General features: G+C 71.3%; 51 protein-coding genes, 1 tRNA gene and 1 pseudogene (1 of these 53 running past the window's edge). 23 read left to right on the top strand and 30 right to left on the bottom strand.

What is annotated here, in order from left to right:
• From ehuA to ACGGCP_RS19355, 7 genes are all read left to right on the top strand, one after another.
• On the top strand, positions 1-340 hold the 3' portion of the coding sequence (ehuA, locus tag ACGGCP_RS19385; protein ID WP_392967965.1) for an ectoine/hydroxyectoine ABC transporter ATP-binding protein EhuA. 470 nt of this gene lie to the left of the window's left edge; the window shows 340 of its 810 coding nt (coding positions 471-810); its start codon lies off the left edge, out of view; the stop codon is at positions 338-340.
• Positions 341-565: 225 nt separating this feature from the next.
• Entirely contained in the window at positions 566-1,246 is a 681-nt protein-coding gene (locus ACGGCP_RS19380; RefSeq protein ID WP_392967963.1) for a potassium channel family protein, read from the top strand.
• A 1-nt stretch (position 1,247) separates the two neighbouring features.
• On the top strand, positions 1,248-2,594 hold the full coding sequence (locus ACGGCP_RS19375; RefSeq protein WP_392967961.1) for a TrkH family potassium uptake protein: 1,347 nt from the start codon (positions 1,248-1,250) through the stop codon (positions 2,592-2,594).
• Between the two features lie 125 nt (positions 2,595-2,719).
• The gene (locus tag ACGGCP_RS19370) at positions 2,720-5,140 is read left to right on the top strand and encodes an ATP-binding protein (RefSeq protein ID WP_392967959.1); all 2,421 of its coding nucleotides are present in this window, start codon (positions 2,720-2,722) and stop codon (positions 5,138-5,140) included.
• A gap of 11 nt (positions 5,141-5,151) precedes the next feature.
• Positions 5,152-5,556, top strand: a complete 405-nt coding sequence (locus ACGGCP_RS19365) for a roadblock/LC7 domain-containing protein (RefSeq protein ID WP_205324330.1) — start codon at positions 5,152-5,154, stop codon at positions 5,554-5,556.
• A gap of 226 nt (positions 5,557-5,782) precedes the next feature.
• Positions 5,783-7,459: a cytochrome c oxidase subunit I gene (gene ctaD / locus ACGGCP_RS19360; RefSeq protein WP_392967957.1), complete on the top strand. Its 1,677-nt coding sequence runs from the start codon at positions 5,783-5,785 to the stop codon at positions 7,457-7,459.
• Between the two features lie 93 nt (positions 7,460-7,552).
• On the top strand, positions 7,553-8,107 hold the full coding sequence (locus ACGGCP_RS19355) for an isochorismatase family protein (protein ID WP_392967955.1): 555 nt from the start codon (positions 7,553-7,555) through the stop codon (positions 8,105-8,107).
• 53 nt (positions 8,108-8,160) lie between these two features.
• Here the strand turns inward: ACGGCP_RS19355 and ACGGCP_RS19350 are convergent, their stop codons facing one another.
• From ACGGCP_RS19350 to ACGGCP_RS19290, 13 genes are all read right to left on the bottom strand, one after another.
• Positions 8,161-9,399 (bottom strand): hypothetical protein, encoded by a 1,239-nt coding sequence (locus ACGGCP_RS19350; RefSeq protein WP_392967953.1) that lies wholly within the window; start codon positions 9,397-9,399, stop codon positions 8,161-8,163.
• Positions 9,396-9,938 (bottom strand): RNA polymerase sigma factor, encoded by a 543-nt coding sequence (locus ACGGCP_RS19345; RefSeq protein WP_392967951.1) that lies wholly within the window; start codon positions 9,936-9,938, stop codon positions 9,396-9,398. The genes ACGGCP_RS19350 and ACGGCP_RS19345 overlap by 4 nt, the downstream gene beginning before the upstream one ends.
• A gap of 235 nt (positions 9,939-10,173) precedes the next feature.
• Positions 10,174-11,379: a hypothetical protein gene (locus tag ACGGCP_RS19340; RefSeq protein ID WP_392967949.1), complete on the bottom strand. Its 1,206-nt coding sequence runs from the start codon at positions 11,377-11,379 to the stop codon at positions 10,174-10,176.
• On the bottom strand, positions 11,376-11,933 hold the full coding sequence (locus ACGGCP_RS19335) for an RNA polymerase sigma factor (protein ID WP_392967947.1): 558 nt from the start codon (positions 11,931-11,933) through the stop codon (positions 11,376-11,378). The genes ACGGCP_RS19340 and ACGGCP_RS19335 overlap by 4 nt, the downstream gene beginning before the upstream one ends.
• A 172-nt stretch (positions 11,934-12,105) precedes the next feature.
• Positions 12,106-12,777, bottom strand: coding sequence for a hypothetical protein (locus tag ACGGCP_RS19330; protein ID WP_392967946.1), 672 nt, complete (start codon positions 12,775-12,777; stop codon positions 12,106-12,108).
• 20 nt (positions 12,778-12,797) lie between these two features.
• A complete protein-coding gene (locus ACGGCP_RS19325) occupies positions 12,798-13,337 on the bottom strand; it encodes an RNA polymerase sigma factor (RefSeq protein WP_392967944.1) in 540 nt (179 codons plus the stop codon).
• Between the two features lie 102 nt (positions 13,338-13,439).
• On the bottom strand, positions 13,440-14,207 hold the full coding sequence (locus tag ACGGCP_RS19320; RefSeq protein WP_392967942.1) for an isoprenyl transferase: 768 nt from the start codon (positions 14,205-14,207) through the stop codon (positions 13,440-13,442).
• Between the two features lie 116 nt (positions 14,208-14,323).
• Complete coding sequence (locus tag ACGGCP_RS19315) at positions 14,324-16,126, bottom strand: phosphoenolpyruvate carboxykinase (GTP) (protein ID WP_392968054.1); 1,803 nt, start codon at positions 16,124-16,126, stop codon at positions 14,324-14,326.
• Positions 16,127-17,005: 879 nt separating this feature from the next.
• Positions 17,006-17,560: a hypothetical protein gene (locus ACGGCP_RS19310; RefSeq protein WP_270121886.1), complete on the bottom strand. Its 555-nt coding sequence runs from the start codon at positions 17,558-17,560 to the stop codon at positions 17,006-17,008.
• Between the two features lie 62 nt (positions 17,561-17,622).
• Positions 17,623-18,291 (bottom strand): hypothetical protein, encoded by a 669-nt coding sequence (locus ACGGCP_RS19305; protein WP_392967940.1) that lies wholly within the window; start codon positions 18,289-18,291, stop codon positions 17,623-17,625.
• A gap of 8 nt (positions 18,292-18,299) precedes the next feature.
• Entirely contained in the window at positions 18,300-21,137 is a 2,838-nt protein-coding gene (locus ACGGCP_RS19300) for an FtsK/SpoIIIE domain-containing protein (protein ID WP_392967938.1), read from the bottom strand.
• Between the two features lie 2 nt (positions 21,138-21,139).
• The gene (locus ACGGCP_RS19295; protein ID WP_392967936.1) at positions 21,140-21,916 is read right to left on the bottom strand and encodes a hypothetical protein; all 777 of its coding nucleotides are present in this window, start codon (positions 21,914-21,916) and stop codon (positions 21,140-21,142) included.
• Between the two features lie 21 nt (positions 21,917-21,937).
• Entirely contained in the window at positions 21,938-22,204 is a 267-nt protein-coding gene (locus ACGGCP_RS19290) for a hypothetical protein (protein ID WP_208496661.1), read from the bottom strand.
• A 180-nt stretch (positions 22,205-22,384) separates the two neighbouring features.
• Between ACGGCP_RS19290 and ACGGCP_RS19285 the strand changes: the two genes are divergently transcribed.
• The 3 genes from ACGGCP_RS19285 (at position 22,385) to ACGGCP_RS19275 (ending at position 25,169) form a co-directional block, all read left to right on the top strand.
• Entirely contained in the window at positions 22,385-23,689 is a 1,305-nt protein-coding gene (locus ACGGCP_RS19285) for a PhoH family protein (protein WP_392968052.1), read from the top strand.
• 69 nt (positions 23,690-23,758) lie between these two features.
• Complete coding sequence (locus tag ACGGCP_RS19280) at positions 23,759-24,448, top strand: lytic transglycosylase domain-containing protein (RefSeq protein WP_392967934.1); 690 nt, start codon at positions 23,759-23,761, stop codon at positions 24,446-24,448.
• 58 nt (positions 24,449-24,506) lie between these two features.
• On the top strand, positions 24,507-25,169 hold the full coding sequence (locus ACGGCP_RS19275; protein ID WP_392967932.1) for a lytic transglycosylase domain-containing protein: 663 nt from the start codon (positions 24,507-24,509) through the stop codon (positions 25,167-25,169).
• A 27-nt stretch (positions 25,170-25,196) separates the two neighbouring features.
• Here ACGGCP_RS19275 and ACGGCP_RS19270 read toward each other — a convergent pair.
• Positions 25,197-25,823: pseudogene (locus tag ACGGCP_RS19270) on the bottom strand (DUF998 domain-containing protein); the annotation flags it as partial.
• Positions 25,824-26,002: 179 nt separating this feature from the next.
• On the opposite strand from ACGGCP_RS19270, the gene ACGGCP_RS19265 reads away from it, so the two are divergent.
• From ACGGCP_RS19265 to ACGGCP_RS19245, 5 genes are all read left to right on the top strand, one after another.
• Positions 26,003-27,769, top strand: a complete 1,767-nt coding sequence (locus ACGGCP_RS19265; RefSeq protein WP_392967930.1) for a thioredoxin domain-containing protein — start codon at positions 26,003-26,005, stop codon at positions 27,767-27,769.
• Between the two features lie 111 nt (positions 27,770-27,880).
• Positions 27,881-29,566, top strand: coding sequence for an ABC transporter transmembrane domain-containing protein (locus ACGGCP_RS19260; protein WP_392967928.1), 1,686 nt, complete (start codon positions 27,881-27,883; stop codon positions 29,564-29,566).
• On the top strand, positions 29,566-31,317 hold the full coding sequence (locus tag ACGGCP_RS19255; protein WP_392967926.1) for an ABC transporter ATP-binding protein: 1,752 nt from the start codon (positions 29,566-29,568) through the stop codon (positions 31,315-31,317). Before ACGGCP_RS19260 ends, ACGGCP_RS19255 begins: the two co-directional genes overlap by 1 nt.
• 148 nt (positions 31,318-31,465) lie before the next feature.
• On the top strand, positions 31,466-32,365 hold the full coding sequence (locus tag ACGGCP_RS19250) for an alpha/beta fold hydrolase (protein WP_392967924.1): 900 nt from the start codon (positions 31,466-31,468) through the stop codon (positions 32,363-32,365).
• A 75-nt stretch (positions 32,366-32,440) separates the two neighbouring features.
• A complete protein-coding gene (locus tag ACGGCP_RS19245; RefSeq protein WP_392967922.1) occupies positions 32,441-33,187 on the top strand; it encodes a helix-turn-helix domain-containing protein in 747 nt (248 codons plus the stop codon).
• Positions 33,188-33,246: 59 nt separating this feature from the next.
• Here the strand turns inward: ACGGCP_RS19245 and ACGGCP_RS19240 are convergent, their stop codons facing one another.
• Positions 33,247-34,158, bottom strand: a complete 912-nt coding sequence (locus tag ACGGCP_RS19240; protein ID WP_392967920.1) for a hypothetical protein — start codon at positions 34,156-34,158, stop codon at positions 33,247-33,249.
• 169 nt (positions 34,159-34,327) lie between these two features.
• Between ACGGCP_RS19240 and ACGGCP_RS19235 the strand changes: the two genes are divergently transcribed.
• Both ACGGCP_RS19235 and ACGGCP_RS19230 read left to right on the top strand, forming a co-directional pair.
• Positions 34,328-34,705: a DoxX family protein gene (locus ACGGCP_RS19235; RefSeq protein ID WP_392967918.1), complete on the top strand. Its 378-nt coding sequence runs from the start codon at positions 34,328-34,330 to the stop codon at positions 34,703-34,705.
• A gap of 71 nt (positions 34,706-34,776) precedes the next feature.
• Positions 34,777-35,724, top strand: coding sequence for an NmrA/HSCARG family protein (locus tag ACGGCP_RS19230; protein ID WP_392967916.1), 948 nt, complete (start codon positions 34,777-34,779; stop codon positions 35,722-35,724).
• A 47-nt stretch (positions 35,725-35,771) separates the two neighbouring features.
• Here the strand turns inward: ACGGCP_RS19230 and ACGGCP_RS19225 are convergent, their stop codons facing one another.
• Entirely contained in the window at positions 35,772-36,875 is a 1,104-nt protein-coding gene (locus ACGGCP_RS19225; protein ID WP_392967914.1) for an alpha/beta hydrolase, read from the bottom strand.
• Positions 36,872-37,243: a DUF6069 family protein gene (locus ACGGCP_RS19220; RefSeq protein WP_392967912.1), complete on the bottom strand. Its 372-nt coding sequence runs from the start codon at positions 37,241-37,243 to the stop codon at positions 36,872-36,874. The genes ACGGCP_RS19225 and ACGGCP_RS19220 overlap by 4 nt, the downstream gene beginning before the upstream one ends.
• 131 nt (positions 37,244-37,374) lie before the next feature.
• Between ACGGCP_RS19220 and ACGGCP_RS19215 the strand changes: the two genes are divergently transcribed.
• Both ACGGCP_RS19215 and ACGGCP_RS19210 read left to right on the top strand, forming a co-directional pair.
• Positions 37,375-38,490: a sensor histidine kinase gene (locus ACGGCP_RS19215; protein WP_392967910.1), complete on the top strand. Its 1,116-nt coding sequence runs from the start codon at positions 37,375-37,377 to the stop codon at positions 38,488-38,490.
• Entirely contained in the window at positions 38,478-39,131 is a 654-nt protein-coding gene (locus tag ACGGCP_RS19210; protein ID WP_392967908.1) for a response regulator, read from the top strand. Before ACGGCP_RS19215 ends, ACGGCP_RS19210 begins: the two co-directional genes overlap by 13 nt.
• 47 nt (positions 39,132-39,178) lie before the next feature.
• On the opposite strand, the gene ACGGCP_RS19205 is transcribed toward ACGGCP_RS19210, so the two are convergent.
• The 4 genes from ACGGCP_RS19205 to ACGGCP_RS19190 form a co-directional block, all read right to left on the bottom strand.
• A tRNA-Ala gene (locus ACGGCP_RS19205) sits at positions 39,179-39,251 on the bottom strand.
• Between the two features lie 76 nt (positions 39,252-39,327).
• Positions 39,328-40,893 (bottom strand): dolichyl-phosphate-mannose--protein mannosyltransferase, encoded by a 1,566-nt coding sequence (locus ACGGCP_RS19200; RefSeq protein ID WP_392967906.1) that lies wholly within the window; start codon positions 40,891-40,893, stop codon positions 39,328-39,330.
• Between the two features lie 221 nt (positions 40,894-41,114).
• On the bottom strand, positions 41,115-43,256 hold the full coding sequence (locus ACGGCP_RS19195; RefSeq protein ID WP_392967905.1) for a transglycosylase domain-containing protein: 2,142 nt from the start codon (positions 43,254-43,256) through the stop codon (positions 41,115-41,117).
• A gap of 236 nt (positions 43,257-43,492) precedes the next feature.
• Entirely contained in the window at positions 43,493-44,212 is a 720-nt protein-coding gene (locus ACGGCP_RS19190; protein ID WP_392967903.1) for a hypothetical protein, read from the bottom strand.
• 116 nt (positions 44,213-44,328) lie between these two features.
• Here ACGGCP_RS19190 and metG point away from each other — a divergent pair, with 116 nt between their 5' ends.
• Positions 44,329-46,119 (top strand): methionine--tRNA ligase, encoded by a 1,791-nt coding sequence (gene metG / locus ACGGCP_RS19185; protein ID WP_392967901.1) that lies wholly within the window; start codon positions 44,329-44,331, stop codon positions 46,117-46,119.
• A 46-nt stretch (positions 46,120-46,165) separates the two neighbouring features.
• On the opposite strand, the gene ACGGCP_RS19180 is transcribed toward metG, so the two are convergent.
• Positions 46,166-47,287, bottom strand: a complete 1,122-nt coding sequence (locus ACGGCP_RS19180) for a hypothetical protein (protein WP_392967900.1) — start codon at positions 47,285-47,287, stop codon at positions 46,166-46,168.
• A gap of 240 nt (positions 47,288-47,527) precedes the next feature.
• Here ACGGCP_RS19180 and ACGGCP_RS19175 point away from each other — a divergent pair, with 240 nt between their 5' ends.
• Complete coding sequence (locus ACGGCP_RS19175; protein WP_392967898.1) at positions 47,528-48,385, top strand: TatD family hydrolase; 858 nt, start codon at positions 47,528-47,530, stop codon at positions 48,383-48,385.
• Here the strand turns inward: ACGGCP_RS19175 and ACGGCP_RS19170 are convergent, their stop codons facing one another.
• Positions 48,386-50,047 carry a copper resistance CopC/CopD family protein gene (locus ACGGCP_RS19170; RefSeq protein ID WP_392967896.1) on the bottom strand — a complete coding sequence of 554 codons (1,662 nt, stop codon included), beginning with the start codon at positions 50,045-50,047 and terminating at the stop codon, positions 48,386-48,388.
• Positions 50,048-50,116: 69 nt separating this feature from the next.
• On the opposite strand from ACGGCP_RS19170, the gene ACGGCP_RS19165 reads away from it, so the two are divergent.
• On the top strand, positions 50,117-50,851 hold the full coding sequence (locus ACGGCP_RS19165; RefSeq protein WP_392967894.1) for a DsbA family protein: 735 nt from the start codon (positions 50,117-50,119) through the stop codon (positions 50,849-50,851).
• 124 nt (positions 50,852-50,975) lie between these two features.
• Here ACGGCP_RS19165 and ACGGCP_RS19160 read toward each other — a convergent pair whose 3' ends face one another.
• Genes ACGGCP_RS19160 through ACGGCP_RS19145 form a run of 4 tightly spaced genes read right to left on the bottom strand, consistent with a single transcriptional unit; the run spans position 50,976 to position 53,510 of the window.
• A complete protein-coding gene (locus ACGGCP_RS19160) occupies positions 50,976-51,728 on the bottom strand; it encodes an energy-coupling factor ABC transporter ATP-binding protein (protein ID WP_392967892.1) in 753 nt (250 codons plus the stop codon).
• Positions 51,725-52,486, bottom strand: coding sequence for a cobalt ECF transporter T component CbiQ (gene cbiQ, locus ACGGCP_RS19155; protein WP_392967890.1), 762 nt, complete (start codon positions 52,484-52,486; stop codon positions 51,725-51,727). The genes ACGGCP_RS19160 and cbiQ overlap by 4 nt, the downstream gene beginning before the upstream one ends.
• Positions 52,483-52,818, bottom strand: a complete 336-nt coding sequence (locus tag ACGGCP_RS19150) for a PDGLE domain-containing protein (protein WP_392967889.1) — start codon at positions 52,816-52,818, stop codon at positions 52,483-52,485. Before ACGGCP_RS19150 ends, cbiQ begins: the two co-directional genes overlap by 4 nt.
• The gene (locus ACGGCP_RS19145; protein WP_392967887.1) at positions 52,815-53,510 is read right to left on the bottom strand and encodes an energy-coupling factor ABC transporter permease; all 696 of its coding nucleotides are present in this window, start codon (positions 53,508-53,510) and stop codon (positions 52,815-52,817) included. The genes ACGGCP_RS19150 and ACGGCP_RS19145 overlap by 4 nt, the downstream gene beginning before the upstream one ends.
• 256 nt (positions 53,511-53,766) lie before the next feature.
• Here ACGGCP_RS19145 and bcp point away from each other — a divergent pair, with 256 nt between their 5' ends.
• Positions 53,767-54,240: a thioredoxin-dependent thiol peroxidase gene (gene bcp / locus ACGGCP_RS19140; protein WP_392967886.1), complete on the top strand. Its 474-nt coding sequence runs from the start codon at positions 53,767-53,769 to the stop codon at positions 54,238-54,240.
• A gap of 9 nt (positions 54,241-54,249) precedes the next feature.
• Here bcp and ACGGCP_RS19135 read toward each other — a convergent pair whose 3' ends face one another.
• The 3 genes from ACGGCP_RS19135 to ACGGCP_RS19125 all read right to left on the bottom strand — a co-directional run bounded on the left by ACGGCP_RS19135 (position 54,250) and on the right by ACGGCP_RS19125 (position 56,734).
• Positions 54,250-55,722 carry a sensor histidine kinase gene (locus ACGGCP_RS19135; RefSeq protein ID WP_392967884.1) on the bottom strand — a complete coding sequence of 491 codons (1,473 nt, stop codon included), beginning with the start codon at positions 55,720-55,722 and terminating at the stop codon, positions 54,250-54,252.
• A complete protein-coding gene (locus ACGGCP_RS19130; RefSeq protein WP_392967882.1) occupies positions 55,722-56,432 on the bottom strand; it encodes a response regulator transcription factor in 711 nt (236 codons plus the stop codon). The genes ACGGCP_RS19135 and ACGGCP_RS19130 overlap by 1 nt, the downstream gene beginning before the upstream one ends.
• A gap of 71 nt (positions 56,433-56,503) precedes the next feature.
• Complete coding sequence (locus ACGGCP_RS19125; protein WP_392967880.1) at positions 56,504-56,734, bottom strand: hypothetical protein; 231 nt, start codon at positions 56,732-56,734, stop codon at positions 56,504-56,506.
• Between the last annotated feature and the right edge of the window lie 137 nt (positions 56,735-56,871).

Raw genomic sequence — 56,871 nt, 5'->3', positions numbered from 1 at the left:
CAGCTACCCGTCGCAGCTGTCCGGCGGCCAGCAGCAGCGGGTGGCGATCGCCCGGGCGCTGGCGATGGACCCGGACATCCTGCTGCTCGACGAGGTGACCAGCGCGCTCGACCCGGAGCTGGTGGCCGACGTGCTCGGCGTGCTGCGCGACGTCGCGGACACGACCAGCATCACGATGCTCATCGTGACGCACGAGATGGGGTTCGCCAGGGACGTCTCGAACCGCGTGATGATGTTCGACAGGGGCGTCATCGTCGAGGAGGGCGCCCCCGATGAAATCTTCTCCGATCCCAGAGAAGCGCGCACGCAGGACTTCCTCCGGGCCGTGCTCGCGGAGTAGACTTGGGGTCTCCTCCATCCTTGGAGAGTGTTAGGGGTGTTCGAGGGGGGCGGCCATGAGGGGTTATCGGCCGCCCCCCTCTTCTCGTTCTCTTCTGAGCACAGCGCCCTCCGAAGTAGACAGGCGTTCGGCCCGCCGAACGCTCCCGCGCGGGTACGGGCCGCCGCGGCGGCCGGCAGGTGGCAGAATCATGCTTCGTGTCGGCACCTACTGAGGAAGCGATCGATGAACCTGTTCGGTAAAGGCGAAAGCGCCGTCGAGGAGACCGTCGCGGTGATCGGCCTGGGCCGCTTCGGGTCCGCGGTCGCCGAATCGCTCACCCGCCTCGGCCACGAAGTCCTCGCGATCGACGAGCGCCCCGAGATCGTCCAGCGCGCCTCCGAGACGCTCACGCACGTCGTGCAGGCCGACTCGACCGAGTCGACGGTGCTCAACCAGCTCGGCATCGGCGAGTTCGACCACGTCGTCGTCGCGATCGGCACCGACATCGAGGCGAGCGTCCTCACCGTCCTGGCCTGCGAGGAGGTCGGGGTCCGCGAGATCTGGGCGAAGGCCATCAACGCCAAGCACGGCCAGATCCTCCACCGCACCGGCGCCCACCACGTGGTCTACCCCGAGGCCGCGATGGGCGAGCGGGTCGCGCACCTGGTGAGCGGCAAGATGCTCGACTTCATCGAGTTCGACGACGGCTTCGCGATCGTCAAGACCAAGGCCCCCGCCGAAGCGGTCGGCAAGACCCTCGGCGAGTCCCGGCTGCGCAGCAAGTACGGGGTCACGGTGGTCGGCGTCAAGCAGTCCGGAGAGGACTTCACGTACGCCACGCCCGACACGGTGATCGCCGAAGCGGACACCCTCATCGTCTCCGGAGCCACCACCAAGGTCGAGCACTTCGCGTCCACGACCTGACATGAACGCCCGACTCCACGCCTTCTTCCGGCACCCCGCGCGGCTCATCCCGCTGATCTTCCTGGCCGCGATCATGGCCGGGACGCTGCTGCTGATGCTGCCGATCGCCCACCTGGACGGGTACGTCACGCACTTCACCGACGCGTTCTTCACCGCGACGTCGGCGGTGTCGGTGACCGGGCTGGCCGTGGTCGACACGCCGTTCCACTGGAGCTGGTTCGGGCAGTTCGTGATCCTGCTGCTGTTCCAGGTCGGCGGCCTGGGCATCATGACCAGCGCCGTGCTCATCGGCCTGCTCGTCTCCAACAAGCTCGGCCTGCGCACCAAGCTCATGACCCGCACCGAGATCAGCCAGGCGCTGAGCCTCGGGGACGTCAAGGCGGTGCTGCTGCGCACCGTCGCGCTCTCGCTGATCGTGGAGGCCGCGACCGCGCTGGTGCTCGCGATCCGCTTCTCCACGTACGGGTTCGGGCTGGGCGACGCGATCTGGTACGGGATCTTCCACGCCGTCAGCGCGTTCAACTCCGCCGGGTTCGCGCTGTTCTCCGACTCCCTCATGAGCTACGCGACAGACTGGTGGATCTGCCTGCCGCTGTGCCTGAGCACCATCATCGGCGGGCTCGGCATGCCCGTCATCTTCGAGGTGACGCGCCGCCGCTGGGGCCGCAGGCAGTGGTCGGTGCACACCAAGCTCACCCTCGTCGGCTCGGCCGTGCTCCTCGTCGGCGGCTGGGTCGCGTTCCTGGCGTTCGAGTGGTCGAACCCGGCGACGTTCGGGCAGTGGCCCTGGTACGACCGGATCCTGCCCGCGTTCTTCCAGACCTCGATGGTGCGCGCGGCGGGCCTGAACTCGATCGACATCGGCGCGATGAACCAGGACTCGCAGCTCGCGTCGATCATCCTCATGTTCATCGGCGGCGGCTCGGCCTCGACCGCGGGCGGCATCAAGGTCGGCACGTTCTTCGTGCTGCTCCTGGTCATCTGGGCCGAGGTGCGCGGCGAGCCGGACGTGACGGTCTTCCGCCACCGCATCAACCCGTCGGTGATCCGCGAGGCGCTCACCGTCGCGCTGGTGTACGTGGCGTGCAACGCCTTCGGCGTGTTCCTCATGCAGCGGTTCGAACCGAACCTCGACCTGATGTCGATCATGTTCGAGGTGACGAGCGCGCTCGCGACCCTCGGCCAGTCCACGGGGGTCACGTACGACCTGTCCGAGCCCTCCAAGTGGCTCTTGGCGGTCGCGATGTTCACCGGCCGCGTCGGCCCGGTACTGTTCGCCGCATCCCTCGCGCTGCGCTCGCGGCACCGCCTGTACCGCTACCCGGAAGGACGGCCGCTCGTGGGCTGAACGGCAGCCGCGCGGACAGCCCGGCCATGGGGTGAGCCCCGCCTCATGCAGCGCTGAAAGCACAAGCGAAGATGGTCACCAGCAACGTCGCAGCGCTTTCGCCCCCTCAGAAAGGACGCCCCCCGATGGCTCGTAAAAGCCGGCGCACCAGCCGCCTCCCGATTCGGATGCAGTTGATGCTGCCGATCGCGGCGGCGCTCATGGGGATGCTGGTGCTCGGGCTGTTCCAGACGGTCACGGTGTGGGACGAATACCAGAACGCCACCGACGCCGAGGTCCTCGCCGAGCTCTCCGAGAAGCTCAAGTCCGGCCTCGACCAGCACCAGCTGGAGGCCGAGCCGGTCATGATGTCGGTGATCAACAACGGCGGCGGCCAGTTCGACGCCGCGGTGACCCGCCGCAACACCGACGCCGCCTTCGAAGCGCTGCAAGGGACCTCGGACGCCGCGGCCGCCCGGTTCCCCGAGATCGCCGACGACATGGACGCCCTGTTCGAGAAGGTCGGCAAGCTCGCGGAGGCCCGCGCCACCTTCGACGAGGTCGCCCGGGGCGACGCCGAGTACACCGACGACGACGTCGAGGACGCGCTCGTCGTCTACGGCGACGTCGCCGACCAGATCGTGGCCATCGCCGCGATCCTCCCCCGCCTCGTCAACCACTCCGAGGTCTCCGCGCACCTCGACTCCCTCGCCGCGGTCATGCAGGCCGGGCAGATCGCCGCCGAGATCCAGTTCGCCGTCACCGCCGACCTGGCGCGGCTCAAGGAGGTCGGGACCGACCTGGTCGACCGCGACACCCTCGGGGACGTCGCGGTCATGTCGGGCAAGTTCGACCAGCAGATCACCGAGTTCCGGGCGAACGCGTCGAACGAGACCGCCTCGGTCTACCTGGAGGCCATGGAGTCCCAGGACGCCAAGGACGCCCGCACCGCGATCGGCGTGTACCTCAACGGGAACGTCCCGACGCTCACCGCCGCCGAGTTCGCCGTCGCGCAGCGCGCCGTCATCGCCTCCCTCGGCCACACGCAGGTCGCGGTCCTCGGCTCCATGGGCGAGGACGTGAACCTCATGCGCGAGGCCGCCTCCCGCACCCTGCTGACGACGTTCGCGCTCGTCCTCGTGCTGGCGCTGACCTCCATCATCTCCGCGGCGATGCTCGCGCGCCGCATCAGCCTCCGCGTCGACGGCGTCCGCGAGGCGACCCTGACCGCCGCGTACGACACGCTGCCGAAGACCGTCGCGGCGGTCTCCCAGGCCGCCAACGCGAACGAGGTCGACCGGCTCCTGCAGGCCGCGAAGCAGCAGACGGTGCTGCAGACCGACTCGCGGTACGCCGACGAGCTCGACAGCCTCGCCGAGGCGTTCAGCGCCGCGCACCACCAGGCGCTGCGCCAGACCGCGAACCAGGCCCTGCTGCGCATCGACGTCGAGGCGATGATGAAGACCCTCGCCCGCCGCGGCCAGTCCCTCATCCGCCGCCAGCAGCAGACCATGGAGGCCCTCGTCGAGGGCACCCCGGCCGCCGCGATCCCCGACGAGTGGCGCAGCGTCTACCACCTCCTGGCCCGCATGCGCCGCAACGAGGAGAACCTGCTCCTGCTCGCGGGCGGCGACCCGCAGCGCCGGTACAACCACCCGGCCGGGCTCGAGGCGATCATCCGCGACGCCGTGGCCGAGATCGAGGACGCCGGGCGCGTCGTCGTCGAGAACCAGGTCGGGGCGCGGCTCGAGACCAAGCCCGCCGGGGACCTCGTGCGCATCCTCGCCGAACTGCTCGACAACGCCGCGTCCTACTCGCCGCCGACGCAGTCGGTGCGGGTCACCTCGCGCCGTTCGGGTTCGGAGATCGTCATCTCCATCGCCGACGACGGCATCGGCCTCGCCCCCGAGCCGATGGCCGCGATCAACCGCCGCCTCGCCGAGCCGACCCAGCTGAACTCCGAGCTGACCGCGACGATGGGCCTCCTCGTCGTCGGGCGGCTCGCCGCCGAGCACTCCATCAGCGTCCAGCTGCACTCCACGATGGGCAAGGGCACGCTCGCGCTCGTGCGCATCCCCGCGAGCGCGCACGCCGAGGACCCCGTCGGACTCGCGCCCGCCGACCGCTCCGGGACGGCCGCGCAGCTCGCGCTCTCGGCCCGCGCCGCGAACCTGCCGGTGACCGGGACGGGCGCCGAGTCGGGCGCGCCGAGCGCCGTCGAGCCGATCGTGCCGCGTCCGCGCCGTGCCGGCTCCACCCCCGAACCACTGCCTGTAGCAGGCCCGACACTCAACGGCGGGAACGGATCCCACGCCCCCGCCGGGCCCGCGCCCGAGACGCTGGATGTTACCTTCAGGAAGGTGAACCGAGCACTCGAAACCTCCGGCAGGGTCAACGGCGCGGAACTGCCCCGCCGCGCACCCGGTTCCCGGCTGCTCCCCGGCTCCGTTCCCAGCTCGCGTTCGGGCGGCGGCGGAACCGACCTCGACCCTGCCGAGATCAGGGACCGGCTCGCCGGTTTCGCGTCCGGCATCGCGGCGGCCGCCGCGCACGAACAACGCCAATAGAAAGCAGCGAGATGGACAACAAGGACAAGAACGTCGGTGAACTCGACTGGCTCCTGACCTCCTTCGTGGAGAAGGTCCCGGACGTCTCCGAGGCGCTCACGGTCTCCGTCGACGGCCTCGCCATCGCCGCCTCGCGCGGCCTGTCGACCGACCGGGCCGACCAGCTCGCCGCGATCACCTCGGGCCTCGCGAGCCTGACGACGGGGGCCGCGAAGGTCCTCGACGCCGGACGCATCCGCCAGTCCGTCATCGACATGGACGAGGGCGTGCTCCTGCTCATGGCCGTCGGCGACCGCGCCCAGCTCGCCGTCCTCGCCAACGCCGGCTGCGACCTCGGCCAGGTCGGCTACGAGACCGCCCTCCTGGTCAAGCGCGTCTACGCCGCGCTCGAACCCGACGCCCGCGGCAGCCTGTAGAGCGCTGTAGGAGATTGCTCACCCGCGGGCGCCGGCCTGGTCCGGCGGCCCGCGGGCGCCACTCCCCTTCCGTAGCCGGTCGTACACGCGACCTGCGAGAACCACGATGAGCGCAGTACCCGAACACGCTCCGCCACGCCGCTAGTGCGTTCCCCCTCCGCATCGGCGGCCCTTCCCGGGGCTATGCTGCGTTCGCTACCTGGAAATGAATCATGGAGGCCCACAGGTGACCACGGTTGAGCCGAAGCTTGAGCCAACGCCTATCGTCGCGCGCCCCTGGCCGGTACGCCGGGAGCCCAACGGTTCCTGGCTCGCCCGCACGCTCCGCACGACGGACGCGAAGCAGATCGGTCTGCTCTACTTCGTGACGTCCTTCGCGTTCTTCGCGATCGGCGGCATCCTCGCGCTCCTCATCCGGGCGGAGCTGTTCCAGCCGGGCCTCCAGATCGTGTCCTCGGAGCAGTTCAACCAGCTGTTCACGATGCACGGCACGATCATGCTGCTGATGTTCGCGACCCCGATCGTGTTCGCGTTCGGCAACTACCTGGTGCCCCTGCAGATCGGCGCGCCCGACGTGGCGTTCCCCCGCCTGAACGCCTTCGCGTACTGGCTGTACCTGCTCGGATCGATCCTCGCGGTCTCCGGCTTCATTACGCCGGGCGGCGCGGCCTCCTTCGGCTGGTTCGCCTACCAGCCGCTGTCGAACGCGGTCAACTCGCCGGGCATCGGCGCGGACATGTGGTTCGTGGGCCTGTCGATCTCCGGTATCGGCACCATCCTCGGCGCGGTCAACATGATCACCACGATCATCACGATGCGCGCCCCGGGCATGCTCATGTTCCGCATGCCGATCTTCACCTGGAACATCCTCATCACGAGCCTCCTGGTGATCCTGGTCTTCCCGATCCTGTTCGCCGCGCTCCTCGCCGTCATGGCCGACCGCCAGCTCGGCGCGCACGTCTTCGACACCGAGACCGGCGGCGCGATCCTGTGGCAGCACCTGTTCTGGTTCTTCGGCCACCCCGAGGTGTACATCGTGGCGCTGCCGTTCTTCGGCATCGTCTCCGAGATCTTCCCGGTGTTCAGCCGCAAGCCGATCTTCGGCTACAAGACCCTGGTCGCCGCGACCCTCGCGATCGCGGGCCTGTCGATGGCCGTGTGGGCCCACCACATGTACGCCACCGGCGCGGTCATGCTGCCGTTCTTCTCGCTCATGACCTTCCTCATCGCGGTCCCGACCGGTGTGAAGTTCTTCAACTGGATCGGCACCATGTGGAAGGGCCAGCTGACCTTCGAGACCCCGATGCTGTTCAGCATCGGCTTCCTGGTGACGTTCCTCCTCGGCGGTCTCTCGGGCGTCCTGCTCGCCAGCCCGCCGGTCGACTTCCACGTCTCGGACTCGTACTTCGTGGTGGCGCACTTCCACTACGTGCTGTTCGGCACCATCGTGTTCGCCGTCTACGCCGGCGTCTACTTCTGGTTCCCGAAGGTCTCGGGCCGCATGTACGACGAGCGGCTCGGCAAGGTCCACTTCTGGCTGACCTTCATCGGCTTCCACACCACGTTCCTGGTGCAGCACTGGCTCGGCGCCGAGGGCATGCCCCGCCGGTACGCCGACTACCTGGAGACCGACGGGTTCACGACCCTGAACATGATCTCGACGATCGGCGCGTTCATCCTGGGCCTGTCGACCCTGCCGTTCATCTGGAACCTGTTCAAGTCCTGGAAGGCCGGGCGCGTGGTCGAGACCAACGACCCGTGGGGCTACGGCGGCTCGCTCGAGTGGGCGACCAGCTGCCCGCCGCCGCTGCGCAACTTCGACCGCCTCCCGCGCATCCGCTCCGAGCGCCCCGTCTTCGACGAGAAGTGGGGCCACCTGGTGAAGGAAGTCAAGGGGCACTAAAGCACGCATGAGGAAACCCGGAGCCGCGCGGCTCCGGGTTTTTTCGTGCACCGGCCCTTTCCATGCTCGGGCCGCCTCACTAGGATCAGGGGTATGAGCCGGGCATTGATCGTGGTGGACGTCCAGAACGACTTCTGTGAGGGCGGGTCCCTCGCCGTCGCGGGCGGCGCCGCCGTCGCGTCGGCGGTCACCGGCCTCATCGGCTCCGCGCCGGGCCGGTGGGAGCACGTCGTCGCGACCCGCGACTGGCACATCGACCCCGGCCTGCACTTCTCGGCCGAACCCGACTTCCGCGACTCGTGGCCCCCGCACTGCGTGGTCGGCACCGCGGGCGCGGGCTTCCACCCCGACTTCGACCACACGCTCGCCGAGGCCGTGTTCGACAAGGGCGCGTACGAGGCCGCGTACTCGGGCTTCGAGGGCTCCGCCGGGGAGACCGGACTCGCCGAGTGGCTGCGCGAACGCGGCGTCGACGCGGTCGACGTCGTCGGCATCGCCACCGACCACTGCGTGCGAGCCACGGCACTGGACGCGGCCGCCGAGGGCTTCGAGACCACCGTGCTCCTGGAGTACACGGCCGCCGTCGCCGAGGAGACGAAGGCCAAGGCCCTCAAAGAACTCGAATCGGCGGGCGTGACCCTCGCCTAGGACGTGACGAGGCCCCCGCGAGCGATGCTCGCGGGGGCCTCGTCGTGTGCGGCCTACTCGGGGAACGCGACGTTGCCGCCGCCGTTCCACCAGACGAGTTCGTCCATCACCGGCGGCAGCTCCTCGATCGGCGTGTCCGACTCGAAGTTGACGATGAACTGCGGCAGGAATTCGATGTTGGCGTCCGCGTCCTCCTCGTACGGTCCCATTTCCAAGGCCCACGCGCGCTGGGCCGCACGGTCGACGGCCACCGTCCACTCCAGCGTGTAGGAGTCCCCGACTCCGAGCCCGTCGATCACGCCGACCTCGGACCAGAGCGGGTCCTCCGTCTCGCTCTCGGCCGGGCCGTCGAGCACTTCGACGAACTCCTCGTGATGCGCCGTCAACGTGTACCCGGACGCGACCCTGGGGCCGTGGTTGTACACGGTGGCCGTGATGGTCCAGACGTCCTCGGTCGCCGTCTCGGTCGCCTCCACGTCGATCGTCAAGGGCGCGAAGCCCTCCGCCGTCACATCGCCGATCGGCTCGCGCACCAGCTCGCCCTCGGCGTCCAGGCCGACGCGCTCGGCCCAGTACCGGAGGTCGTCCGCCTCCGGGTCGTACCGCTCGGAGAAGCCGACCAGCAGCCCTTCGTCGTCGAGGCCTTCCTCGATGAGGCCGAAGCTCTCCCCGATGTACTGCGGGGACTCGCCGCCGGGCTCGGAGTGGACGAGCTGCTCGGCAGCGACCCAGGTCTCGTCACCCGCTTCTTCGATGATCACGACCTGGTACAGCGCCTCCTCGCCGAACCGGCACCCGAGGATCGCGACATCGCTCCCGTCCGCATCGGCCTTCACGTGCGAGTAGGTGACTTGTTTCACGAACACCGCGCCGCTCTCGGTCGGCTCCACGTGTTCGCCGTTGGTGAGCAGGACGTCCTCGACCTGGCAGACCTCGTCTACGTCGGCGTTGCCGGGTACGAATGCGGGGAGGTCCATCGGCGTCTCCGTCAGGTCCTCGGCCTCGAAGAACAGCTCATCGTGCCGCTTCGCCTCCTCGGACTGCGTGGGCGTCTCGTCCGCGGCGGTCTGCTGCTGCCGGTCCTGCTCGTCGGCACCCGCGGCGTACTGGAACGCCCAGGTCGCCGAGCCGGTCAGCGCCACAGCGGTGAGTCCGGCGACGGCCGCGACACGGCCCGTGCGGCGGCGCTTCGCTTTGCGCCACAGCCGGTCGGCGCCGCCGGTGTCGGTGGCGGCCGTGATATCGCCGGTGTACTCGGCGAAGATGTCCTTCATCGGGTCGGGGGTGTTCATCGTTGCTCCTTGCCGTCGTCGGTGCGCAGTCGTTCGGCGAGGGCCGCGCGCCCTCGGGCCAGCCAGGTGCGGACGGTGGATTCGGCGACCCGCTCCTGGTCGGCGATCTCGGCGCCAGACAGCCCGGCGATGTAGTGGAGGATGATCGCTTTGCGGTGGCGCTCGTTGAGCCCGGCGAGGGCCCGTTCGAGGTCGACGCGTTCGGGGCCGGGCCCTTCGACGTCCGCGATGCGCTGGCGGCGCATGAATGTGCGGATGAAGGCGCCGCGACGCAGCCGGGACGTGGCGAGGTTCCACGCGACGCGACGCACCCAGATCGCCGGGTTCTCATAGGTGCCGACGGTCTTCCAGCGGGTCAGCGCCCGGATGAAGGCCTCGGCCACGATGTCTTCAGCCTCTGCGGGGTCGCCTGTGTAGGCGCGGATCTGCGCGGTGATAGGGCCGATGTTGCTGGCGTAGAAGGCGTTGAACTCGGCGCGGTGATCGGTCGGGCTCGCTCGGTCCAACGCGGCGGTGTTCGCGGCGACGCTGGCGGCCATGGGGCTCCTCTGCGGGTCGGCTGAGCGATCGGTCGATCGCCTCCTCCACACGAACGAGCGCCCGGCAAAGTCCCACCCCGGAACCGGGTTTTTCAGGTCGTCCGTTGATGGCGGGCTGGACCAGGTCTTCCGCTTCGGCATTGCACGAAGGAGCAGTCCCCTCACGATAAGACGGCGGCCGCGGACGCGGCGAGGCCCCCGCGGGCATCGCTCGCGGGGGCCTCGTCGTGTGCGGCTAGTCCATCTCGTCGTAGGCGAACGTGTGGGCCTGCGAGTTGTTGCCGGTGGCGGTCTCGAAGACGAGTGCTTCCGTGCCGTAGCGGGGCATCTTCACTTCGACCTGGAAGGACTGCCCGTACTGGACCTCTTCGTCGCTCCACTCCGCCTTCGGGTCCGTCGTCACGGTCCAGACCGTTTCATAGACGTCGCCGGCGGCGAGCCCTTCGGCGCTCTCGACGGCGATGCCGTCAGGGCAGGCTCCGGTCGTGCCGTCCTCGAGCCTCATGGCTTCGTTCGAGCAGAACCACAGCTCGAACGGGGCGGACTCGCCGTTGCCGGCGTTCTCGACAGTCACCCTGACCTCCCAGGTGCCCGTCCCGGTGTCGGTGACCTCGATCGAAGGCCGCAGGTCCGTCACATACGTGCCCGGCACCGCGCCGCTCAGCTTCTCGAACCCGCCGTCGCGGTACCGCTCGATCCACTGGTCGAAGTGCTCGGGGAGGTTCGAGCAGCAGGGTTCCTGCTCGATGACGCCGAGGAAAAGCCCGTAGTCGGCGGCGGGCGCGATGTCGTACACCGAGCCGTTGACGCCGTAGTCGTAGCGGTAGAGCTGCTCGGCGACCTTGTAGCCGTCGCCGTCCGCCTCGATGACGAGGACCTGGCGGATCATGGCCTCGCCGGGGCTGCAGCCGACGAGGGCGACCGCCTGCTCCGGTCCGTCGGCGGTGAGGCTGGCGTGGACGACCTTGAGCAGGTAGACCGGGCCGTCTCCTCCTGCCGCAGTGAGCGTCGCGGGCGCGGCCGGGCAGATCTCCTCCGTGCTGTCGCCGAACGAGGGCAGTTCGAGCGTGGTGCCGACCAGGTCGTCGAACGTCGGCAGGACCGGGGGCGCGGCCGACTCGGTGTCGGTCTCGGTCGTCGCCGCTTCCGCGGGCGTCGTCGGGGCCTCGGTGGGCGTGGCCTCGACGACGGTCTCGGTGGTCCGGTCGTCGGCGGGCGGCGCTTCCTGCTCTTCGGCGGTCGCGACCTGCTGCAGCATCCAGGAGGTCGGGGCGGCCAGCGCGATCGCGGCGAAGCCCGCGACGGCGACGCGGGTGACGCGGCGGCGGCGGACCCGCTGCCGGATCACGCCGGTGGAGGGGGGTTCGACCATGAGCTCGGCGGCCTCGCCGAACTCGTCGAAGGCCTGCGCGAAACGGGTCTCTTCTTCGGGGGTGTTCATCGCTGCTCCTTCTCGTCCTGCACGCTGAGTCGTTGTGCCAGTGCGGCCTTGCCTCGGAAGAGCCAGGACCTGACGGTGGCTTCGGGGACGCCTTCCTGTTCGGCGATCTCGGTGACGCTGAGGCCGGCCATGTACCGGAGGATGACGGCCTTGCGGTGGTTGGGGGTGATCCCGGCGAGCGCCCGCATGAGGTCGACGCGGTCGCCGTCGGGCGCGGTCTCGTGGGTCTCCCGCTGACGGTTGAGGAAGCGCTGGACGACGGTGCGGCGGCGCAGCTGGCTCGTGGCGAGGTTCCAGGCGACGCGGCGGACCCAGGCGGTGGGGTTCTGGTACTCGCGCACCTTCTTCCAGCGGTCGAGCGCGCGGCAGAAGGCTTCGGCGACGAGGTCCTCGGCTTCGGCCTTGTTGCCGGTGTAGGCGAGCAGCTGGCTGGTGAGGGCGCGGACGTTGGCGGCGTAGAAGTCGTCGAACTCCTGGTTCGCGCGCAGGGCGGGGCTCTGGTCCGCCGGTCCTCCGTCCAATGTGGGTGAAGGGCGGTCTCGGGTGGGCATCATCGGGGCTCCTCAACTCGGGTGTGCGGGGGTCCGCATTAGATACACGAGCGGTGGGCGCGAAGTTATGCAGACGATTTCACGCAGAGCCCGAGTGGTCTCGCTCACGGTAGTCGCTGGGGGCGCGACGAGGCCCCCGCGAGCGGTGCTCGCGGGGGCCTCGGTGCGGCTGCGATCAGGGAGTGGACTCCTCGGAGGGGTCGTCCTCGGTGGGCTCTTCGCCTGCGTCCGTGGGCTCTTCGCTCTGGTCGGTCGGTTCCTCGCCCGCGTCCGTGGGCTCCTCGCTCTGGTCGGTCGGTTCCTCCCCCGCGTCCGTGGGCTCCTCGCCGGGCTCGGACGCCTCGCTGTCGGTGGGCTCCTCTTCGATTTCGGACTCGTGGACGTCGGTGGGCTCCTCGGAGGGGTCCTCCGCGCAGTCGCCGGTGCCGTCGGTCGGGTCCTCGGGCTTGACGGTCTCGTCGCCGGTGGGCTCGAAGTCGTCTTCGTGGACGTCTTGGACCTCCCCGCTGACGCCTTCGGTGGGCCAGCCCCCGGGGGGCTCCTCCTCGACGGACCAGCTTTCGGACTGCTCCTCGGCGGGGCTGTCGGTAGGCTCCCCGGTGGGCTCCTCGACGGCACAGCTGACCTCGGTGTCGGGGCCGCCGTCGGCCGGACCGGGGCCCTGGTCGGTCGCTCCGGCCTGCTGAAGGGCCCAGCCGCCGGGGACGACGAGGACGGCGGCGGCGACTCCGGCGGCGGCGACGCGGACCGTGCGGTGGCGGCGCATGCGGCTGCGCAGCTGCCCGGTGGTGGGCGGGGTGGTCTCGGCGGCGGTCGCGGCGGCGTACTGGTCGAACATTGCGCTCAATGGGTCTCGTTGAGGGGTGTTCATCGGGGCTCCTCGAAGGTGTCGATGCGCAGGCGCTCGGCGAGCGCCGCTTTTCCACGGGTCAGCCAGGACCGGACGGTCGTCTCGGCGACGCCCTCCTGCTCGGCGATCTCGGCGGTGGTCATGCCCGCCATGTAGCGGAGGATGACCGCCTTGCGGTGGCGCTCGTTCAGTTGCGACAGCGCCCGCTCCAGGTCGAGCCGCTCGGGCCCGGGGCCCTCGAACGCGGCGGGGCGCTGGCGGCGCAGGAACCGGCGCAGGACGGCGGCGCGGCGCAGCCGCGAGGTCGCCAGGTTCCACGCGACCCGGCGCACCCACGTGGCGGGGTTGTCGTACGCGCTGATCGAGCCCCAGCGGGCGAGCGCCCGGCAGAACGCCTCCGCGACCAGGTCCTCGGCCTCGCTGAGGTCGCCGACGTAGGCGCGGATCTGCGCGGTGATCTGGGCGACGTTGGCGGCGTAGAAGCCGTTGAAGTCCGCGTGCGCCGCGGTGGTTACATGGGACACAGTGGACTGTTGCGCCATGGGGCTCGCAGTCATCCGGTTCCTCGATTCCAGGGATTGGCGTGCAGTCGGTTTGATCGCACTCTCCACACGAAGGTCCCGGCCGGAATGACGCAGCGGACTGTGAACTTTTTTGGGCTACTTGCCGTAGCGGCGGTCGCGGATGGCGAAGGACCGCACCGCGCGCAGGAAGTCGACCCGGCGGAAGTCGGGCCAGTTCGAGTCGCAGAAGTAGAACTCGGAGTAGGCCGACTGCCACAAGAGGAACCCTGAGATCCGCTGCTCGCCGCTCGTGCGGATGACCAGGTCCGGGTCGGGCTGGCCGGTCATGTACAGGTGGCGGGCGATCGAGTCGGCGTCGATGGACTCGGCGACCTGCTCCAGGCTCGCGCCGTGGGCGGCCTGCTCGAGGATGAAGGAGCGCACGGCGTCGGCGATCTCGCGCTGGCCGCCGTAGCAGACGGCGAGATTGACCTGCATGCCGCGCTTCTCGGCGGTGCGCTGCTGGGCGTCCTTCAGGGCGGCCTGGTGCTCCTCGGGGAGGAGGTCGAGGGCGCCGACCATGCGCAGCTGCCAGGGCTGGTCGTCTTCGGCGAGCTCCCCGGCGAGCTCGTCGATGATGTCCAGGAGCGGGTCGAGCTGCTCCTTGGGGCGCGAGAGGTTCTCGGTGGAGAGGAGCCAGATCGTCACGTGCTCGACGCCGAGCTCGTCGCACCAGCCGAGGAACCGCTCGATGTGCTTGGCGCCGGCGCGGTGGCCGTCGTTTGGGTCGGTCAGGCCCATGTCGCGGGCCCAGCGACGGTTGCCGTCGACCATGACGCCGATGTGCCGGGGCAGCGGCTGGCCGGTCAGCTCGCGCGAGAGCCGACGCTCGTAGATCCGGTAGAGCAGGTTCGAGATCGCCACAACCGGCAATTGTAGGCTCCTCGAAATTACGGCTCGCACGCTTCGCCGCCGTCACGTCACGGCATGCACGGCGAAGCCCGCGCACCGGTGCCGGGTGCGCGGGCGGTCCGTAGCGGCTACTGCAGGTCGAGGCGGCTCTTCAGGGCGTCGAGCTCGCTCCACAGCACGGTGGGGAGCCGGTCGCCGAAGCGCGCGAACCAGCTTTCGACCAGCGGGATCTCGGCGGTCCACTCGTCGCGGTCGACCTCGAGGGCGGCCCTGAGGTCGGCCTCGGAGAGGTCGAGCCCGTCGATGTCGATCGCCTCCGGGGTCGGGCAGTACCCGATCGGGGTCTCGACGGCCTCGCCGCGGCCTTCGAGGCGTTCGACGACCCACTTGAGGACGCGGGCGTTCTCCCCGAACCCGGGCCACAGGAAACGGCCGTCCTCGGAGCGGCGGAACCAGTTCACGTAGAACACGGCGGGCATGAGGTCCTCGCTGGCGGCGGACTTGCCCATCTCGATCCAGTGCCCGAAGTAGTCGGCGGCGTTGTAGCCGATGAACGGCAGCATCGCCATCGGGTCGCGCCGCACGACCCCGACCTGGCCGACGGCCGCGGCCGTGGTCTCCGAGGAGAGGGTCGCGCCCATGTACACGCCGTGGACCCAGTCGCGGGCCTGCGTGACGAGCGGGATCGTGGTGGCGCGGCGGCCGCCGAAGAGGATCGCGTCGATCGGGACGCCGCGCGGGTCGTCGTACTGCTCGGCGAGGACGGGGCACTGCTTGATCGGCGTGCAGAAGCGGCTGTTGGGGTGGCTGGACGGCTCCTCGGAGTTCGGGGTCCAGTCGCGGCCCTTCCAGTCGATCGCGTGCTCGGGCGCCTCGCCCATGCCCTCCCACCACACGTCGCCGTCGTCGGTGAGCGCGACGTTCGTGAAGAGCGTGTGGCCCTTCTCGATGGTGCGCATGGCGTTCGGGTTGGTCTTGTAGTCGGTGCCGGGCGCGACGCCGAAGAAGCCGTATTCGGGGTTGGAGGCCCACAGGCGGCCGTCCTCGCCGAAGCGGAGCCAGGCGATGTCGTCGCCGAGGGTCTCGACCTTCCAGCCCGGGATGGTCGGCTCGAGCATCGCGAGGTTGGTCTTGCCGCACGCGGAGGGGAACGCGCCGGTCACGTGGTAGACCTTCCCTTCCGGGGAGGTCAGGCGCAGGATGAGCATGTGCTCGGCGAGCCAGCCGTCGTCGCGGCCCATCGCGGAGCCGATGCGCAGGGCGTAGCACTTCTTGCCGAGCAGGGAGTTGCCGCCGTAGCCCGAGCCGTACGACCAGATCTCGCGGTCCTCGGGGAAGTGCGAGATGTACTTGGTCTGGTTGCAGGGCCACGGCACGTCGGCCTGGCCCGGCGCGAGCGGCGCGCCGACGGAGTGGAGGCACTTGACGAAGTCGCCGTCGCGGCCCATCGCCTCGAGCACCTGGGTGCCCATGCGCGTCATGATGTGCATCGAGACGGCGACGTAGGCGGAGTCGGTGATCTCGACGCCGAACATCGGCTTCTCGGCGTCCAGCGAGCCCATGCAGAACGGGACGACGTACATGGTGCGCCCGCGCATGGAGCCGCGGTAGAGGCCGGTCATGGTCTCGCGCATGTAGTCGGGCGCGGTCCAGTTGTTGGTGGGCCCGGCGTCCTCGGGGTCCTGGGAGCAGATGAAGGTGCGCTCCTCGACGCGCGCGACGTCGCTCGGGTCGGTGCGGGCGAGGAACGAGTCGGGCTTGGCGGGGACCGGCTCGAGGGTCCCGAACGCGACGAGCTCGGCGGTCAGGCGCTCCCATTCGGCGGGGCTGCCGTCGCACCACACGATCTGGTCGGGGTCGGTCAGCTCGGCCACTTCGCCGACCCAGGCGAGCAGCCGGTGGTGGCGGGTGGGCGGATCGGTGAGGCCGATCGAGGCGGTGCCCGTCTCGACGAGACTGGCGGTGGAGGCTTCGGTGCTCACGGTGGCTCCTTCGGTGCTGTTCTCATGCGCGGCGCGCGCGGCCTGCTTGTGGCGGCCTGCGACAGGCCGTGCCGCTGGGCCGGAGCTCGGCGCTCCGGCCGGGACCGGTCATTCGGACGCTACGGGAATACCGGTGCACGCGCAGGCACTCGTGCGCGTTCGGTCGGAGCCTGAACAGGGGCTCCATTCATGAAACTTGATCTTGTGCGCGTTCGAGCTCGGAACGAGCACAACTACCCGCACTTTCTGCTCGGCCGCGCAGTATCGATCATCCGGGACTGAATTTGACCGATGCTCGCAACTAATGCGATCGATTTCGATCATGGAACGAGCGCGTTAGATCGCCGTCGCGATCGCGTTTCGCGCATGAGTCCGCGCGTTTTGGCCCGAATCGCCGCATGCTGCGCCGTCCTGGGCGAAGATGCAGGTCTGCACGCCCGCATCCGAGTGTCGAAGCGTTGGAGAGGTCCATGGCGCACCGGGAACCGGAACCGCAGTCGAGCCGCGCCAGGGGCGCGACGATCGGCTTCGTGATCGCGATCGTCCTCGTCCTGGCGGTCGTCCTCGCCTTCTTCCTCCTATGAGCACGGCCGCTGCGCGCACCGCGCACGGCGAAAGGGCGGGGACGCGTGCGCGTCCCCGCCCTTGAACAACCCTGCGGCCGCTAGGGGGTGTTGACGAATCCGTGGCGAGTCGGTATCCGAGTCCGTTCGTTCGCTCGCAAGGCGGAGGGGCCTTTGCATACCGGTGTTGTATGCGAAGGCCCCGACAACGCAGCGAGCGGGCGAACGGGCCGGATAGCGGCCGCCAGGGGTTCGTCAACACCCCCTAGACCGACGGCCCCCGGCGGCGCAGCTCGTCGACGCTCACCATCGCCTCGCGCAGCTCCTTGAGCCAGTCCTCGGCGTGCTGCTCGACCAGGCGCACGCACCACGCGAGCGCGTCCGAGCGCGAAGCGGCCACGCCCGAGCCCACGAGGGTGTCGAGCACCAGCCGCTCGGGCTGGCGCAGACGCGTCGTCACCGGCAGCGACTGGTGCGTGAACACCATCGTCGTCGAACCGCAGCGCGCGCCCCACGACGCCTGCCGGTGGTACCGGTACTGCAGCTGCTGCGCGATCTGCACGCGCATGTCCCGCGTCGCCTCCCGGAAGCGCGAGATCCGGCCCTCCTCGGTCGCGGCCCGGTCGGACTCGGTCGCGTCGGCCGGGTGGTCCGGGGTCGGCAGCGGGCAGATGATGATCATCTCGTCGCGGTCCACGGTCACGTCGGGCATGCCGGCGATCCAGCCGTCCGGGACGATCCCGTAGATCCAGGCGGGGGCGTCGTCAGTGGACGGCAAGGGGCCGTAATGCCACGAGCCGGTGTCGTCGATGGCGGCCATTGACGGGACTCCTCACGTTTCTGTTGACGCATCAGGTGTACCCCATGGCGTCAACCACCCCGCTAAAGCCCCCGCATGAACAGCCCGGCCAGCGCGCACACCGCCACGATCGCGGCCCCCACGCACACGAGCGTCTGGCCCGGGCGCGGGCGCACCCGGTACTGCCAGGACAGCCACGCGCCCAACACGATCGGGCCTGTCCCTATCCCCGCGAACAGGGTCAGCGCGGCCAGGGCCTCGGCGAACTGGAGGCCCTCGGACTTGAGCATCCCCAGGGCCGCCCAGACCGCGAGCGCGCCGAGCGCGAGGCCGATCGCGGCCGCCGTGACCTCGGTGTGCCGGGGCGCCTCGATCGGGAGTTCACCCTGCCGGGCGAGCGAGAGCAGCCGCTCGGAGCGCTCCAGGCGCTCCCGGACGCGCTCGGGGCCGGGGTCCGGGTCGGGGTCGCCCGCCGACGGCGTGGGGCCGGTGCGGCGGTGGCCCACGAAGTCGCCGAGGGACCGCCACAGGACCGCGACGGTCTTGTCGGTCTCAGCCACGAGCGTCGCGGCGTTCACCGAGTCGCTGTTGGCCTGCTCGCGCGCGGCCCGCGCGGCCTCGACGGCGGCGGCGAGCCGGTCGGCCTCGGCGCGGTAGGCGGCGACGGCGGCGCCGATCTCGGCGTCGGCGTCGGCGCGTTCCTTCAGGTAGGCGGCGACGGCGCTGGTGTAGTCGGTGTCGACGGTCGGCATGGCGCTCCTTACGGCAGGTCGAGGACGGCCTCGGGCCGCGGGAGCCGGGCGGTCGTCATATAGGGGATGACGACCTGCGGGGCCCGGTGCCTCGCGCGGTCGAAGTAGAGGCCGCGCCGCTCGCGCGGGTACCAGGCCGGGCCGCCGCTGGCGGGCGAGAGCGGGGCGAGCTCGGGGCCCTGCACGTCGAGGGCGAGCCAGGCGTCGACGGCGTCGAAGCGGGCCGAGAAGCCGCCGAGGTCCTCGCGCAGGCGCGGCACGGACCGCCACCAGCCGAGGGTGTGGAGGTGGCGTTCGGGGCCGTCGATGAGCATGGCGCGCAGGGCGGCCGTCCCGGCGGCGTCGAGGCGCGCGGACCCGGCGTCGACGGCGTAGACCAGGTTGAGGCGCAGGGTGCCGTCGCAGCGGCGGTCCCAGTCCTTGCAGACTTCGTCGAGGCCGTCGTGCCAGTCGACTTCGGCGCCTTCGGTCTCGAGCGCGGAGGCGAGGGCCAGCGCGGAGGAGGCGGCGTCGGGTTCGAGGCAGCAGATGTCGACGCCGATGCGCTGGCCGCGGGCGGCGGTGAGGGCGGCGGCGGCGAGGATGTCGGCGGCTTCGGTCCCTCTGGTGCCGAGGACGGCGAGGTTGCGGCCGGGCGCGCGGTGGAGGGCGAGTTCGGCGCCGCGGGAGGCGACGTCGATGGTCTGGCCGAGGAGCGCGGTCTCGGGTGGCGGTGCGGCGGCGGTGAGTTCGGGGACGTGGTCGCCGTCGAAGAGCGCCGGCGGCTCGTTGCCTGTGGGGCGGGCTTCCCAGAGGCGTTTCTGGAGCGGTTCCCAGGCGTCGGCGTGCCCGGCGTTGGGGACGGCGACGATCTTGTTGGCGTTGGAGTGGCCGGACTCGTCGTTGACGACGGCGTGGAAGCGGGCGACGGTGTCGGCGGCGTGGTTGTTCTCGGCGAGGACCCTGCGGGCCTTGGGGAGCGCGACGCGCAGCGTGAACTGGGCGACGAGGCTGGGGCGGCCCCAGAGGGCCTCGATCCCGGCGATGTCCTGGGAGGCGAGCACGAGGTGGATGCCTTGGCTGCGGCCGCGGCGGGCGAGGTCTTCGAGGAGCTGGACGGCTTCGTCGGTGACGGCGTCGCGGGCTTCGAGGAGGACCTGGAACTCGTCCACGACGGCGACGATGCGGGGCCAGTGGCCTTCGGGGTCGGCGGCGCGGAGCTCTTCGAGTTTGGTGGCCTCGTGGGCTTTGGCGGCTTCGGCGCGGCGGCGGAGCTCCTCTTTGAGGTGGCGCAGGAGGGCGAGGCCGAATTCGCGGTCGTCGTTGATGTTGACGCCGACGAGGCGGACGTGCGGGAGCCAGGTGGGGTCGCGGCGGCCGGAGGCGAAGCGCGCGAAGGAGACGCCTTCTTTGAAGTCGAGGAGGTACAGCTCGAGTTCGCCGGGGCTGTAGTTGGAGGCGAGCCCGGCGATCCAGGCGTAGAGCAGGTTGGTCTTGCCGGAGCCGGAGGGGCCGCCGACGAGGGCGTGGGGCGGGTTGTCGCCGAGGGCGAGCCGGGCGACGTCGCCTGCGGCGGTCTCGCCGATGGCGGCGTAGAGGCCGGTGGCGGAGGAGGCGGCCCAGAGGCGCTGCGGGAGGAGGTCGACGAGGCGGGCGGGTTCCCTTCCGGCGCTGTGCTTCTCGGCGATGGCTTTGGCGGCGGCGGTGATGGTGCTCAGGGGCGGGGGGCCGTCGAGTCGGAGGCGGGCGCCGGGCAGTCCGGTGTAGCTGGTCGCGGTGAGGCGGGGCAGGTCGGCGGGGCCTGCGGTGTCGTCGCCGACGACGACGAGGTGGACCCCGGCGGCGACGCCGGTGCGGCGCAGCCGCGCGAGCTGGGCCTGGTCGTGGGCGGGCCAGGCGGCGAGGTCGGCGTTGAGCAGGACGAGGACCCGCCAGGGCTCGGGGCGGCGGCCGGTGGCGGCGGCGAGTTCGGCGAGCGAGGCGTGTTCGCCCGCAAGCACTTCGGCGTTGACGCGGCGGACGGTCTCGACGAGCGAGTCGAGGGTTTCGCGCAGGCCGGAGGGCCCGACGAACGAGAGCAGCCCGGCCTTGCCGAGGGCCGCGAACGCCGAGAGCGACCCGCCGAGGTGCTCGGGGTCGTACACGTGGAGGCGGACGAGTCCGGCGGGCACGGCCCCGACGGACCGCAGCAGGAGTCCTGGAAGTGCTTGGGCCGCATCGGAGTCGATGCGCAGATGCGACCGGTCGAGCAGCGGCACGAGCGCAGGGAGTGAGATTGTCGTCACTGAGGGTGCTGAATTGTCGTACCCCCCTGCCACACTGGACACGTCGGCGGATGCAACCGCTGCACCGGAACGAATCCGGAATTTTCCGGAGGCACCGGGGTCATCACCACTCTCGACCGGAGCGCGCCCGGTCGAGGCGGCAGCCGACATCACGGCGGTGGCGGTGGTGGGTGGGTGGGGAGGGAGGGAGGGCCCCAGAGGAAGCGACATCGACTCGCTCCCGACGAGGTCGCCGACACGAAGCATCGGGGCAGCGCCCCGGTCGAGGCCCGATTCGACCTGCCATTCGCTCCACTTCGCCCCGGCGGCCGCCGGGGCTGCCCGGCGGGCCGCCGCCATCGCGGCTTCGTGGCCGTCTTGCACCGCGGCGGCTTTGCGGGCCTCCAAGGTCGCGAGCATCTTCTCGTGGATGCCCTTGAGCTGGGCCTGCTTGCGGCTCGCGTCGGTGATCGCCCGCTCGGACCGATCGCGTTCGGCCTCGGCCTCGGTCGCGGTGCGCTCGGCGAGGAACCGGGCCTCGCCGCGGGCGCGTCCGAGTTCGTCGCCCATGGCCGTCACCAGTCGTCGCCGCCAGCTGCTCATGGTCAGGCCTTCCGCTCGCTTTTGCTCAACCGGTGCAGGGCCGCGACCAGCGCCGGACCCATCGCCGCGGTCCGCGCCGCGTCGCCGTCTTCGTCGGCGCCCTTGCGCCCCAGGGTGCAGGCGGAGGCGAGCGCCGCTCCGATGTGGTCGGGCTCGGCGTTGGGGACGAGCGACCGGATCTTGTCGGCGCACTTGTCGCGCAGCCCCGCGACGTCGCGCGCGGTCGGCGTGCGCCCCAGGTGCTCGGCGGCGAGGGTGCGCACGAGCGGCCAGGCGAGGCCGGGGAGTTTCACGCCGGTCTGGGGTCCGGCGTCGCGCAGGCGCTTGCAGTAGGCCTCGGCGTTGCCGTCCCCGGCGGCTTTGAGCAGGTCGTTGAACAGGCGCGTGGGCGGGACCTGCTGCGGGTCGGCGGCGCCGGTGCGGCCGCACAGCTCGTTGACGCGGTCGGTCCACCACCGGCGCGGGTCGACGGGCGGCGGCGCGGCGGCTTTGCCCTTGGGGGCCAAGGCGGCCGGGGTGGCGGCGCCGGCTCCGGCGCCGATACATGCGAGGTAGTCGTCGATCGCGGTGGCGGCCTCAGTGATGCGCAGGCGCGCCGCGTCGAGGCGTTCGCGGGCGGCGCCGAGCTTGTGGAGCCCGATCTCGCCGGTCGACTCGCGCGAGGCCTCCTTGAGTTCCGCCTGGGCGGCTTCGAGGCACTGGTCGGCGGTGTCGAGGGCGGGCAGCGGGAGGTCGGCGGCCAGGGCCTTGAGGCGCCCGGCGAGGGCGGCGACGTCCACAGGGGCTCCGTTCTACAAGGGCTAGAGGGTCGCGGCGTACGCCTCCGCCTGCTCGGCGGCGGCGAACGTGGCGGCGAGGGACTGTTCGAGTTCGGCGGCCGCCTGGGCGAGCGCGGCCTGGGCGGTGGCGACCGAGTCGTGGCCCGACCCGGCGGTGACGGCGGTGAGGCTGCCTTGGGCGGCCTCGATGTTCTGGCTGGCGGAGGCGATGGCGGCCTGGCCGTCGCGCACCTGCTGGAGCGCGGCGGCGATGGCGGACTTGAGTTCGGCGACGCTCACGGTGGACACAGGCTCATTCTCACCGAGAAAACGTCCACATTCAGTGATCGGCGGATAACGCGGCGTGTCTGCTTTGTCGGATTTCCGACGCTCCGGTGACTACGAGTGTTGCTTTCGATGCATTTAACGGTGGCGGAGTGACGTACCTCCCAACTACAGTGTGAGTACCAACGGGGCCCGCCCCTACACATCGACACCCGGGAGGCGACCGTGCCAGTGCAACGCACTTACGTCCTCGACACCTCGGTTCTGCTATCAGACCCAGGTGCGTTCTCACGGTTCGACGAACACCACGTGGTCATTCCGCTCGTCGTAGTAAGCGAACTGGAGGCCAAACGCCACCACCCCGAACTGGGCTGGTTCGCCCGGGAGTGCCTCAGGCGCCTCGACGAACTCCGCATCAGGCACGGGCGCCTCGACCAGCCGATCCCCGTCGGGGACCACGGCGGTTCCATCCGGGTCGAGCTCAACCACGTCGACACCTCCGGCCTGCCGGCCGGGTTCGCCGTGGACACCAACGACTCGCGCATCATCGCCGTCACCCGGGCACTGGGGCTCGAAGGCGCCGACGCCGTGCTGGTCACCAAGGACATGCCGCTGCGGGTCAAGGCCTCCGCGGTCGGCATCCCCACCGAGGAGTACCGCCACGGCCAGGCCGTGGACCCCACGTGGTCGGGCATGGCCGAGCTGGCCGTCCCCGACGACGTGATCGACCGGCTCTTCGACGGCGGCGACGTGGACCTGCCGCACGACGTGGAGCTGCCGTGCCACACGGGCCTCGTCCTCAACGGCAACAGCTCGAAGGCGCTGGGCCGGGTCACTGTGGACAAGAAGATCCGCCTCGTCAGGGGCCGCGACGCCTTCGGCGTCCACGGCCGCTCCGCTGAGCAGCGGGTCGCGCTCGACCTGCTGCTGGACCCGGACATCGGGATCGTCTCGCTCGGCGGCAAGGCCGGCACCGGCAAATCCGCGATGGCGCTGTGCGCCGGGCTGGAGCAGGTGCTCGAACGCGAGCTGTTCAAGAAGGTCATCGTGTTCCGGCCGCTCTACGCGGTCGGCGGCCAGCAGCTCGGCTACCTGCCGGGCTCCGAGGGCGAGAAGATGAGCCCGTGGGGCCAGGCCGTGTTCGACACGCTCGGGGCCGTCACCAACGACGTGGTGATCTCGGAGGTGCTCGAGCGCGGCATGCTCGAGGTCCTGCCGCTCACGCACATCCGCGGCCGGTCCCTGCACGACGCGTTCGTCATCGTCGACGAGGCGCAGTCGCTTGAACGCGGCGTGCTCCTGACGGTGCTCTCGCGCATCGGCCAGGGCTCCAAAGTGGTGCTCACCCACGACGTCGCGCAGCGCGACAACCTGCGGGTGGGCCGCCACGACGGGGTCGCCTCGGTGATCGACGTGCTCAAGGGCCACCCACTCTTCGCTCACGTCACGCTTACGCGCAGTGAGCGTTCGGAGATCGCGGAGATGGTCACCAACCTGCTCGAAGGCTAGGAATACAGCTCTGGCATGCTGTGTCCCGGGCGTCTGTGGACAGTCGCCCGGGACACAGGAGTAGAGCGAATGATCCCACTGCTGACCCGCTACGGCGCGAAACTCGCCGCCGTGCTCGTCCTCGCACTCGGGGCAGTCATTGGCGTGAACGCCTTGACCGACGATCCGGCCGAGACCGACGCGAACCATCCCAGCCAGGCCGCCGCCGAGCAGCAGGCCGAGGCTGAGGACGCGTACGAAGAGGTCCGCTACCAGCACGTCAACTACATCGCCGAGACCGCCGGGGCCGACGTCAACGTCAAGGCCGAGGCGGTCTTCCAGTACGCCGCGGACAAGGCCAACGGCCTCAACGAGGCCCAGAAGGACGCCGACGAGGCCGAGCAGGCGGCCGAAGAGGCCGCCGAGGAGGCCGCGAACGCGGGCCGCACGAATGTGGACATCCCCGGCAGCTGCAGCGACTACTCGGGAAACAAGGCCACCGGCTGCGCGCTCGCGCAGGAGCACGGCTTCGGGCTCGACGAGATCGGCTGCCTCGTGGCCCTGTGGGACCGCGAGTCGGGCTGGAACGAACTGGCCGCCAACGGCATCGGCGCCTACGGCATCCCGCAGGCCCTGCCCGGCGACAAGATGGCCAGCGAGGGCTCCGACTGGGAGACCAACCCCGTCACCCAGATCGAGTGGGGCCTGGGCTACATCGAGGGCCGCTACGGCACGCCCTGCGAGGCCTGGAACCACTCCGAAGAAGTCGGCTGGTACTAGCAACCACGGCCGCCGCCCGGTCCCCGGGCGGCGGTCTTTTTCTCTCTGGAGCCACCCCATGATCCCGAAGCTGACCCGCTACGGGGCCCGCATCGCCGCCCTCGTGGTGCTCGCGATCGGCGCCGTCGTCGCCGTCTCCGCCATCACCGACGACCCCGCCCGGATCGACGCCGAGCACCCCGGCCAGGCGGCCGCCGAGCAGCAGGCCGACGCCGAGGCGGCGTACGAGGAGGCGCGCGGGCACCACCGCGACTACATCGCCGCGACCGCCGGGGCCGACGTCACCGTCAAGGCCGCCGCGGTCTACGAGTACGCCGAGGACAAGGCGAACGGCCTCAACGACGCCCAGGAGGACGCCGACGAGGCCGCCGCGATGAACACGAACCCGACGTCAGTCGACATTCCCGCCGACTGCGGCGAGTTCACCGGGAACAAGGCCACGGGCTGCGCGCTCACCCTCGAAGCCGGGTTCGACCTGGAGCAGTTCGCGTGCCTGGAGCTCCTGTGGGACAAGGAGTCCGGCTGGAACGAACTGGCCGCGAACTCGATCGGCGCCTACGGCATCCCGCAGTCCTACCCCGGGAGCAAGATGGCGTCGGTCGGCGACGACTGGCGCACCAACCCCGTCACGCAGATCCTCTGGGGCCTGGGCTACATCGAGAGCCTCTACGGGGACCCCTGCGGCGCCTGGGCCAAATCCGAGGCCGAGGGCTACTACTGAGCCCTTGAGCCAGGCGCCCACGAACGCCAGCGCCACCAGCTCCATGCCGACGGTGGTGCGCTGGAGCAGGCCCGCGCCGAACGCGCCGGGCTCGCGCGGGACGCCGAACCACTCGGCGACGTACGGGGCGGAGCAGGCGACGAGGGCGACCACGGCGATCCAGCTGGCCGCGAGGACGGACTTGCGGGTCTTCGCGGAGCATTCGGGGTGCTGCTTGGCCCAGCGGGCGAAGGCGAGGCCCATGACGGCCATGGTGCTGAACGCGCAGAACGCGGCGTAGCGGTGGATCGCGGAGACCAGTGAGACCTCGGGGAGGCCGGGCGGGTCGGTCGGGAAGATCGCGACGAGCGCGAGGAAACCGGCCCAGACGAGGAGCATCGGGCTGAGCCAGCGGGGGGCCTCGACGCGGCGGGCGACGGCGGCGAACGCGGCCGCGCCGAGCCCGAAGAGCACGAGCGCGACGGGCAGGAGCCAGCCGAGCGGGGTGTAGAGGTGGAGGCTGATGACGACCTCGACGGGGTTGAGGCCGGAGGTCGCGTGGAGGACGACCATCGCGGCGAACCCGGCGCCGAGCGCGGTGAACCCGGCCGTCGTCAGTCCCTTGAGGGTGGTCGCAGTGTTGGCACTGTCGCCAAGGGGCGCATGAATGATCATGTCATCAAGGCTCGTGGAATCGGGCTTCGAAATCAGTGACGAAGGCACCCGAATCCCCACCCCCGCCAGCACCCGGCCGGTGGTACCGCAGGCCCTACCAAGCCCGGTGCGGCGTGCGGGTCGGCGGCCGGCTCGGTCGCTCCCGCTCGCCGCACCGCCGGGTGTGCGAGGCTTGAGGGGTGAACGAGTTGGCGGGAGCCCTGTCCCCGTATCTGCGTCAGCACGCCGCGAACCCGGTGGCGTGGCGCCAGTGGAGCGCGGAGGCGCTCGCGGAGGCCGCCGAGCGCGACGTCCCGGTCCTGATCTCGATCGGGTACTCGACGTGCCACTGGTGCCATGTGATGGCGCACGAGTCGTTCGAGGACAAGACGGTGGCCGACTCGGTCAACTCGCGGTTCGTGGCCGTGAAGGTCGACCGGGAGGAGCGCCCGGACCTCGACGCGGTGTACATGCAGGCCACGATGGCGATCACGGGCCAGGGCGGGTGGCCGATGACGGTGTTCGCGTTCCCGGACGGGACGCCGTTCTTCGCAGGCACGTACTTCCCGAAGTCGCACTTCCTGCGGCTGCTCGACGCGGTGCACACGGCGTGGACGACGCAGCGGGAGGAGCTGACGCACCAGGGCGCGGCGATCGTCGAGGCGAGCGCGCAGAGCGGCCCAGCATTCGCGGACGTGACGGTCGCGTGCCCGCTGGACGGGCCGTGCCCGCCCGCGCCGCCGATCCGCACTGACCTGCTGGACCGTGCGGCGGCGACGACGCTGGCGTCGGCCGACACCGTGAACGGCGGGTTCGGGGCCGCGCCGAAGTTCCCGAGCGTCCCGGCGCTGCGGTTCCTGTGCGACGCTTATGTTCGCACCGGGGACGAAAGCCTGCTGGACCACGTGAAGCGCACTGCCGAGCGGATGGCGCGCGGCGGGATCTACGACCAGCTCGAGGGCGGGTTCGCGCGCTACAGCGTCGACGCGGCGTGGACGGTGCCGCACTTCGAGAAGATGCTGTACGACAACGCCGAGCTCCTGTGGCTGTACGCGCGGCTCTCCGGCGAGGGCGAGCTGTTCGCGCGGGTCGCGGACGAGACGGCGGCGTTCCTGCTGGAGCGGTTCTCGACTGCCGAGGGCGCCTTCGCGGCGGCGTTCGACGCGGACACCGACGGCGTCGAGGGCCTGACGTACGTGTGGACCATGGCGGAGCTGGAGTCGGTGCTCGGCGGGGATGCGGCGTGGGCCGCTGAGGTGTTCGGGATCGATCCGGCGAACCCGAACTTCGAGCACGGTGCGAACGTCCTGGAACTTCCTCACGATCCGCGCGACAGCGCCCGTTTCGAGGCGGTGCGGCACCGGCTGCTCGCGGCCCGGCGGCTGCGTCCGCAGCCGGGCCGGGACGACAAGGTCGTGGCGGCCTGGAACGGCCTGGCGATCGCGGCGCTCGCCGAGTACGCCTCGCGCACCGGGCACCGCGACTCACTCCTGGCGGCCGAGCGCGCCGCCGAGCTGCTGCTGCGCGTGCACATCGGCGACGACGGCCGCCTGGCGCGGGTCTCCCTCGACGGGACGGCGTCGGAGGCGCCGGGGATCCTGGAGGACTACGCGGCGGTCGCGCTCGGGTTCCTGCGGCTCGGCGGGGCGTGGACGGCCCGCGCGCAGGGGCTCATCGAGCAGGTCCGCGAGCACTTCACCGATTTCGAGGGCGGGTTCTACGACACGGCCGCCGACGCTGAGGCCCTGGTGACGCGCCCGGCCGACGTGCACGACGGCCCGACGGCGTCGGGCTGGGCGCTGGCGGCGGCCGCGATGCTGGAGGCGTACCAGGCCACCGGCGACGAGACGTACAAGGACGACGCGTGGCGGGCGGTGGCCCGCGCCGAGCCGGTGATGGCCGCGAACCCGCGGTTCACGGCGGGCCTGCACGCGGCGGCGGAGGCGCTGGTCCGGGCGCAGCGCTGAACGGCTGGGCCGGGTGCAAGAAATTGCAGGCCAAGCGGGTTGTGAATCACACCGCGCTTCGTCGTATATCTGCTTGCCGCCCGGCAAGGGCCGTGCCTACGTTTGTGAGTTGTGAAGCCCAACCCGCTGCGCCCCCCTGCCCTGTCCCCCGGTGACATCCCAGCCGACCCGTGGAAGTACCTCTGGTACGTCGCCCGCGCGCAGACCGGCCTGGTCGCGCTCGGGTTCGTGCTCCTCAGCGTCTCCGGCGCGGCCTGGATCCTGCTGCCGTGGACGATCTCGCGGATCATCGACGAAGTGCTGCTCGCGGGCTCGGCCGAGCCGCTCGCGAAGTGGTCGGCCGTGCTCGTGGTCGTCGCGATCGCGTCGTCGTGGGTGTTCGTGGCCGGGTACCGGTCGCTGTTCATGGCCGAGTCGCACGCGCGCGTGCGCACCGTCCGCAACCTCACCGACCACCTGAACCGGGCCGGGACGGGCGTGCGCGGCGCGATCTCCCCCGGCGAGATGGTGAACCTCTCCACTGAGGACGCCCACAAGACCGGTTCGTTCATCTTCCAGCTCGGCTTCGGCTGGATGGGCCTGGTCATGACCGCGGTGGGCGCGGTCCTGCTGTGGCGGGCCAGCCCGCTGTTGGGGCTGACGACGCTCGTCGGCGTGCTGCTCATCGGGTTCGTCGTCGGGCCGGTCCTCGGCCGCCTCCAGCACCACCAGATCGCGTACCGGTCCTCGGTCGCCACCTTGACGGGCCAGGCCAGCGACGTCGTCGGCGGCCTGCGCGTGCTGCGCGGCGTCGGCGGCGAGGCCCAGTTCTCGCAGCGGTACCGGGCGGCCTCGGCCGAGCTGCGCGAGGCCGGGTACGGCGTAGCGACCGCCGACTCGTGGGTGCAGGGCCTCAAGGCGAGCCTGCCGCTGGCGCTCATCGCGGCCGTCACGTGGGTGGGCGCGCGCCTGGCGCTGAACGGGACGATCAGCATCGGCGAGCTCTCCGCCGCGTTCGGCATGACCGCGCTCGTCGCCCAGCACTCGGGCGCGATGATCGGCATGGCGCAGGCCGTGATCGCCGCGCAGGTCGCCTCCCGCAGGCTCACCGCGTTCTTCAACACGCGGAGCGACATCGCCGACGACGGCACCGCCGCCGGTGCCGCGGGCCCGCTGCGCGACCCCGAATCGGGCCTCGCGATCGAGCCGGGCCGCCTCACCGTCGTCGTCAGCGCCGAGGCGAAGCCCGCCGAGGCCGCGATGGAGCGCCTGGCCCGCTACCGCGAGTCCGGCGCCGAATGGGGCGCGGCGCGTCTGGCCGACCTCGCGCTGGACGAAGTCCGCGAGCGCGTGCTGCTCCTGCGCGACGACTACCTGTTCGCCCAGACCCTCGGCGAGACCCTCCGGGTCCCCGAGGAACGCGCGCTGGCCGCGATCGGCGCGGCGGGCGCGGGCGACGTGTTCTCCAGCCTCGGATCCACCATGGACGGCGAGGTCACGAACGGCGGCCGGAACCTCTCGGGCGGCCAGCGCCAGCGGCTGCGCCTCGCGCGGGCCCTCGCGGCCGACGCGGAGGTCCTGCTCGCGGTCGAGCCGACCTCGGCGGTGGACGCGCACACCGAGTCGCTCATCGCCGAGCGCGTCGCCGCGGCCCGCGCGGGGCGGACGACGGCGGTCGTGACGGCGTCGCCGCTGTGGCTCGCCCGCGCCGACCAGGTCGCGTGGCTCGTGGACGGCAAGGTCCGCGCCACCGGCAGCCACGCCGAGCTGTCGCTGCAAGACGAGTACCGGTCCCTCACCTCTAGGCAGGAGTCTTGATGAGCGCCAAGGAAACCAGCGGCCGCCTGCCGATCGCGGGCCGGGCCGAGATGATCGAGGCGATCAAGCGGCTGATCCTCGAGGACAAGCGCGCGTTCGCGGGTGTCGTCGCGCTGTACGTGCTCGCCGCGGGTGCGAGCGCGGCCCTGCCGGTGATGCTCGGCGCGGTCATCGACGGGATCGGGACGGGCTGGACCGCGTCCCGGGTGGACTTGGTGTGCGGCGTGATCGTCGCGTGCGTGCTCCTGCAGCTGGTGCTCATGCGCACCGGCCGCCGCCTCGGCTACCGGCTCGGCGAGCGCGCGGCCGCGCGCCTGCGCGAGTCGTTCATCGACCGGGTGCTGCGGCTGCCGCTGGGGACGGTGGAGCGCGCCGGGACGGGCGACCTCGCGACCCGCACTTCGGGCGACGTGGGCGCGGTGGCGGAGCTGCTGCGCAAGACCGCGCCGGAGGTGGCGGTCGCGATGATCGAGGGCACGGTGATCATCGTGGCGGCGTTCGTCGTGAACCCGCTGCTGGGCCTCTTGTTCGTGGTGGGCATGCCGATGCTGTTCTTCGCCGGGCGGCGGTACCTGCGCAAGGCGAGCCCGGTGTTCCTCTCCGAGCGCGCGGCGATGAGCGAGATCGCCGAGACCGCGACGGCCTCCGCCGCGGGGTCGCAGACCGTTGCGGCGTACCGGATGCAGGAGGAGCGCGGCGCGGCCGGGTACGCGCGGGCAGGCACGCACATGGAGCGGCTCAAGGGGATCGTGCGGCTGCAGACCTGGTTCTTCCCGGCGACGGACCTGACGTTCCTGACCCCGGCGATCGTGGTGACGATCGTGGGCGCGTTCTGGTACCTCAACGACTGGGTGACGGTGGGCGAGGTGGTGGCGGTGGCGATGCTGACGCTGCGCCTCGACGGGCCGGTGTTCCGGTCGATGATGTCGCTCAGCGAGTTCCAGATGGGCGGGGCCGCGATGGCCCGCGTCGAGGGCGTGCACCTCATGCCCGACGAGGTCCGCGAGGCCGAGCCCGACGGCGCGGAGGTGCGCCTGGACGACGTGACGTTCGGGTACGGCGACGGCCCCGACGTGCTGCACGGGTTGAGCCTGCACCCCAAGCGGGGCGAGCGCCTCGTCGTGGTCGGGCCTTCCGGCGCCGGGAAGTCGACGATCGCGCGGCTCGTGGCCGGGATCGACCGGCCGCGTTCGGGTGCGGTGACGCTCGGCGGCGCGCGCGTGGCCGACGTCCCGCTGGAAGTGCTGCGCCGCAAGGTGATCCTGGTGACCCAGGAGCACTACATCTTCACGGCGACCTTGCGTGAGAACCTGAACCTGGCCGCGCCCGAAGCCGACGACGAGGCGCTGCTGTCCTCGCTGGCCACGGTCGACGCCCGCTGGGTCGCGGACCTCCCGGAGGGCCTGGACACGATGCTCGGGGACGAGCACCACCAGCTGAACCTCGCCGAGGCGCAGCAGCTCGCGCTCGCGCGCGTGATCCTGGCCGACCCCGACGTGGTGATCCTCGACGAGGCGACCGCCGGGATCGACCCGGGCAGCGCCGGGAACGTGGAGGCGTCGCTCGCGGCGGCCCTGGACGGCCGCACGGTGATCGCGATCGCGCACCAGCTGCAGGCGGCCGAATCTGCGGACCGGATCGCCGTGGTGCAGGAGGGCCGCATCGCCGAGGAGGGCAGCCACGCCGAGCTGCTCGAGGCGGGCGGCGCGTACGCGAGCCTGTGGTGGGCGTGGAAGGGCGTGGCGGTCTGAGACCGCGCTGACCGGGTCGCTTCCACGTATGGCGGACATGCGTGGAAGCGACACGCAAAATACCAGAAATTCGCATTTCGGATACTAGGGTGATCTCCCGTACCTGCGGCGGCCTCCGAGCCGCCGCGCATCTCGGACGGGAGCCTCCATGCCGCGCAACGCCGCCACCCCCCAGGAATACAAGCACCGCCTCGCGGGCTACACGTACTGGTCGCGGCGCACGTACTCGGACTCGCCGCGGATGGCGCCGGTCGTGCTCGTCGGCGGTGCGCTGCACCGGAAAGAGGACTGGGGCCGCGTCGAGCAGGGCCTGCTCGACCACGCCGACGTCATCTGCCCGGACCTGCCCGGCTGGGGCCGCGCCGACCTGCTCCCGCCTTACCTCGGGCCGGACATCCCCGCCGAGGCGCTGGTGCGGCTTCTCGACGATCTGCGCATCGAACGGGTGAACCTGTTCGCGGGCTCGTACGGCTCCTCGGTGGGCTACCGGCTCGCGCAGACCCACCCCGAGCGGATCGGCCGCATGGTCCTGGCCGGGACGATGGGCGGCATCCCGTTCGCGTCGCGGCCGATGATGCGCGCCGCCGTGGCCCTCGCGGAACGGGGCCCGCGCGAGCGGTTCGGCCCGGCCGCGGTGGACGCGCTCATGAGCCCGCACCCGGACATCGCGTCGAAAGCGGTGGTGCGCCGCATCCTCGCGATGCGTTTCGGCGCGGCCGACGACGCCGACCTGGCGAAGTTCATCGCCAACACGAACCGGCTGCTCTCGCGCGACCTGATGGACACGTCGGTCCCGCCCGCCGTGCCGACCCTGTTCACGACCGGCGAGCACGACACGCTCACGCCGCCGGAGCTGTGCCGCGAGCTCGCGTTCACGTGCCCGGAGAGCTGGTACGTCGAGCTCGCCCGCGCCGACCACCTCATCCACCTCGAGCGCCCGGCGCAGCTGGTGGACCTGATGACGCGCTTCTTCGCCTGCGAGCCTTTGGAAGACCTGGCTTACGCGACCTGCGTGGAGGACCTGCGCCGGGTGCCCGCCGCCGTCTGATCGGCCGCGGCTCGGGCTCTCGCCTGGCCACGCCGCGCGCTGCCGGGTGTCGGACCCCGGCGCTACCGTGGAACGGTGGCAGCGCAGTACGAGGAGCGCGCAGCGCAGGGGCCGCTGGGGCCGTGGTCGCCTTGCGTGTGGGTGCGCCGCGTATCCGGCGCGGGCGTCGCGCGGATCGTCCCGGACGCATGCACCGATCTCCTCTGGAGGCGCGGCGCGCTCGAAGTCGCCGGGCCGGACACCGCGCACCGCGACGTGCCGGTCGCACCCGGCGAAGTGATCGTCGGCGTCCGTCTGCGGCCCGGCGCGGCCCGCCCGCTGCTCGGCGAGACCCCGGCGACCGATGTGGCCGACGCGCAGCCGGACCTGCGCGAACTGTGGGGCGAAGCGGCCCTTCGTCTCTCGGACTCCCTCCTTGGACGTGAGCCGTGGCAGGTCGCCGGGACGCTCGCCGACGCGCTCGGCAAGCGGTTGGGCGCCTTCGGACCCGACCGGGTCGCGATCAGGGTCGCGGACGCGCTGGACCGTCCAAGGCCTCCGGCGATCAGCAGGCTCGCTTGGGAACTCGGCTACTCCGAACGGCACCTGCGCCGCCGCGTCCAGGCCGCGACCGGGTACGGCCCGAAGACCCTGGAGCAGATCCTGCGCTTCCGCAGGACGCTCGAAGCCGCTGCACCCGTCGCGAACCCGCCTGGATTCCGGCCGCTGCCGGACTGGAGCCGGATCGCGGCCGAGCAGGGCTACGCCGACCAGGCGCACCTGAGCCGCCAGGTGCGGCGCTGGTCGGGCAGGGCCCCGAGCACGCTCGTTCAGGCGGCCTGAGCCCAGGGCACCGGCACGGAAGCCAGCCCAGGCGTGCGACGCCGACCGGGCACGCTCGCTCAGGCGGCCTGGTCCCAGGCCCGGAGGGTCCGCAGCGCCGAGAGCGTGAATCCGGGCCGGGCCTGCTGCTCGATCGCCGGGTTCCAGCGACGGTAGTAGATCGGCCAGCCGCCGTCCTCGCGCTGCTCGCCCGCGAGGCGATCGAGGGAGACGGCCAGCTCCTCCTCCGAGAACCACTGGGCCGCAAGGCTCTCGGGCGAGGACGCGAACTCGCACGGGTGCGTGTACTCCTCCTCGGCGTAGCCGGGCGGCGTCGGGATGCCCTCGGGGTTGGCCGGGTCGAGCAGGACGAGGCCGCCGTCGCGCACGAGCGCGCCGATCCGCTTCGCCTCGGCCTCGGCCCAGGCCCGGTCGGGCGCGTGGTTGAGGAAGCGGACGACGCTGAAGACCTCGTACGGGTGCGTGGCCTCCAGTTCGCCGATCCGGTCGCGGCAGAACGCGGTCGCGCCGGTCACCCACGGATGCTCGATGCCGTGCTTGAGCAGCAGACCGGCACTGCGCGCGGTCGTGAGCAGCCCGCCCCGGTCCTGCGGAGGCGCTTCGACCCACGGCGGGCGCGGGTAGTCGCTGATGCTCGGCAGCAGGTCGGGCACGCCGCCGTCGGGCGCGGTGTGCCGGAGCAGCCAGTCGCAGACCGGCCCGGCGGTGTCCTGGGCGAGCGTGTCGGTCTCGTCGAGCACTTCGAGGGCCGCCATCGCGGCGAGCGGCTGCGGCATCGGTCCCTTCACGTCGGGTTCGAGCGCGTACCCGTACCCGCCGTCGGCCGTGCGGTGCGCGGCGAGCGCGGTGAGGATCGCGACGCGGTCGCCGGCGCCGAGGAGGTGCTCCATTCGGCGCTGGTCGAGTGCGGTCCCGGTCAGCCAGATGAACTCGGCCGCCCGGTCGGTCATGGTCTCGGTGATGCGTCTCATGCCTCCACGCTAGGCCCGGCGGGGCCTCGGGGTCTTGAACAGAACGGACGCGCGCCGCGCCCAAATACTTGACACATCATTTATCTAGCGCTAGTGTAGATGATGCGTCATGAATCTCCGCGTCGAGATAGATGACGGATCAACTAGTCGCTCTCGAAAGTGAAAGACCATGAACCTCGTCCTCTGGGTCCTGGCAGGCCTGCTCGCCGCGTTCTTCCTGTTCGCAGGCTTCACGAAGCTCGCCCAGTCCAAGGAGAAGCTCCTCGGATCGCCGAACATGGCCTGGGCCGCCGACTTCCCGCCCGGCCTCATCAAGCTCATCGGCGCCCTCGAAGTGCTCGCCGCGGTCGGCCTCGTCCTGCCCGCGGTCCTCGGCACGGCAGTGGTCCTCGTGCCGCTCGCCGCGACCGGGCTCGCCCTGCTCATGATCGGCGCCGCCGTCGTGCACGGCCGCCGCAAGGAGGGCCAGGCGGTCCTCACCAACATCGTGCTGCTCGCGTTCGCCGCCGTCGTCGCCTGGGGCCGCTTCGGCCCGCACGCCTTCTAGCCGCGACCGAGGACGAGACCAGCCCAAGACCCGCCGGGCGAGAGCCCGCGGCATCGCAGAAAGGCACCATCATGACCGAGCAGCAGACCATCGCAGTCGTCGGCGCGACCGGGCAGCAGGGCGGCGGGCTCGCCCGCGCGATCCTCGCCGAGCCGGAGTCCGGGTTCACCGTGCGCGCCGTCACCCGCAACGCCGACTCCGAGAAGGCCCGCGAACTCGCGGCCCTCGGCGCCGAAGTCGTGGAGGCCGACCTCGACGACGAAGCGAGCCTCGCCAAGGCCTTCGAGGGCGCGTACGGCGCGTTCCTCGTCACCAACTTCTGGGAGCACCTCTCCCCCGACCGCGAGTACGCCCAGGCGGGCAACCTCGCCCGGGCCGCCGCCTCGGCGGGCGTCGAGCACGCCATCTGGTCCACGCTGGAGGACACGCGCGACGCCGTCCCGCTCGAGGACGACCGCATGCCGACCCTCATGGGCCGCTTCAAGGTCCCGCACTTCGACGTCAAGGCCGAGGCGAACGCGCTGTTCACCGAGGCCGGGGTGCCGACCACGTTCCTGCAGACGACGTTCTACTGGGACGGCCTCGCCCAGGGCTTCGGCCCCAAGCGGCAGGAGGACGGCAGCGTCGTCCTCGCCCTCGCCATGGCCGACGCGAAGCTCGCCGGGATCGCCGCCGAGGACATCGGCCGCACCGCCTTCGGGATCTTCAAGCGCGGCAAGGAACTCGCAGGGCAGACCGTGAGCATCGCGGGCGAACACCTCACCGGGGCCGAGTACGCCGCCGCGTTCACCGAGGTCCTCGGCGAGACCGTGCACTACTACCCGGTCCCGTTCGACGGCCTCCGCGCGGCGGGCTTCCCTGCCGCCGAGGAGGTCGGCAACATGTTCCAGTACTACGCCGAGTTCGACGACGAGTTCACCGGCCGCCGCGACCTCGCCGCCGTCCGCGAGCTCAACCCGGACCTGAAGACCTTCAAGGCCTGGCTGGCCGAGCACAAGGACGCCTTCGCCGGGATCTGACCCGAGCGCGAGAGGGACCGCCCCGCGGGGACGGTCCCTCTGCTCGTTCAGCGCTCGACCGCTGTGGCGACGGCCCTGGTCGCGAACGCCTCGACCGCGTTCACGACGGCTTCGAAGCGGGGCGAGTGGAACAGGTCGAAGCCGTGGTTGCCGCCCGGCAGCTCCGCGTAGACCACGGGCTGGTCCGAGACCGCCCGCAGCCCTGCGGCGAAGCGGCGCGCGCCCTCGGGACGGACGACGGTGTCGTTGCCGCCGTGGACGATCAGGAACGGCGGGGCTCCGGGGTGGGCCTTGGCGAGCGGGTCGCTGTCGGGATCGCCGTCGAAGTAGGGGCCCCAGTAGCCGCCCAGGCCGACCACGCCCGACACCGACGTGTCGACGTCCTCGAACCCCTGCTGGAACCTCGGATTGCCTGGCATGAGCGCCGCCAGCGCCGACATGTTCGCGCCCGCCGAGGAGCCGGAGAGGATGATCCGGTCGGGGTCGGCCCCGAACGCGGCGCCGTGCTCGCGGACCCAGGCGATGACGCGCTTGGCGTCGGTGACGTGGTCCTCGAACCCGGCGGAGGGGCGCAGCCGGTAGTTGGCGCTGATGGTGATCCAGCCCTGCTCGGCGAGGCGGTGGAGGAGCGGGCGGGACTGCGAGCTCTTGTGCCCGGTCGTGTAGTAGCCGCCGTGGAAGTGGATGAGGACGGGCGCGTTCACCGGGGCGGAGCGGTGCCGGTAGAGGTCGAGGCGGTGGCGCTTCCCGGCCGGGCCGTAGGCGATGTTCGCGGTCTTCTCGACCGACCTCGGCCGGAACGCGAAGGGGCGCAGCATGAGCCTCCACAGCGGCGGGCGGGGGCCGATGCGGACCTCGCCCATCGCCTCCTGCATGACCTGCTGCGTCCGCAGGCCGCGCCACAGGGTCAGCGACACGAAGTACGCGCCGAACACGGCCGCGACGACCGCGGCGGGCGAGGCGAGGCTGCCGTCCGCGACGGCGAGGGCGGTGCTGGCGGCGAATCCGGCCGCGGCGAGGAACGGCAGCTCGATGACGGTGATGCTGGCGAAGAAGACGACGTTGCCGAGCGCGAACGGCATGCGCGGCATGGGCAGCGCCGGTATCGCGATGACGAGCGCGCCGACGAGGTAGCCCCAGGGGAGGCTCATCGCCGCACCAGCCCCGCGATGAGGACGGCGCCGGTGACGACGTGCATGCCCATGAGGACGAGCATCGCGGCGGTGGTCTCGGCGGCGAGCGGGCCGGTGAGCGAGAGCGCGAGCACCGCCGACGCGACGACAGTCCAAATAAGACCGGATCGGGCGGTGAACCGCTCGAGGAGCGCCAGGAGCCCCCAGGCGGCGAAGCCCGTGGCGAGACTGGCGAAGGCGATGAGGACCGGTCCTACGGTGAGGGGCGTGCCTCCCTGGTCGACGACGAGGTCGACGTTCCCGATCGGGGAGGCCGCGACCCAGAGGACGAGATCGGCGGCGGCGGCGGTGAGGACGGCGGCCAGGCGCCGGGTTCGCTTGTTCATGCGGCCCAGTCTCGTTGGCGGCGAGGGGCTCCCGCATCGGTCCGGAAGCCCTTCGCTCCCCTGCCGCCGCAGGGGGCGCCTCCTACTTTCGGAGGTGACGGCCCCGGCCCGCTCGCGGCTAGCATGTGCCCGTGACCGTGCGCCGAAAACCCCGTCCCGTCGAAGTGGCCTCGCTCGTCGGCGGCGTCGCCGTGCTGACGGCGCTGTCGATGTGGTCGCGGACCGACCTGGGGCCCTTGGACTTCGCGGTCGCCGCGCTCTGTGTGGCGGCGGCGTTCGTGCAGGTGTGGCGGCCCGTGTCCGGCGCCCTCGCCGCCACGGTGCTGGCCGTCCTCTCGCCGGTCGCGACGCCGGCGGCAACGGTCGGCGCGCTCCAGTCCGCCTGGCGCGGACGCTTCCACACCGCGGTCGCCGTCGCGGTCGCGGGGATCGCGGCGCACCTCCTTCAGTGGGTGCGGCACCCGAACCCGGCGCTCGGTTTCGGCTGGTGGGCGCTGCTGGTCACCGTCGCGTACGGCGCGCTGCTCGGCTGGGGCGCGCTCGCCCGCAGCCACCGCGAACTCGTCTGGTCCCTGCGCGAACGCGCCGACCGGGCCGAGGCCGAGCAGGGCCGCCGGGTGGCCGAGGCCCGCGCGGCCGAGCGCCGCGCGCTGGCCCGGGACATGCACGACGTGCTCGCGAACCGGCTCTCGCTGGTCGCGACTTACGCTGGCGCGCTGGAGTTCCGGCCCGACGCGCCGCCGGAGAAGACCGCTGCCGCCGCCGGGGTGATCCGGGAGGGCGTGCACCAGGCCCTCGAGGAGCTGCGGCAGGTGATCGGCCTCCTCCGCCTGGACGACGAGGCCGCCGCGGGCGGGCCCGTGACCGCCGCCGACTTCGCGAAGCTGATCGAGGAGTCGAGGGCGGCAGGCCAGACCGTCGAGGTCCACGGCGCTTTCGAACTCGAACTCCTCCCTCCGACGATCGGCCGCACCGCGTTCCGGGTCCTCCAAGAAGGTCTGACGAACGCCAGGAAGCACGCGGCGGGCGAAGCCGTCGCGGTGGGCATGAGCGGCGGTCCCGGCACCGACCTGGTCATCGAGACGTCGAACCCCGCTGCGGCCCAGGCGAACACCCCTACCGTTCCGGGCAGCGGCCTGGGCCTGGTCGGACTCACCGAGAGGGTCCGCCTCGCGGGCGGGGTGCTCGACCACGGGAGCCGCGACGGACGCTTCGAGTTGCGGGCCCGGCTACCATGGCCGACGTGATCCGATTGCTCCTGGTCGACGACGACGCGCTGGTGCGGGCCGGGCTGTCGATGATGCTCGACGGGACCGGGGGCATCGCCGTCGTCGGCGAAGCGGGCGACGGCCGCGAGGCGGTCACCGCCGTCGACGCCCACTCGCCCGACGTCGTCCTCATGGACCTCCAGATGCCGCACGTGGACGGCATCACCGCGACCCGGCGGCTCCGCGCCCGCCCCGGCGCGCCCGCCGTCATCGTCCTCACGACCTTCGACACGGACGAGAACATCGTCCACGCCCTCCGCGCGGGCGCCGCGGGCTTCCTCCTCAAGGACACCCCGCCCGCCCTGATCGCCGACGCCGTCACGCGCGTCGCCACGGGCGACCCCGTGCTCTCCCCCGGGGTCATGCGCCGTCTCATGGACCGCACCGTCACCCAGACCGGCGCCTACGACCGCGCCCGCACGGCCCTCGCCGCCCTCACCCCGCGCGAGCACGACGTGGCGCTCGCCGTCGCCGAAGGCCGCTCCAACGCCGAGATCGCCACGGCGCTCCTCATGAGCGTCACCACGGTCAAGTCGCACGTCTCGAGCATCCTCACCAAGCTCGGCCTCGACAACCGCACCCAGATAGCGCTCCTCGCCCACGACGCCGACCTCGTCTGAGGACACGAAAAAAGCCGCAGGTTCGAAACCTGCGGCCTTTCGAGCTGTGGAGCTTAGGGGATTCGAACCCCTGACCTTTTCATTGCGAACGAAACGCGCTACCAACTGCGCCAAAGCCCCTTGCGGCGACAAGATTAGCACAGCGCCGAGCGGGCGCCGCGAGGGTGCCGTGTGGGCCCGGTCTCGTTGGCGGTGATCAGATCCAGGAGTCGAGCCACATGCGGGCATGCCATTCGTCGCGCGGGATGGCCTCGCCGGTGTAGATCGGCCAGAAGTAGGCGAAGCACAGGACGACGACGGCCACGAACGCCCCGGCGATGAGCGCGCCGGTTAGGCGCCGCTCCGGCGAGCCGAGGGACGGCAGCCGCAGTTCGCGGCGCCGCTGCTCGGTGCGGCCGATGATGAGGCCGAGGCACCACGTGACCGCGCCGATGAAGAACGGGACGGCCGGGGCGGCGTAGAAGAAGAACATCGTCCGTTCGGGGTAGAAGAACCACGGGACGATGCCGGTGCCAAGCCCGGCGAGGAGGAACCAGGCGCGCCAGTCGCGCTTGTGCAGGGCCCACACCAGGAGCGCCAGGGTGGCAGGCACGAAGGTCCACCACAGCAGCGGCGTGCCGAGCAGGAGGATCTCGCCCGCGCAGTCGTTGGTGCCGCAGTCGACGTCGGAGCTCCAGTAGAAGACGACGGGCCGCAGGTCGAACAGCCACTGCCACGGCCACGACTGGTAGGCGTGCTCGGAGGACAGGCCTTCGTGGAACTCCAGGACGCTGAAGTGGTACTCCATCCAGTTCCGGAGCGCGCCGAGGACGGGCGGTTCGGACTGGCCCTGGTCGGCGAGCCAGTGGCGGTACGAGCCGGTGTCGTTGAGGAACCAGCCGGTCCACGAGAGGGTGTACACGCCGATCGCGAGGAGCCCGAACCACAGGTTCTGCCCGAACTCGTAGATGAGGGTGTCGCGGAAGGGCTTGCGGGCGCCCACGTCGACGCGCAGCCGCCAGTCCCACACGATGTACAGGAGGATGACGACGACGATGTACCACAGGGCGCTCCACTTGGTGGCCATCGCCAACCCGAGGAGCACCGCGCACGCGATCCGCCACCACGGCACGCCCAGTCGCGGGCGGTGGCGGCGCGCGTCGAGGCCGTCTTCGATGGCGGCGAGCCAGCGGGTGCGGCGCCAGTCGCGGTCGCGCACGAGGCAGTACATCGCGCCGAGCAGGAGCGTCGCGATGAAGATGTCGAGCAGGGACGTGCGGGAGAGCACGAGGTGGCTGCCTTCGACGGCGAGCAGGAGGCCCGCGGTGCCGCCGAGGAGGGTCGAGCCGGTGAGGCGGCGCATGAGCCGGACGAGGATCGCGACGCCGATGATCCCGGCGAACGCGGCGGCGATGCGCCAGCCGACCTCGTCGTAGCCGAACGCCCATTCGCCTGCGCCGATGAGCCACTTGCCGAACGGCGGGTGCGCGACGTACGCGGACCCGTTCGAGCCCGGGTCCCACTCGACGCCGTACGTGAGCATCGAGTGCGCGTCCTGCGCGTAGTAGACCTCGTCGAAGATGAGGCCCTTCGGGTGGTTCAGGCCGATCAGGCGCAGCGCGGCGGCGATCCCGGTGACCACGAGGGTGACCAGGAGGGCGCGGCTGCGGTCGTCCGGGAGGGTGCTCGCGAGGCGGGCCCGGACGGCGGGGAGGGGGCCGGGGAGCGGGGTCGGCCGCCAATCGGCGGGCGGCTGCTCGGGCCGGACTGCGGTGGCGCTCACCGGGGTGAGTCTAGGGCCTGAGCGCCGCTTCAGGGAAGCCGCGGTCAGGCCCTAGGGGGTGTTCGGGAGTTCCCGGCGAGTCGGTATCCGAGTCCGTTTGTTCGCTCGCAAGGCGGAAGGCCCTCCGAATACCGGTGTTGTATTCGGAGGGCCGACAACGCAGCGAGCGGGCAAACGGGCCGGATAGCGGCCGTCGGGAGCTCCCGAACACCCCCTAGTGCTCAGTGCACGAGTTCGGTGGGCGGGGTGAAGTCGCCTTCGCCGTTCATGTCCCACTGGGCGGCGAGGATCTCGGCGACCGCGTTCGCGGGCTTGCCGAGGTTGCCCTTGCCGACGACGTTCTGCGGGCTGTCGGGGTCGGCGATGAACGCCGCCGCGGCCGCGTTCGGGGTGAAGCCCACGAACCAGTTGGTGGAGTTGGAGTCGGTGGTGCCGGTCTTGCCCGCGACCGGGCCGTCCACCGCGTTGCCGACCTGCGGGGCCGTGCCCCACGTGCACTGCCCCGCGGCAGCGCCGTATTCGGTCGGGCAGCGCGCCGCGTCCACGGCGGCTCGGGCGACCTCGACGCTGATGGCCTGGTCGCACGCGGACGTGAACGGGATCGTCTCGCCGGTCAGCGTGGTCGCGCTCGCGGCCGGGATCGGCGGGCAGTACACGCCGTCCGCCGGGAGCGTCGCGTACGCGGCGGCCATGTCGAGCGGGGTGGACTGCGTGACGCCGAGGACGAACGGCCCGAACGTCTCCGGGCTGTTCTGCACGAAGTTCAGGTCCTCCTGGGCGCGGAACTTGATGCCGAGCCGCTCGGCCATCGCGATGGCCTTCTCGACGCCGATCCGCTCGGCCAGCTGCACGAAGTACGTGTTCACCGACTCGCCGAACCCGGTCCACATGTTGTAGTTGCCGACCTCGGAGGCGGAGGCGTTCTTCGGGCACCAGTAGTTCCCGCACGAGGCCGCGCCGTCGCCGACGACGTACTTCGACGTGTACTGGTACGGCGAGTAGATCGTGGTGTCCAGCGGCAGGCCCTCTTCGAGCGCCGCGAGCATCGTGAACATCTTGAACGACGAGCCCGCCTGGTACCCGGCGACCGCCGAGTTGCCGCTCAGCAGCGGGTTCGTGGTGTTCGGGTACGAGCCCTTGTACTCGGAGTTGGAGGTGTTCGGGCCGTTGTCGGAGGTGTCGTTGGAGTAGTTGCGGTTCACGGCCATCACCTGGATGCCGCCGGTCCCCGGCTCGACCACGACCGAGCCGAGCGCGTACTCCGAGCCGGTCTCCTTCTGCTTCTCGACCGCCTCCTGCGCCGCGTCCTGCAGCTCCACGTCGAGGGTCGAGACGATCTCGTAGCCGCCCCGGTAGAGGCGGGCCTTGCGGACCTCCTCGGAGTCGCCGAAGTCCTCCTGCTGGTTCCACCACTGCTCGAAGTAGTCGACGAAGAACCCGTAGTCGGAGTCGATCGCGCCGCCGGAGGTGTTGTTCGCCTCCTGCGGGTTGAGGTTCAGGCCCTCGGCGCGCGCGGTCTCGCCGTCGGCGGCCGCGAGGAACCCGACGTCGACCATCCGGTTGATCACGTGGTCGCGGCGGACCTGCGCGGCCTCGGACGAGCCGTTGATCGGATCGTAGTTCGACGGCGACTGGATGAGCCCGACGAGCATCGCCGACTCGGCGACGGTGAGGTCGGCGGGGACCTTCCCGTAGTAGACCTGCGCGGCCGCGCCGATCCCGTACGCGCCGTTGCCGAAGTACACGGTGTTCAGGTAGTTGGTGAGGATCTCCTGCTTGGTCATCTCCTCTTCGAGCGCCAGCGCGTACCCCATTTCCTGGACCTTGCGGTCGATGGTGATCTCGCTGGCGGCGGCGACCTCGTCGGGCGTGGTCGCGGTGTAGGAGAGGACCTGCCGCACGTACTGCATGGTGATCGTCGAGGCGCCCTCGGAGGTGCCGCCGTCGGCGATGTTGGTGACGAGCGCGCGCATGACGCCTTCGGGGTCGACGCCGTTGTGCTCGAAGAAGTTCGAGTCCTCGGTGGCGACGAGCGCGTTGATGACCGATTCGGGGATCTGGTCGTACTCGAGCTGGACGCGGTACTGGTCGCCGAAGGTGGCGATGACGGTCTTGCCGTCGGAGGCGTACAGGGTCGAGGACTCGGGCGCGGGCGGGAGGACGAGCTCGTCGGGGAGTTCGAGGACGGTCTCCGAGCCGACCTTGGCGAGTCCGCCGAAGGCGCTCGTCAGGGGCAGGAAGGCCAGGCCGACGACGAGACCGAAGGCGATCGCCACCGGCACGAGCGCGAACATGGCGCGTCGCTGCACGGCGGTGATGGGTCCGAACCAGGTCTGCGCCACCGGTTTCGAAGATGCACTCACGCTGTCTCCCGAAGAGCCCCGAAGCCGGGGTAGGTCACGGTCAGTTCAATTGGGCGCGGCGTAGCGCCGAGTCAGGCGGAGTTCCGGGGGCTGCTTCACTCTACGACGCCGCGCCGATCGCGTTGAGGGGCCTTCCGGCCCGGGTGGGCGTCATTACAGCGCCTCCCGGGGTTCGCGCGCCGCCCGCCCACAGGGTGCCCGGGCTGGTATCGGGGGCGACGGACGCGGGGTGCGTCTCACCAGGCGAAGGCGAGGGCGGCGGCGAGGACGGCCCCGGCGAAGGCCCAGCAGAGGCCGATCGCGCCGGAGCGTCCTTCGTAGAGCCTCGTGGCGCCGGAGACGGCGACGAGCGCGAACACGGCGGCCATGAACAGGACGAGCGAGGGGGCCCAGCGGAGCAGGAGTCCGGCGTTGCCGCCGACGTAGGCGCTGTGGGCGTCGGGCCCGGTGGTGCGGGCGGGGAGCTCGGCGCCGACGTCGGCGACGGCGACCTCGCCGGTGAGGTGGAGGTCCTTGGCCCAGTCGTCGCCGTGGAAGCGGCCGGTGCAGGAGGGCGCGAAGCCGTCCTGGCAGGAGGTGACCTGGACGGTGCCGTACTCGTAGTGGCCCACGGAGATCCAGAGGGCGGGGGCGGCGGTCCAGGCGAAGAACATGAGCAGGCACGCGCAGACGAGGATGCCCAGGAGGGCGGGCGCGAAGGCCTTGGGTTCGCGGCGGCGCTGGGGGCGGCCGGGTCTGGCGTACTTCTTCTCGGACTCCCCGGCGCGTTCCCAGACGGCCCGGATGGCGGCCATGCCGTCGGCCTGGGAGCCGAGGGGGCCGCGCTGGGAGACCGGCCGCGGGGCGGGTTCGGCGGACGGGTCCCATGCGTGTTCGACGGTGCCGTAGGCGGCGGGCAGCTCGGGAACGGGCGGGTTCGCTTCCGGGGTCTCGGGGGACGCGGGAGTTCCAGACATAAAGGCTATTGCATCACCGAATCCGCGAACGGGGGCGCAATCGGGCAGGGATCGCCGTGTCGAGCAAGGAGCGGACGGAAGCCGGTCCTGATATCCGGACCGATAACATGGGGCCCATGACTCATGTATTGACCGCGCTGGCCTGGCCTTACGCCAACGGCCCTCGCCACATCGGCCATGTAGCAGGATTCGGGGTCCCCGCCGACGTCTTCGCCCGCTACATGCGCATGCGCGGTCACGACGTGCTCATGGTCTCGGGGACCGACGAGCACGGCACGCCGATCCTGGTGCAGGCCGACTCGGAGGGGCTGAAGGCCGCCGAGGCCGCCGCGAAGTACAACCGGATCATCGTGGAGGACCTGGACGCGCTGGGCCTCTCGTACGACCTGTTCACGCGCACGACGACCGGGAACCACTACAAGACCGTGCAGGAGCTGTTCACCACGCTCCACCGCAACGGGTACATCCTGCAGCAGAAGACGCTCGGGGCGATCAGCCCGTCGACGGGCCGGACGCTGCCGGACCGGTACATCGAGGGCACGTGCCCGCACTGCGGGTTCGACTCGGCGCGCGGCGACCAGTGCGACAACTGCGGCCGACAGCTCGACCCGACCGACCTGATCGACCCGAAGTCGCGGATCAACGGCGAGACGCCGAAGTTCGTGGAGGAGGACCACTTCTTCCTCGACCTGCCCGCGTTCGCCGACGCGCTGCACGCGTGGCTGGACACGCGCACGGGCTGGCGCACGAACGTCCTGCGGTTCACGAAGAACCTGCTCGACGAGATGCACCCGCGCCCGATCTCGCGCGACCTCGACTGGGGCGTGCCGATCCCGCTCGAGGGCTGGATCGAGCGGCCGGACAAGCGCCTGTACGTGTGGTTCGACGCGGTGATCGGCTACCTGAGCGCCACGATCGAGTGGGCGCGCCGCTCGGGCGACCCGGACGCGTGGAAGCAGTGGTGGCAGGACCCGGAGGCGGTGTCCTACTACTTCATGGGCAAGGACAACATCGTCTTCCACTCCGAGATCTGGCCCGCGATGCTGCTGGGCGCCAACGGCGAGGGGTCGAAGGGCGGCGAGCCGGGCGCGCTCGGGAAGCTGAACCTGCCGACCGAGGTCGTCTCCTCGGAGTTCCTGACGATGGAGGGCAAGCAGTTCTCGTCGTCGCGTCGCGTGGTGATCTACGTGCGGGACTTCCTGGAGCGGTACTCCCCCGACGCGCTGCGGTACTACATCTGCGCGGCGGGCCCGGAGAACCAGGACTCGGACTTCACATGGGCGGAGTTCCTGCGCCGCAACAACGACGAGCTGGTGGCGGGCTGGGGCAACCTGGTGAACCGCTCGATCGCGATGGCCGCGAAGAACTTCGGGGCCGTGCCGGAGCCGGGCGAGCTCGAGGAGGTCGACCGGGAGCTGCTGGCGGCGACGAAGGCGGCGTTCGACACCGTCGGGGACCTGATCGGGCAGAACAAGGTCCGGGCCGGGATCGGCGAGGCCATGAAGGCCGTCGCGGCGGCGAACAAGTACCTCGCGGACACTGCGCCGTGGAAGATGAAGGAGGACCCGAAGCGCCAGGGCACAGTCCTCTACACGGTGCTGCAGGCGGTCTCGGACCTGAAGACGGTGATGAGCCCGTTCCTGCCGCACTCGTCGCAGAAGGTGCACGAGCTGCTCGGCGGCGAGGGCGTGTTCTCGCCGATGCCGTACATCGAGGAGGTCGCCGACCTCGACGAGGGCGGCGCGACCGACGGGCCGTACCCGATCCTCACCGGCGACTACTCGAACGTCCCGAAGTGGGAGTCGGTGCCGCTGGTGCCGGGCACGGCGCTGGAGAAGCCGGTGCCGGTGTTCACGAAGCTCGAACCGTCCATCGTGGACGAAGAGATCGAGCGCCTGAACGCTTAGGAGACGAACGGAAGGGCCCGGCGGCTGCCGGGCCCTTTTCCGTGCGTCAGATCGCGGGGGCGACGTCGCCGCGCTCGACCCACTTCTCGTAGACGCCGCGGCGCACGGCCTCGGCCCCGGTGCGCGACAGCACGTCCGGGCTCGGCCGGGAGAGGCGGAAGCGCGCCCAGTCGTCGTCGGCGTCCACGAGGGAGCCGGGGACGCCCTTCCACACCACGTGGTTCGCCTCGCGCAGGACGCGGCGCACCTGGTGGACACGGCCCTGCTCGACGCCCGGGATGTCCACGCGCCGTTCGAGGGTCAGCGGGGACCACTGCTGGCCCGAGTACACGAACAGGTCGAGCTCGGCGCCCTGCTCGGTGTAGGCGAGGATCCGCGAGCCCTCCGGCAGCGGCAGGTCGGTGAGGTCGGCGGTGACGTGCTCGGGCAGGAGGTGCGCGGTCGAGATCGCGAACCCGGTGCCGAGCACCGGCATGCCGCGCCGGTCGGACGACGGCATCGCCGTCAGGCCTTCGTACTCGGGCGCGACGGGCGCCTGGTAGTCCCACTGGTCCGCGGCGGGCCAGCGCAGCGCGAACACCCACGGCTCGCTCGGCTCGGTCTCGCCGCCGAGGACGGAGCGGGCGGAGGGGGTGCGCAGGTGCGCGATGTCCCAGCGGCGGTAGCAGAACCCGCCGGGGACAGCGGCGGTCTCCATGAGGCGCGCGATCTGCGCGGCGGTCACGGGCCGCTCCATGATCTCGCCGGGGGCGACGGCGGCGGAGCGGCGGACGCGGTCGAGGAGGACGCGCGCGGCCGGGTCGAGGTGCGGGGTCTGGGTCAGGCGGCGCACGTACTCCAGGTCGAGGCCGGGCGCGAGCGGCACGGTGAGGGACCGGTCGTCGGCGACGGCGACGGGGACGCCGTCGCGCAGGACCTCGCCGGCGTGGGCGTAGTGGCGGTAGGGGTAGTCGCTGCCGGGGCGGGGGTTGGGGAGGAAGTCCGGGCGCGGGAGGGCGGAGAAGAGCTCCCAGGCGGCGCCGTCGGCGTAGGGGAGGCCCGGGTACTTCTCGCCGCGCCATTCGACGGTGACGAGCGTTTCGGGTTGCGTCGGTTCGGCCGGGACGGCGGGGCGGCGTTGCTGGAGCGCTGCGGCGCGGTTGCGGCGGGACGCGAGGTCGCGGGTCATGTGCGTCTCGATTCGTCTTGCGCGGATGCGACGGCGTGGTGCGACAACAGTGTCGTTGGGAAGTGCTGTCGCCGGACGGTAGTGGGTTGTCCACAGCCGGTTGTTCGACTGCACGCCAACGTAAGCGCGCCGTGTCAGACGCGGATGTCCGGAAAATGAAGAAGATGTTACGGCGACGGCATTTCGTACGGGACGTTTCCGGTAACAAGGTTTGCCGGGGAGTCGTGGCATCGTAGTAGCGTGTACCGATCCGAACCCGCGCCGCTGCCCGAGCCGCTCCCGCATCCCGTCGCCGACAGCCACACCCACCTCGACCTCGTCGACGTCTTCGGCCATGAGGTCGAGCCGCCGACGCCCGAGCCGGGCGACCCGGCCGTGCGGGCCCGCCTCGACGAGGCCGAGGCCGCCGGGGTCGCGCGGGTCGTGCAGGTCGGCACCGACGTCGCGTCGTCCCGCTGGGCCGCGGCACTCGCCGCCGCGGACGCGCGCGTGCTCGCCGCCGCCGCGCTGCACCCGAACGACGCGCCGCGACAGAGCGACCTCGACGCCGCGCTGGCCGAGATCGACGCGGTCGCCGCGATGCCCCGTGTTGCGGCCCTTGGCGAGACGGGCCTGGACTACTTCCGCACCGACGAGACCGGGCGGGCCGCGCAGCAGCGCTCGTTCCGCGCGCACATCGAGATCGCGAAGCAGCGGGACAAGACGCTCGTGATCCACGACCGGGACGCCCACGAGGACGTCCTGTCGATCCTCGACGCCGACGGCGCGCCTGATCGTGTTGTCCTGCACTGCTTCTCGGGCGACTTCGCGTTCGCGAAGGAGTGCGCGCGACGCGGGTTCTTCATGAGCTTCGCGGGGAACACGACGTTCAAGAACGCGCAGAACCTGCGCGACGCCGTCACCGTGGCCCCGCCGGAGCTGGTGCTCGTGGAGACCGACGCGCCGTTCATGGCCCCGATCCCCGTGCGCGGGCACCGGAACCACCCGGCGCTGACGAACTACACGGTCCGCTTCCTCGCCGAGTACCTCGGCCGCGACCTCGAGGCGTGGTGCGAGCGCCTGTGGGCGAACACCGAGGCCGCGTTCGGCTCCTGGTAGCTACGAGACGTCGACGGCCGCTTCGGCGGTCGCCGAGTTCCCTTCGGCGTCGGTCAAAGTGAAGGTGAAGACGTAGCGGCCCTCGTCGGGCAGGCTCACCTCGCCCGCGAGGATGCCGGTGCGCAGCTCGATGAGGCGCATCTCCTCTGCCGCTTCGCCTTCGAGCCCGTATGTCGCGGTCCACTCGGTGACGGGGAACGGCGCGCCCTCGAGGTCGTCGGCGAGGATGCGCACGCTGTTGGGGCCGGGGCGGCCCGGCTCCAGGACGAGCTGCGCGGAGTACACGTCGGTGGTGACGAGCGTGGCCGTCTCGGTCGACTGGGACTCGGCGGTGTCGGTCTCCAGCAGCGCGGTCTTGGCGGGCACGGCCTGCACGAGCACCGCCACGGCCGCCATGACGACGGCGAGGAACAGCGTCTCGACCCCGGCGGCGACCCGCAGCCGCCGTCTGCCTTCGGCGCCGCGCAGCAGCGCGCGACGCGTGAACAGTCCGGCGAGGACGATGACCACGAACAGCCCGGCCTTGAGCATCACGAGGCGGCCGTACTTCGTGTCGGTGAGCGCCTCGACCGAGTCGATGTGGAGCAGGGACGAGGCGAGCCCGGCGACGAGCACGTTCGCGACCAGCCACGGCACCAGGGCGATCCAGGTCTCGGCGGTCTTCTCAGGCAGCTCGGTGTCCTTGCGGAACGCGAGGATGAGGAGCGCGATCACGCCGCCCGCCCACGCCATCGAGGCGGCCAGGTGCACCATGTCGGCGACGAACGCGACGACCACGGGCTCGGTCGCCATCGGGTGGCCCGCGAGCGGCCACGTCGCGGCGAGCGCGAGCCCGACCCCGGCGAGGCCGGTGATCAGCAGCGGCTTCGGTTCCTCCGGGCTCGTCACCACGGTGCGCATGAGCGGCAGCGCGAGCAGCACGAGCAGGAGCCGCAGGAGCCCGGCGAGGCCGATGTTCGACTCCATGACCGACTGGAGCCCGGCCGCGTCGAGGCTGGTGACGTTCGTGCCGGTCTCGTAGGCGGCCTGGAGCGGCAGCCCGAGCACGGCGGTCATGGCGACGACCGCGAGCCCGGTGGCGGTCATCTTCGCGGTGACCTCGCGCGGGCGCGCCCCGAGCGCGAGCAGTGTCCCGGCGCCGAGTGCCAGCGCGAGTCCGGCGTACCCGAACCAGCGGTTGCCGTACAGGAGCGCCTGCACGAACGGGTCGGTCCCGGCGGTGAGCGCCTCGGCGCTGGGCGCTTCGGTCTCGGCGCCGACGGAGTAGGTGAAGGTGCCGGAGACGGGGTGGCCGTCGTGGGAGACGACCCGGTAGCCGACGAGGTAGGTGCCCTCCTGGTCGGCGTCCACCGCGATGTAGAGGACGGTCTCGTCGTCGTTCTGCGTCACGCCGGTGTCGGCTCGGTCACCATCGGGAGCCACCACGCCGGTGGCCGCGTCTACGGGGGTGACTGGTTCGTTGAACTCGACGACGACTTCGCTCGGAGGCGCGTCCAGGAGCGCCCCTGAGGCGGGTTCGGTCTTGGTGGCCGTGGCGTGCGCCCAGGCCCCCGAGGCCCAGAGGGCGCCGAAGAGCACCCCGGCGAAGGCCGCTGCGAGCGACGACCAGGCGAAGCGGGTCGCTGTTGCGGCGGGGCGATAGTCGTTCGATCGGGATCGCATCGCCGCTGAGCGTACTCGAATCCGCTTCGTGAATCGAGTGTTGGACCGGAGAAAGGCTGAGCGAGGCACATGGGGAAGTCGAACCGGAACACCGACCGCCGTCAGGCCGCCGAGGCGCTGCGCAAGCAGCAGGCCGCCGAGGCGCAGCGCCGGAAGATCGTGTTCGGGGTGGCGATCGGCGCCGCCGTACTGCTCATCGGAGGGCTCCTCACGGCGGGCATCTTGATGAACAGCCAGCCCGAGTTCGAGGACAACGAGCCGTCGGCGCGGACCACGGACACCTACGCGGTGCAGGTCGGCGACGGCCCGGTCGAGGTCGACCTGTTCATCGACTACATGTGCCCGGCGTGCAACCAGTTCGAGCAGGCGTACGCGGCGCAGATCCAGGGGTGGATCGACGACGGCTCGGTGACGGTGAACTACCACCCGCTCACGATCCTCGACCGGCTCAGCAACGACACCGAGTACTCCAGCCGCGCGGCGAACGCGGCGGTGTGCGCGGCCGACGTCGGCGAGCAGCAGTTCCTCGACTACACGCTGGCGCTGTTCGAGAACCAGCCCGCCGAGAACACCAGCGGCCTCAATGACGACGAGCTGGTCAAGATCGGCACTGACATGGGCCTCGACTCCGACTGGCAGTCCTGTGTGGAGGACGACACGTACCGAAGCTGGGTCGCCGACGGCAACGCGAACGCGACCTCGGAGCAGGGCATCACCGCGACGCCGACCGCGAAGGTCAACGGCGAGACGGTCGAGAACGCGACGTTCGCCGAGGACGTGCAGGCCGCGATCGACGCGGGCTGAGCCAAGCGAGTGCAAGGGGCGCGGCCACTCGCGTGGCCGCGCCCCTTCGGCGTCGGCGGTGAAGTGTGCCCGGGGAAGGCCGTCCCGCGGTCCCGAACGGGGGCAAGGGACCGCGGGACGGGGTCTATCCCCGCATCGCCGCCAGCGCCGTCTCCAGGGAGAAGCCGAAGGGAAGTTCGAGCCGGTGCCGTTGCAGCAGTTCGGTATCGGCGAGGATCTCGGCGGTAGGGCCGTCGGCGGCGACGCGGCCCGCGTCGAGGATCACGGCCCGCTCGCACAGCTGGAGGGCGTACGGCAGGTCGTGCGTGACCAGGAGCAGGGTCGGCGCGGTCGCGTGCAGGATCTTCGCGAGGTCGCGGCGGGCGGCCGGGTCGAGGTTCGCGCTCGGCTCGTCGCACACCACGATGTCCGGGCGCATCGCGAGCACGCCCGCGAGGGCGGCGCGGCGCTGCTGCCCGACCGAGAGGTGGTGCGGCGGCCGGTCGGCGAGGTCGGCGAGCCCCACGTCCCGCAGGGCGGCTTCGACGCGCGCGGCGAGTTCGGGCCCGCGCAGGCCGAGGTTCGCCGGGCCGAACCCGACGTCGTCGGCGACGGTGGGCATGAACAGCTGGTCGTCGGGACTCTGGAAGACGATACCGACGCGGCGGCGGATCTCGGCGAGGGTCTTCTTCTCCACTCTCGCCTCCCCCACCGTCACTGCCCCGGCGGTGGCGGTGAGGAGCCCGGCGAGGTGGAGCATGAGCGTGGTCTTCCCGGCGCCGTTGGGGCCGAGGATCGCGACGCGTTCCCCTTCGCGCACTTCGAGGTCGACGCCGTCGAGGGCGCGGTGGCCGTCCGGGTAGACGTGTTCGAGGCCTTCGATCTTCAACGCGCTCATGCGAACACCGCCGTCCAGGCTGCGATGCCCGCGGCCAGCGCGGGGGCGGCGAGCGCGGCGGACCACTGGAGGGCGCTGGCGGGCGCGGGGCCGACGTCGAGAGGGAGCCGCCCGGTGTAGCCGCGGGCGGCCATGGCCTGCCAGACGCGTTCGCCGCGTTCGAAGGAGCGGATGAAGACGACGCCGAGGCTGCGGGCGAGCGCGCCGGCCTGCCACAGGAAGCGCGGGTCGTCGCAGCGGGCGAGGCGGGCCAGGCGCATCTGCGTCACTTCGGCGACGGTGAGGTGGGCGTAGCGGATCGCGAACGCGGTGATCTGGAGGAGGATCTCGGGGCAGCGCAGCCGCGAGAGCCCGGCGAGGACCCCGGCGACGGGCGTGGTGGCCGAGAGCAGCAGCGCGGCCCACACGCCGAGGGTCGCCTTCGCGAGGAGGTTCCATCCGGCCCACAGTCCCGTCTCGGAGACGGTGAGGAATCCGAGGTGGACGGCGGGTCCTTCGACCATGAACGGGAACGCGAGCGCCAGCACCAGGAACGGCGACTCGACGAGGCTGCGGGAGAGCACCCACGCGAGCGGGACGCGGGCGAGCGCGAACAGCCCCGCGAGGAGCAGCGCGTAGGTCCCGAAGGCCCACACGGCTTCCCGCGGGGTGGCCGCGACGGCGCAGGTGAAGGCGACGAGCGCGACGATCTTCACCTGGGGCCGCAGCCGGTGGACCGGCGAGTCCCCCGGCCGGTAGAGCCCGTCGACCGGGCTCACGCTTCGCGCTTCCTGCCGCGGGCGAGGAGCCAGAAGAACCCGGTGGCGAGCACCAGGGTGAGGACGACGCCGAGGATCCCGGCGAGCGAGGCGCCGAGGATCTCATTGTCGAGGAACGACATGCCGTAGTCGGCGAAGACGCCGCCGATCTCGTGGTCGCCCGCGGCCTGGAGGACGCAGGCGCCGCCGGTGATCTCGCCGTCGGCGGTCTCGCAGCCGGTGAGGAGCACCGATTCGAGGCCGTCCGGTGAGGCGGAGGCGAACAGGGACACGAACCCGGCGAGGATCAGCGTGACGATGACGCTGGCGATCCAGAAGCGCTTGGTCTTCACACCGACTCCTTCGCGGTCTGGGCGAGGCGGGTGCCGCGCAGGGCGTAGACGAGGTCGGGGCGGGCGACCGCCACCGCGGTGACGGCTCCGGCGGTGATGACGCCTTCGCCGATGCCGATGAGGACGTGGGTGCCGAGGATCGCGGCGGCCATCGCGCCGAAGGACTGGCCGACCTCCTCACCGCCGAGCCAGAACTGGAGGACGAACCCGGCGGAGGCGGCGACGACGCTGACGACGGCGGCCGCGAAGACCGCGACGCCCAGGCCCAGGCGGGTGCGCGGGAGGACCTTGAGCGCCAGGGCGATCACGCCGTAGCCGGTGAACGCGGCGATGACGGCCATGTTGACGACGTTGAGCCCCAGGGCGGTGACGGCGCCGTCGGCGAACAGGAGCGCCTGGATGGTGATGACGACGGTGACGCAGAGCGCGCCGAGCCAGGGGCCGAGGAGCGCGGCGGCGAGGGCGCCGCCGAGGAGGTGCCCCGAGACGCCCGCGGCGACGGGGAAGTTGAGCATCTGCGCGGCGAAGATGAAGGCCGTCGCGAGCCCGGCGAGCGGCACGAGCCGTTCGTCGAGGTGCCTGCGGGCCATGAGGATGCAGACGCCGACTGCGATGGCGGCGACAAGGGCGAAGGCGAGGGAGGTCGGTCCGTCTACGACGTCGACCGGGATGTGCAGCGCCAGGTCTGACACGGGCAGGTGCCGCCTTTCGACTGGTTGTGGGGGCCTGGGGCGGGCCGGGGAGGGTGTGGCGGTCGCCTTACCGGATGCAAGGCGCCCACGCGCGGAATCAACAGCCCACTGTCAGGCTATTGCAATCATTTTGCAATAGCGTCTCGGTCGCCGTCAAGCGGGACCGGGAAGTGTCGGGTAGCCAACGTCCGCCGGACAGGGACCGTCGAGCGTGCTCCCAGGGGATTGTCAGGGACGACCGGTAGGGTTTCGACCTGTGAACGTACGACTTCAGCCTGGTGAGACGGCGCCTGACTTCACGCTGACCACCGACACCGGCGACCCGGTGACCCTGTCGAGCCTCCAGGGCCGCAAGGTGATCCTGTTCGCCTACCCGAAGGCCATGACGCCCGGTTGCACCAAGGAGGCCTGCGACTTCCGCGACAGCCTCACCGGCCTCCAGGCCGCCGGCTACGCGGTCCTCGGGATCTCCCCCGATGAACCGGAGGCCCTGGCCAAGTTCGTCGAGCGCGACGGCCTGACCTTCCCGCTCCTGTCCGACCCCGAGCACAAGGTGCTCGAGGAGTACGGCGCGTGGGGCGAGAAGAAGAACTACGGCCGCACGGTCCTGGGCGTCATCCGCTCCACGTTCGTCATCGACGAGCAGGGCGACGTCGAGCTCGCGCAGTACAACGTGAAGGCCACCGGCCACGTCGCACGCCTGAAGAAGCAGCTCGGCCTCGACGACTAGCGGCCCGGGTCAGGATCTCGGCAGGACCACCCGGAACGTCGCCCCGCCGCCGGGCGTCCCGCTCAGGCGCACGCAGCCGCCGTGCCCCGCCACGATGGCCGCGACGATCGACAGTCCCAGCCCCGAGCCGCCTTCGGCGCCGCGGGCGCGGCCCTGGTCGACCCGGTACAGCCGCTCGAAGACGCCTTCGGCGTGCTCGGGCGCGACCCCGGGCCCGGTGTCGGCCACCTCGACGACCGCGGCCGGCATGGCCGGGGTCTCCCCGACCTGCGCGAGGCAGCGCGGCCCCGGGCTCGAACTCCAGCCCAGGCGCACGGTGATCCGCGCGTCCGGCGGCGTGTGCCGCAGCGCGTTCGCCACGAGGTTCGTGAGGACCTGACGCAGCCGCGGCTCGTCCCCGGTGATGTCGACCGCTTCGAGCAGCTCGTCGTCGCCGCCGTGCAGGGGTTCGAGCGCGATGAACCGGCCGGGTTCGCGCAGGTGCGCGTCCCCCACCGCGTCGGCGGCGACCCCGAGCAGGTCGACCGGCCCGCGGCTGAGCGGCCGCTGCCGGTCGAGCGCGGCCAGGAGCATGAGGTCGTCGAGCAGGAGGCCCATGCGCTTCGACTCGGCCTCGATCCGCCCGATCGTCTCGTCCATCACCGGCCCCGGCGGGACGCCGCCGCGCCGGTACAGCTGCGCGAACCCCTTGATCGAGGTCAGCGGGGTGCGCAGTTCGTGGGAGGCGTCGGCGAGGAACTGGCGCAGACGCGCCTCGGAGGCGGCGCTGGCGTCGAGCGCGGCCTGGATCCGGGCGAGCATCGTGTTGAGCGCGGAGCCGAGCCGCCCGGTCTCGGTGTGCGGGTCGGTGTCGGTGACGCGCGCGTCGAGGCGGCCTTCGGCGATCGCGTCGGCGGTGGCCTGCATGCGGTCGAGGGGGCGCAGGCCCAGGCGCGCGACCCAGAACGCGGACACGGCGAGCAGGAGCAGGATCGCGAGCGTGACGCCGCCGCCGATGAGCAGCAGCGACTCGGTGGCCGCGCCGACGTACTCGGAGGACAGGGCGTAGACGACGTACCCGTCGGTGTCCTCGGCCGCTTCGACGAGGACGCGCCAGGAGTTCCCGTCGGCGTCCTCGACGGTGTAGGGCTCGCCGGTGCTCGCGGCGGTGTCGCCGAGGCCGGTGAGCTCCGCCGCGTCCTCGCCGCCGAAGGCGTGCACGAGGTTCCCGTCGGCGTCGTAGGTGTAGACGCGCGGCGTGTCGGGGAAGCCGGGCTGCGGCCCGAGCGGTTTGAAGTCCTCGTCGGCGTTCAGCGGCGGCTGCTCGTTCCGCGCCATCTCGGTGGCGGTCTCCAGCTGCGAGTCGATCCGGTCGGTGAGGACGTTCTGGAGGAGGGCCGTGGCGGCCAGGACGGCGGCGGCGAGGGCCAGCGCGCACAGCGTCACGATCGTGAACGCCATGCGGGAGCGGACGGTCCAGTGCCGCCAGCGCCTGGGCTTCATCACTTCGGTACCCGCGGTTCGCGCAGTGCGTAGCCGAAGCCGCGGACGGTCTGGATGAGCGCGGGCTCGACGTGGTCGATCTTCTTGCGCAGGTAGTAGACGTAGGACTCGACGATGCGGCCGTTGCCGCCGAAGTCGTAGTTCCAGACGCGGTCGAGGATCTGCGACTTGCTGACGACCTTGCCCGCGTTGAGCATGAGGTAGCGCAGGAGCTTGAACTCGGTGGGCGAGAGCTCGACGGGCTGCCCGGCGCGGCGGACCTCGTGGACGGTCTCGTCGAGTTCGAGGTCGGCGTAGCGCAGGACGCGGTCCTCGGGCGGCGCGGGGGTCTTGGCGCGGCGCAGGATCGCCTGGACCCGCAGCACCACCTCTTCGAGGTCGAAGGGCTTGGTCACGTAGTCGTCGCCGCCGACGGTGAGGCCGGTGACGCGGTCGCGGACGGCGTCGCGGGCGGTGAGGAAGAGGACGGGCAGGTCGCGCCCGGCGCGCAGGCGCTTGGCGACCTCGAAGCCGTCCATGTCCGGGAGCATGACGTCGAGGATGACGAGGTCGGGTTCGAAGCGGGCGTCGGCGCGGAGCGCCTCGGCGGCGTCGCGGGCGACCTCGACCTCGAAGCCGGTGAGGCGGAGGGTGGCGGACAGGAGCGCGCCGATGTTCTCCTCGTCGTCGACGACGAGGACGCGGTCCTTGTACTCGGGCGCTTCGCTCACCTGGGACTCCTTATGACGGGGCGTGCCGGACATTCCTATCCGGGGGGCCCGCGGCGCCGCTGGGAGTCACCTCAAAGAACGGTAAGAGTCGCCGCCTTGCGCGGGCGCAGCGGCCCGGAGGCCTCGTCGATCTCCAGGAGCCGCTGGACGGTCTCGGCGGTGCCGGTGCGGAGCACGTGCTCGCGCAGGCGGCGGTACCGGTCGAGGAGCGCAGCCTGCTCCTCCTGCGGCAGCAGCGCCGACCGCTGCACGGCGATGGCGAGGGCGGCGATCCTGGCGATGTCGGCGTTGTCAGCAGTCATGGAATGACCGTCCATGCTGAAGACGACTTGGAAGCGAACCCGAGGTGAACCGGACCGGACGCGCCGACAACGATCGATGTCCGGTTTGCCCCCGATCGGGTGACCGGCGGTCCGGCGCGGATCCGGGCGCGGCTCTG

It is taken from the genome of Glycomyces sp. NPDC048151, assembly GCF_043202775.1.
GTDB lineage: Bacteria > Actinomycetota > Actinomycetes > Mycobacteriales > Micromonosporaceae > Glycomyces.
Note: the sequence above shows the minus strand (reverse complement) of the source record. Positions and strands in the feature narration are given on the sequence as shown.

Bases quoted from the DNA above. Each gene is read 5' to 3' on its own strand.
- ACGGCP_RS19365 (WP_205324330.1), top strand. From the start codon at position 5,152: ATGGACAACAAGGACAAGAACGTCGGTGAACTCGACTGGCTCCTGACC.
- ACGGCP_RS19325 (WP_392967944.1), bottom strand. From the start codon at position 13,337: ATGACTGCGAGCCCCATGGCGCAACAGTCCACTGTGTCCCATGTAACC.
- ACGGCP_RS19135 (WP_392967884.1), bottom strand. From the start codon at position 55,722: ATGAAGCCCAGGCGCTGGCGGCACTGGACCGTCCGCTCCCGCATGGCG.
- ACGGCP_RS19160 (WP_392967892.1), bottom strand. From the start codon at position 51,728: ATGAGCGCGTTGAAGATCGAAGGCCTCGAACACGTCTACCCGGACGGC.
- ACGGCP_RS19280 (WP_392967934.1), top strand. From the start codon at position 23,759: ATGATCCCACTGCTGACCCGCTACGGCGCGAAACTCGCCGCCGTGCTC.
- metG (WP_392967901.1), top strand. From the start codon at position 44,329: ATGACTCATGTATTGACCGCGCTGGCCTGGCCTTACGCCAACGGCCCT.
- ACGGCP_RS19170 (WP_392967896.1), bottom strand. From the start codon at position 50,047: ATGCGATCCCGATCGAACGACTATCGCCCCGCCGCAACAGCGACCCGC.
- ACGGCP_RS19255 (WP_392967926.1), top strand. From the start codon at position 29,566: ATGAGCGCCAAGGAAACCAGCGGCCGCCTGCCGATCGCGGGCCGGGCC.
- ACGGCP_RS19225 (WP_392967914.1), bottom strand. From the start codon at position 36,875: ATGAGCCTCCCCTGGGGCTACCTCGTCGGCGCGCTCGTCATCGCGATA.
- ACGGCP_RS19240 (WP_392967920.1), bottom strand. From the start codon at position 34,158: ATGAGACGCATCACCGAGACCATGACCGACCGGGCGGCCGAGTTCATC.
- ACGGCP_RS19125 (WP_392967880.1), bottom strand. From the start codon at position 56,734: ATGACTGCTGACAACGCCGACATCGCCAGGATCGCCGCCCTCGCCATC.
- ACGGCP_RS19310 (WP_270121886.1), bottom strand. From the start codon at position 17,560: ATGGCCGCCATCGACGACACCGGCTCGTGGCATTACGGCCCCTTGCCG.
- ACGGCP_RS19355 (WP_392967955.1), top strand. From the start codon at position 7,553: ATGAGCCGGGCATTGATCGTGGTGGACGTCCAGAACGACTTCTGTGAG.
- ACGGCP_RS19190 (WP_392967903.1), bottom strand. From the start codon at position 44,212: ATGTCTGGAACTCCCGCGTCCCCCGAGACCCCGGAAGCGAACCCGCCC.
- ACGGCP_RS19230 (WP_392967916.1), top strand. From the start codon at position 34,777: ATGACCGAGCAGCAGACCATCGCAGTCGTCGGCGCGACCGGGCAGCAG.
- ACGGCP_RS19250 (WP_392967924.1), top strand. From the start codon at position 31,466: ATGCCGCGCAACGCCGCCACCCCCCAGGAATACAAGCACCGCCTCGCG.
- ACGGCP_RS19335 (WP_392967947.1), bottom strand. From the start codon at position 11,933: ATGATGCCCACCCGAGACCGCCCTTCACCCACATTGGACGGAGGACCG.
- ACGGCP_RS19220 (WP_392967912.1), bottom strand. From the start codon at position 37,243: ATGAACAAGCGAACCCGGCGCCTGGCCGCCGTCCTCACCGCCGCCGCC.
- ACGGCP_RS19165 (WP_392967894.1), top strand. From the start codon at position 50,117: ATGGGGAAGTCGAACCGGAACACCGACCGCCGTCAGGCCGCCGAGGCG.
- ACGGCP_RS19275 (WP_392967932.1), top strand. From the start codon at position 24,507: ATGATCCCGAAGCTGACCCGCTACGGGGCCCGCATCGCCGCCCTCGTG.
- ACGGCP_RS19340 (WP_392967949.1), bottom strand. From the start codon at position 11,379: ATGAACACCCCCGAAGAAGAGACCCGTTTCGCGCAGGCCTTCGACGAG.
- ACGGCP_RS19380 (WP_392967963.1), top strand. From the start codon at position 566: ATGAACCTGTTCGGTAAAGGCGAAAGCGCCGTCGAGGAGACCGTCGCG.
- ACGGCP_RS19370 (WP_392967959.1), top strand. From the start codon at position 2,720: ATGGCTCGTAAAAGCCGGCGCACCAGCCGCCTCCCGATTCGGATGCAG.
- ACGGCP_RS19180 (WP_392967900.1), bottom strand. From the start codon at position 47,287: ATGACCCGCGACCTCGCGTCCCGCCGCAACCGCGCCGCAGCGCTCCAG.
- ACGGCP_RS19235 (WP_392967918.1), top strand. From the start codon at position 34,328: ATGAACCTCGTCCTCTGGGTCCTGGCAGGCCTGCTCGCCGCGTTCTTC.
- ACGGCP_RS19305 (WP_392967940.1), bottom strand. From the start codon at position 18,291: ATGCCGACCGTCGACACCGACTACACCAGCGCCGTCGCCGCCTACCTG.
- ACGGCP_RS19350 (WP_392967953.1), bottom strand. From the start codon at position 9,399: ATGAACACCCCCGACCCGATGAAGGACATCTTCGCCGAGTACACCGGC.
- ACGGCP_RS19375 (WP_392967961.1), top strand. From the start codon at position 1,248: ATGAACGCCCGACTCCACGCCTTCTTCCGGCACCCCGCGCGGCTCATC.
- ACGGCP_RS19345 (WP_392967951.1), bottom strand. From the start codon at position 9,938: ATGGCCGCCAGCGTCGCCGCGAACACCGCCGCGTTGGACCGAGCGAGC.
- ACGGCP_RS19300 (WP_392967938.1), bottom strand. From the start codon at position 21,137: ATGAGCAGCTGGCGGCGACGACTGGTGACGGCCATGGGCGACGAACTC.
- ACGGCP_RS19210 (WP_392967908.1), top strand. From the start codon at position 38,478: ATGGCCGACGTGATCCGATTGCTCCTGGTCGACGACGACGCGCTGGTG.